Consider the following 55016-nt stretch of genomic DNA (forward strand, 5'->3'; position numbering starts at 1 on the left):
GGCGACGTCCGTGCTCAGCTTCTTTCCCGCCCCGCTGGTACGGCCGATCCAGTCACGACAGTTGATGTAGACGTAGAAGGTCCCGGCCGGCTTGAGGGCCGAAAGTCCCGGCACCTTGTTCAGGCGCTCCACTACGAAATTCCGGCGTGCCTCGAACACTTCGCGATTTGCGGACAGGAAGGACTGGTCACCGTCGAGAGCAGCGATAGCCGCAGCTTGAGCAATGCTGCTCGGGCTGCCGGTTAATTGGCTGAGCAGATCACCGATGGCCTTCATCACCTTCTTGGGACCGGCAGCGAATCCCAAACGCCAGCCCGTCATGACGTAGCCTTTGGAGAAGCCGTTGATCGTGATAATGCGGTCAGAGAATTCCGGGATGATTTGCGCGAACGTTGCCGTTTTCTCTCCATCGTAGGCAAGATGTTCATACAGTTCGTCAGTCACGATCCAGACATCGGGATATTTCTTCAGAACCTCTGCCAGCGCACGAATCTCATCTTCGGTATAAATGGCGCCCGATGGATTGCTAGGCGAATTGAAGATAATTGCACGCGTCTTCGCATTGAGAACGCTGGACAGTGATTGCGGCGTGATCTTGAACCCGGTCGATTCTTCACCCACCACGAACACCGGTTTTCCGCCGGCCAGTTCTACGTGATCCGGGTAAGTGACCCAGTACGGCGCCGGGATAACGACTTCATCTCCGGGATTGACGACGCTAAGCATCGCTGCATAGATGATCACCTTGGCGCCGCTGCCGACCACAATCTGGTCAGCGGTGTAGGCAGAGCCATTTTCGCGCGCGAGTTTGGCGATGATTGCTTTTTTCAGGGGCGCGAACCCGTCCGCCGCAGTGTATTTCGTGAAATCGCTGCGAATCGCCTCAATACCCGCATCCTTGATGTGTTGCGGCGTGTGGAAGTCCGGCTCACCCAGGCTCAGGGGAATGACATCGCGGCCCGCGCGCTTCATTTCAGCGGCAAGTGCGCTCATTGCCATGGTCGGCGACGGTTTGATTTCGGTGGCGCGTTTTGCAAGTATTGGCATGATTTGACCTGTTTCGTGTGCGATAGGGTTATTGCATTGATTTCAGCTGGCGCTTTCAGCCGGTGCGACCTTGTCGTTGACCAGGCCGGCGTCATCAAACAGTTTTCGGACGAGCCCGGACGCCTTGGCGTTTTCAAGGAATTCAGAAACATAAGACAGCGCCAGCGGCCGCTTCTTGGGCACGGCGATCGCAATCCCCGCGCTGTGAAGATGGCCATCCAGAATGCGCGAACCAGGAATCCCTGCCTGGTATAAAGCCAACACATCGCGCGACAAAGAAACCGCATCGACCCGACCGCCGCGCAGCATCTCCATGGCTTCACCGACTGTTTCGGACGAGACGATCGTTGCAGAAGGCAAAGCGCGTGCGGTGCCACGAATGGTGGTGGTGTTCGCGATACCTGCCACCTTGGCACTTGGCTTGTCGAGATCAGCAATAGCGTTGATGCCGGAATCCCCTCGCACCAGGCCTGTCGCCTGAAGGACGAAATAGCTCGGTCCGAAATCGACCCGTCGGCGACGTTCTTCGTCAACCGGCATGAAAGCGACATCAATGACCCCACTTTCAAGTGCGTCGGTCAGTTGTCCGGAATTGGGGGCGACGTAGAAATCGATTGAAACACCCAGTTGCGTTGCAAGCGCTTTCCCCAACTCTGCGGTTACGCCGCGGGGCTGGCCGTCACCGTCCTTGACGACGAAGAAATTCGACATCTCCGGCGCAAACACGACTCCGAATTTGATCACGCCACTGGGCGCAAGCTGACTCCTGGTCGCTTGCCCCTCAACAGAGGTAGATGGTGGTTGGGTAAATTGAGGATAGGTCATGGCAGTGTGCGATATGGGCGATAAATCAAGCGGGGCAAGGAGCCCTCATTTCTAAACATGTTCGAGCTTGGTCAGCTTTACCAATTGGTCGAAATATATTTGGCCTCGGTAAACTCCAGGAGTCCGTGGTGCGCTCCCTCTCGTCCCAGGCCGCTTTGCTTGACGCCGCCAAATGGGGCCGCCGGATCTGAAACGAGACCTCGATTCAAGGCAATCATCCCGCTCTCCACCATTTCTGATACGCGCAACCCGCGAGCAAGATCGCTCGTGTAGATGTAAGCGACCAGACCGTATTCGGTGGCGTTGGCGAGCTCAATAGCTTGTTCTTCGGTGTCGAACACGACGATAGGAGCCACAGGGCCGAAGATTTCTTCGCCCAGAAGATCGGCATCAGGCGACACGTCCGTCAGTACCGTAGGCTGGAAGAAATAACCTACGCGGCCAGGCGCATTTCCGCCTGTCAGTACCTTTGCCCCTTTTGCCACGGCGTCATCCACCAAAGAAGCTACTTTTTCGACAGCGGCTTTATTGACCAACGGACCGCACTGTGTGCCGGGCTTGATACCGTCATCAACCACCAAGGCCGCGATTCGCTCAGCAAGCCGACGGCTGAACTCTGCAGCGACTCCACGCTGGACGTAGAAACGATTTGCCGCCGTGCAGGCCTCGCCACCGTTACGCATCTTGGCGATCATTGCGCCCTCAATGGCCGCATCCATGTCAGCGTCATCGAACACGACAAACGGAGCATTGCCGCCCAGCTCCATCGAGCAGTTAATGACGGAATCCGCTGCCTTGCGCAGCAAGATTCGCCCGACTTCAGTGGAGCCGGTAAACGACAATTTGCGTACACGCGGATCTTCCAGGATAGCGTTGGAGACCTTGCCGGCAGTTGATGTAGTCAGCACATTCACGACTCCTGCCGGAACACCCGCCTCAGCCAGGAGTGCGGCGATCGCATAGGCAGTCAACGGGGTTTCGGTCGCCGGCTTCAGGATGCAGGTGCACCCGGCGGCAAGCGCCGGGCCGATCTTTCGCGTTGCCATGGCTGCCGGGAAATTCCAGGGCGTAATGAGCAGCGAGATTCCAACCGGCTGATACTGCACAAGCGTACGCGCCATACCCGAGGGGGCAATGCTGATCTCGCCATTGATGCGAACCGCCTCTTCCGCATACCAGCGGAAGAACTCTGCGGCGTAGGTGATTTCCCCCTTTGCATCGGTTAACGATTTTCCGTTTTCCAGCGAAATGAGCTTTGCCAGCTTTTCGGCATCGCGAATCATCAAGTCGTAGCAGCGGCGCAAGATATCGCTACGGACACGCGGAGCTGTCTTCGCCCATGCTTTGGCAGCTTGATCTGCCGCGTCTACTGCCTGAATTGCGTCTTCGACACTGGCGTCGGCCACGCTGGCCAAACGGCTCTCGGTCGCAGGATCGATGACGTCAATCCTCTTTCCGGTTGCCGATGCACGCCAGGCGCCGCCGATGAAAAGATCGGTAGGGATTGCTGCAATGTTGAGCTCAGTTGATGCCATGATTTCCTCTGAAATGCCGCTGGTATGAATTAATGAGTGCCGTAGAAGGCGTTCTGAACAATTTCACGCACACCCTCAACATCAAGCTTGCGGGGGTTGTTGTTGATAAGTCGCGCTGAGAGCATTGATTGCTCGGCAACCCAATCCAACTTATCCTCGGGCAGCTTCAAGCCCGCCAAGGTGCGCGGGATTCCGATGCGGGCGCACAGATCACGGGTGCGCTCGATCGTTTCCAGAACGATCTGCTCTGAAGTGCCATGCGTGACGCCGATTGCGTCCCCCATCGCCATCAGTTCATGAAGGCATGCCGGCGCGTTGTACGCCATGACGTAGGGAAGAAGCGTGGCGACACCCAGGCCGTGTGCTGTGTGCGTGAGCGCTCCCACCGGATACTGAATCGCATGTGCCGCCGCCGTTCCCGCCACGCCGAAGGCCATCCCTGCCGATACAGCCCCGTACATCAGCATGCTGCGTGCATTGGCGTCCGAGCCATCCTCGATTGCGCGCGGGAGATACTTGAAGATCGCCCGAATTGCCGCGAGCGCATGCTGGTCGCTGAACAGGTTCTTGCCGACGAACACACGTTGCTGGGACAGCTCTGGCGTGCGCGGGTGACTGATTGCGGTCAAGGCTTCGACAGCGTGTGTCAATGCATCTGCGCCTGACAACGCCGTCAAGCCTGGCGGGCAGGTCAAAGTGAGTTCCGCATCGCAAACGGCGGTATGCGGGATCAGATAGGGACTGGACACCCCAACTTTCAGGTCGCGTGCGTGATCGGCCAAAACCGCCACGGGAGTGACTTCGGAGCCTGTACCCGAGGTGGTGGGGACGGCGACCACGGGAATCACTGGACCGGGGACCTTGAACTCGCCGTAAAAACGATCCATCGGCCCACCATGGGTGAGCAGCAAGCTGACCAACTTGGCCATGTCCAAGCAGCTTCCCCCACCGATACCAGCAATCACGTCGGGATTGAAGCCCTCACAGAACTTGACGCACTCTTCGATACTTGAAAGCGGCAATTCCGCTTGCGTCCCATCAAATACCAGGCAATCCAGGCCCTTCGACTTCAGATCCGCGAGAATTTCATCCATCGCAGTGGATGCCGCGAAACGTTGATCGGTGCAGACAAGAACACGCGTCCCGATACGCCCAATAATCTGCCCAAGCGCGTGGCGCTGGCCGTTCCCGAAGACGATCGCATTGGGCGACCGCATTACTCCGAAGATTTCATCCATCTGTGTCACCCTGTTAATCAATGTAGAAGCGAAGAGCCGAGCTCATTTCCTGCGGGATCAGCCAGATCTCGTATCCGCTGCCAGACCTCCGGAGCAATGAGAACCCCGCCTTTGAGGCTCGCATCCCGCTGGAGCAACGCACGATCTCCTGGCACCACCACCGGCCGTTCTGCAACCGCCGGTACAGATGAGCGAAGCATATTCAGGTAGTCCGTAACCGATTGCGTCATTGCATCCGACTCCGGCTCGATGACGATGAATACGTCGCCCTTGTTGCACAGCTTCGTTGAGTCAAGAGTGCCTGTGACATCGCGCCCCAAAGCAGATGCAGTGAGTGCCCCGACCAATATTTCGAAGGCAAGCCCCAGCGCATAGCCTTTGGCGCCACCGAACGGAGCGATTGCCCCGTCCTTGGCGGCAGCGGCATCAATGGTCGGATCGCCCTTGGCATCAAGGGCCCAGCCAGGCTGAAGAGCCTGCCCTCTGTTGGCATAGTCATGTACCTGGCCCATCGATATGAGGCTAGTTGCCATGTCGAGAACGAAGGGATCAGGAGTAGCAGGAACGCCAACGGCCACTGGATTGGTACCGATCATGGCCTCACGGCCGCCCCAGGGATGCACCAGCGCCTCACTGGTTGTAAGTGCAATCAGCACCTGCCCTTCGCGGGCGACACGTTCCGCGTAGAGCGCCAGCATTCCCAGATGATTGTTGTTGCTGATAGCTGCCGCAGCCAGGCCGGTGGTTTTTGCGCGAACTGAAATCTTTTCCAGCGCGGCCCAGGCGACAACCGGGCCCAGCCCTTGCTGCCCATCGACCTGCAACAACGCATCCCCACGCCAGCGCGATGTTCCTTCTGTCACAGGATTTGCTACGCCATTCCGGATTCGCTCGATCACACGCGGCAGCCTCAACAGGCCGTGTGATGCACGACCGCGAAGCTCAGCTTCCAGCAAGAGATCCATTTGCATCCTTGCGCCGACATCAGGTACTCCTGCCTTCGTCAGGGCCGCAACTCCCACCTGCAAGGCCTGCTCGCTCTCGATTCTGATCTTTTCACTCATACTTCCAGCCTGTTCTTTCTAACCTGTATTGCTCTTCTTTTGCGGGCAAGCTCTCGCCTTGGTGAGCCCGCCCGCATTACTTCGCTCCATGCGTATGCACGAAGCGATATGGTTTGCCTACTTTCCGGTCAGAGCGTATTCGGCAGCAATGGGTGAATCAGTCGGCTTGGCCACAACGGCTTTGAATTCAGCGCTCATCGGAATATTGAGATTCACGCCCTTGGGTGGAATTGGGGCCTGGAACCATTTCGCATAAATGCGATTGATTTCCCCGGAGCGATACACGTCGGAAATCGCTGCGTCGACGACCTTTTTGAATGCGGGATCATTGAGCGGCTCGATAATCCCGAGCGGCTCGACAGAGAGTGCCTCCGAGCTCAGAACATAATCTCCCGGGCTCTTCGATGTCGCGGCGAGAGATGCCAGGATAATGTCGTCGTTGATGATGGCTTGCGCCCGATCTGTCTCAAACATCAAGAATGCTTCAGCGTGGTCGCGCGCAGTGAGAATCGTGATCCCAAGCTTTCGCTCGCCATTGAGCGTCGCCAGTTGCTTGATGTTCGAGGTTCCGGAGGACGCCACCACAACCTTGCCCTTCAAATCGTCGAGCTTGCGATAGCTCGATGATTTCTTTGCCATGATCCGGCTTGACGTGACGAAAATGGTCGGAGCGAAAGTGACGGTCTTTTGTCGCTCCTCGTTGTTGGTCGCGGAATCGCAATTCAGGTCGATGGTGCCGTTGGCGATCAGCGGAATACGGGTAACTGCGGTGACCGGCAGCATCTTGATATCCAGCTTGGACAGTCCAAGTTCTCGCTGCACCGCAGTGGCGGCCTTCAGACACAGGTCGACCGCATAACCGATATAGGTCTGGTTTTCAGTCAGATAGGAGAAAGGAATCGAGGAATCGCGCACTCCTAAAGTGATTACGCCGGTTTCCTTGATCTTCTTCAGCCGTCCCGTCAGATCCTGTCCATGAGCGCTGCCAACAAGTACGCCGAGGAGAAGCGTTGCCAGTGCAAGTTTTCCGCGTTTGAGTTGTTTCATCAGAGTGCCTTATCCATTCCCGAGTTGAAAGGTGGTACCGCTCTTATTTGTCCAGCACAAGGTGTCCCCGCCTTACCCCATTGAGATTTCTCACAGCTTCAGAACGAGCAAAGCAGAAGCGCCAGCCTTGGTTGAGAGAACCCTGGAGTTTTTATGCAGATGGCGCCACAACATCAGGCGCAGGCACATGATAGCCAGCGCACTTGCGTTTGTATGATACAGTTGCACATAACTGTTTAGAACTGTATCAATGGATGACTACTACAGATATTGCAGTCTCTCTCACGAGAAATTCCAGCATTCCGCTTTCCCAGCAGCTCTCTTCCGAGATCGAGCAATTGATCGACCGCGGTGTCCTGCGAGGAGGCACCAAGCTCCCGTCGGTTCGGGTGCTGGCCGAGGCGCACAGCACCAGTACGCATACTGTGGTCGAGGCCTATTCACACCTGGTCGCACGTGGCGTCGTGCTATCGCGGCGCGGATCAGGTTTCTTTGTCGCAGAGAATTCGACTAAATCCTCGGTGTCCGAAGTCGCAAAATTGAGGGAGTCGCTTGATCCAAAGAAGCTGGGACAAGAATTGATGTCTGACGCGCCGACATCGTCGGTCCGCCTCGGAGGTGGACCGGTCGGTTCCGATTGGGTCGACTATATCGAGCTGGAGTCTGCGGTTCGCAAAATCTCGCGTGGGCTCCTTCCGAGGTTCGGCGCCTTGGGCACGACGCAAGGTTATGCCCCTCTCCGGGAAATGCTGGCAAGACAGCTTTCGCAGCGTGGTATCAAGGCTACTACGAGCAATTTGCTGCTGACCAATGGCGCGACGCAAGCGATTGACTTGCTGATCCGGCTCTTGGTCAAGCCTGGTCAAACCGTGCTCATAGATGATCCTGGCTACTTCCAGACTGTATGGGCGCTCAAGGTACGAGGAGCGCATATTGTTGGCGTTCCCAGGAATTTGGATGGACCGGACGTTGCCGCGTTCGAGAAGATTTGCACAGAACTGAAACCGAGCATCTTTTTTACGCAGAGTGCGCTACAGAACCCCACCGGCTCCATGCTCTCCTTGTCGGTTGCGCACGACCTGTTGCGCGCAGCCGAGAAGCATGGCGTAACCATCGTAGAAGATGATGTCTCGGCAGATCTGGCGCCAGAGAACTCGCCGAGATTGGCCATGCTCGACCAGTTGAATCGCGTGATCTATTTGGGAAGTTTTTCAAAAACCCTGACTCCCAGCCTCCGCGTCGGCTATTTGGCCACCAAGCGGACTGACTTCCTTGAGGAGCTGGTGACGCTGAAATTAATCAGTTGCTACGCGAGTTGTGAACCTAATGAGGCCATTGTTCATTCCCTGTTAGCCGATGGCCACTATGCACGACACGTCAGGCGGCTTGATCGCCGCCTGCAGGAAAGAGCCTCCACGGCAATAGCGCGCCTTGAGCAAGATGGCTTCCGAATTGATCAACCGTATATCGGCGGCACATTCGTATGGATGAAACAGGTAGACATTCCGGACGCCATGGCTCTGACGAACCAGGCGTCAAGAATGGGGATGCTGCTAGCACCAGGCTGCGCATTCCGCCCGAATCTTGAGCTCAGTCCCTATCTTAGATTTTCTCTTCCGCTGTGCACCGACTCAGCGCTAGACATGCTCTCGAAGGCGGTATCTGCAACCCAAAAAGAGTTACGCCGAGGTTAGAGCAGCATACAGCTGCTCTCCTATAGCCCCAGCGCTTGCAATAAGCAATATTAGAAACCAAATGGTCGCGTCCGCTATCGGCCAAAAGCGGCTGCCACCAATAAGCCCTGTCAACCAACTGCGGACGACAGGACTTTTCAGCGGAATATCTTTACTTTCTACGAAGCAGCTACTTCCGCCAACGTCAGGTAGTCAGTGTATCCCACAGCGCCGCCGCCAAACATCGTATTGCGGTCAGCCGGGTTCATCGAAGCATTCTTGACGATGCGCTCGATGAAGTCTGGATTTGCCAGAACCATCTGGCCGTACGCCTCCAAGTCGGCAGTTCCAGCCTTGATGTCGGTCCCAATTTGTTCGCGCGGTTTCCCAGGACGATTGAGAATCAAGGTCTGCTTCCAGATTGCCCGGATATCCGCCAGCAGCGCCTCATCGCCCTGGTGCATGATGTGGACATAGGACAGCTTAAGTTTGTTGAGCTCGGTGATCAGATGGCGGTACAGTGCGGGCCCCTCTTCGCCTTCATTGATACCCCACAGGGTGGTTCCAGGGGAAAGTCGGATAGCAGTGCGTTGCGGGCCAATCTCATCGGCAATAGCCGCTGCAACGTCAACAGCGAAGCGCGCGCGATTCTCGATAGTACCGCCGTATTCATCGTTACGCTGATTGGAGCTCTGAGCAAAGAACTGTTGGACCAAATACGCATTGGCACCGTGGATTTCGACACCATCGGCGCCGGCGTCGACCGCACAACGAGCAGCGCGTCGGAAATCGGCAATGGTCTGCACGATATCCTCTCGTGTCATTGCACGCGGAACAGGCGCCTTCTGCATACCGGTGGGGGTAAACATGTCGGCATACGAGCCAATAGCCGACGGAGCGACACTTTGGCGATGATGCGGGGTATTGTCCGGATGAGACAGGCGACCGACGTGCATGAGCTGAATGAAGAGCTTGCTGCCTTGCGCATGGACGGCTTCAGCGACCTTCTTCCAACCCGCGACATGCTGTTCCGTGTAGATGCCGGGCGTAGCCATGTATCCCTGGCCATCATCGGATGGCTGCGTACCTTCAGTCACAACCAAACCGACCCCAGCGCGCTGGCCATAATAGGTAGCGGCAAGTTCGCCGGGGGTGCCGTCATACTGCGCGCGGCTTCGTGTCATCGGCGCCATGACGAAACGGTTCTTCAACGTGTACGGGCCCATCTCGTACTGCTGGAAGATTTTGCTCATTGAGTTCTCCAAAATTGACTCAATAACGTCTGCAAGTGTTGGTTCAGGCCGCCATCTGCAGCAATGCCTCTGACTCTTCAATAAATCTGTTCACGTGGGATGAAGTCATTCCATCGGAGACGTGGATTGGGTTGCCCTTCTTGTCGAAGAAGATGCTGTTGAATTTTTCGAGGTCCGGTGCAAACAGGATGGAAGAAATGCGCTCGGCATACTGCGCTGGCGATTGGGTCAGGAGCCCAATCAAACTCTCCATGATTTTTGACTTCAGCGAACCTCTACCGAAGAAGTTGTCGCGAATGTTTGTCTTGATAAGGCCTGGGTTCAGGCCGAAGAAGCGCGCATTGAGATAGCGCTTAGCCGAATCGAGAACCAGAATTTCATTGCCCGCGACCGTGTTCATGTGCACGGCCATCGCGCTGTAGTTCTGCTCCGCATTCAAGTCGCCCAGCCGGCCAATCTGGCCTGTTCCTGGATAGCCCATGACGAATACCCGGGTCTTGGAGGATGTGGCACCGCGTGCACGCCCAAGAATGGGACCGACCTGACGAAGAATCGCCAAGCGGCTCAGGTAGCTCACAGCCATATCCTTTTCAATGCCTTCAGCGGTGACTTGTCGCTGTGGTGCGGCGAAGATGCCAGTCGTGAACACCAGCATGTCCAGCTCCTCGGAGGGGAGAAGCTTCGCGACACGAGCGGCCTCTTTCATCGATGCCAGGTCTGCCCTCAGGAATGTAATCCCCGGGGTATCGGCATCGCGGAAGGTTTGACCAACCACCATTACGTCTGCACCACGGCTTGCCATGTATCGGCTCAACGCCTGCCCGATGCCGCCAGTGCCGCCGACAATCGCCACTTTCTTCCCTTTCAGCGACAGCGTTGCCGAGGCGACGTGGCTTAGTGAAATACTCGAGTTCTTCTTCATAGTCCTGTCTTTATGACGCTGTCGGACCAATAGCGGCCCCGTTGAATAGCATCTTCCATTATTTCTCTGTGTAGATAAATATAGGAAAATGGAAATAATTGATTCATAAATGGAGCAATAAGATGGAGCTGTTAAACGACATGGCGCTGTTTGTGGAAGTGGTGAAAGCGATGAGCTTCAGAGGCGCTGCGGAGGTGACAGGCGTCCCCAATTCCACGCTGTCGCGCAGAATCAGCCTTCTGGAGAAGGAGATTGGCCTGAGATTGCTCCACAGGACGACTAGGCGTATCGAGTTGACCGAGGCGGGCCAGCTCTATTACGAGCGCTGCCGAAGAATTGTCGATGAGGCCCGGCTGGCGCATGAGCAGCTAGGCGACATGGTGGCGCAACCGACGGGGGTGTTGCGCGCATCGCTACCAGTGGATTTTGCGGTCGTCTATTTGGCGCCGTTGATGTCTGAGTTCGCAGAACTCTATCCAGGTATCGACTTTGAATTCGACCTGACTCCTCGGCAGGTTGACCTGGTTAGCGAACCATACGATGTTGCAATCCGGATGGGCGAACCTACAAATCAAAATCACATAGCGAGGTTGCTGGCTGCATTGCCTGGGCAGCTTTATGCATCTCCGGGATATCTGGAAAAGGCCGGGCATCCACAACATCCCTCGGAACTGGAGCAGCATCAGTGCATTACGTTCGCACGCGGAAAGAGCTGGAGGCTTTTGCGACAGAACGAGACCGTGGACGTGCAGGTGTCGGGCAGGTTCTCTGTTAATAGTGTCGGCATGTTCCGTCGGCTAGCTACGTTAGACCGCGGCATCGTATTTCTGCCGGAGGAAGTTGTTCTGGACGACTTGGCTAGTGGTGCGCTGGTTCACATTCTTCCGGCGTGGAAAGGGCCACCCACTCCGGTATATGCACTGACCGAAACAAGGCTTCTCCCCGCGAAAACACAGAGATTCATCGAGTTTCTTCGAGAGAAGTTAGAGCATCGATAGATACCAGAGTGCTCTTATAAAATTCCTGGGTTCGCGACTTTTCTAGCTTTGATGAGGAGGGACTCTCTTCCCAAAGCTGCTCTGAATCGTATGTCGGTTTTATGTAGACTGTTTTTATTCAACGGCGGCTATCGGCGAAAAGCAGAAAAAATAAAACCCTCTTATGCAGGCCTTTCCTGCCGAAACGAAGCGTAGAGTCAAGGGCAGTTTTTTATGGCATTGCCCGCCCGGGCTCCTCAGCTGTTATCGTCATCTCATCGCAAATTATTACCGTGTCCGCCTGGCGGCCACGTCGCTTCAGCGTAACCTGGACCATTTCTTCCGCTTCAGCTTCCACATGCTGTTTTGTGGTCGAGCGTCTATTTACGAAATAACAGAGCACAACCGGAACACCAACTACACCAACTATCGCGAAAAGCAAATTCAATATTTCCACAGCACCTACTCCAACCTTCTACACTTAAACTCTTTCGTCCCCATAAAAAAAGCCCCCGATAGTGTTATCGGGGGCAAGCTAAATCCCACAGGATTCAGGAGACGTGGAGAGAGTGTAGGCGAGTTATCTTCGTCTGGCCATCAGAGTATTCCTTAGCCGATTGTGCGATTTGAGGAAAGTGTGATGTTTTGGATGGCACGGCCTATTCATAGGGTTTCGCCTGATGGCTCATCTGATCAGCGCCAACTAAAGTTGAGGTTAGCTACAGAGGGAGACTGACATGGACGCCGCGACGCTGCTTGTAGAGCATTACATTCTCTTAATCAAAAACATCGCTTACCTAACGGCATATGGCGCGGAATATCTTGATCGCATGGAGCCGCTTGTTTCGCGCGCGGTGGATCATTTGTATATTGCTCGTGTTGCCGACACGTCGACTTGTAGGGAGCTTTTAAGCTCGGCCTTGCAGGATGAGCTTGGTCATCTTCATAGCCAACATCCGCAATACGCCGAGTCTCTTCGGCATGCTCTTCTTACCCTTGGTCGATAAGCAAACGCCCGCGAAATGCGGGTGTTATTCCGTCAGCCCAACTGATCACGAATCTGCGGTGAAACCCATAAAAATCAACGGGTTAGTCAATATTTTTCTCCGCAATTCAGAAAAATAGCGGCCCGCAAGGCCAATTAGGGCACGGCTCGATTTGGCATTGCGGAGCGGAATTTTCGAAGAAAAAAGCGAGGTGCGATGTCGTTTCGCCTCGTTCACAATCGGTGCAAGGCGGGGCGCGCTAGGGTTTATCCCTATATCTGCACCAGCTAGTTATCCCTAATATGCCTCACGAGTTGATATAAATTAAAGGTAGGGACTACGGTGCACATTTATAAGTTGTCCCTGTTTTTTTTCGCCGCGATGCCATTCGCGCTGCTGCCCTGGGTAGTTCTAAAAATCCACGAAGTACAAAATCACTCCAACGACGTAGTCGCGTTTGAGGCTGAATGCCTGATCGTCCGCGCCCTGACGATATCCAAATTCGATGTTCCTGGAGTAATCGTGCCCCCACGCAAATGGATTGCCACTGCCTTATTGGCCACGACTGCAAGTTTTTGCCTGCACTCCATTAATGCGGCGACTACCGCGAAAATGGCAATCTCCGCAGTTGTGGTGGTGACGTGCAAAATTTTCGTTTCCGCGGTGCGCGGAGAAAAAGGAAAAATTACGAGCGCGTGCGATAGTCCGTCGTACAGAGCGATAGAGCCTGTTGTCACTAAAGACGAGCAGCAAAAGGAAATTACAGTTTCCTATTGAAATGTCCGATGATCAGAAGTCACGAAAAGAAAAAGCCCGCGGAAGCGGGCTTTTTCTTTTTGGGCGTAAGTATCAGCAGGAAAACTGAAGAACGGTTCCTTCGGGGCGATACGATAAAGAGGTGATCTTCAGATACCGGCGGGCACCAGATGATCTTTGTAACCTGACTGCTCGTACATCGAGACTCGCGCTGTCGAGACAATCCGTTGGATCAACGGCAAAGGGCCATTGCTCGGAGGGATTCAAGAACTTTCCCAGCGCGCGCATCACGATGTCGCAGCTCAATGCCCGATCTTCAACTTCGAGTTGAATTTCTCGGGTTGTTGGTTGCTCATCGCGCGTATAGGTAACCCAAAATTTGATCATTGCCGCCTCTAAGAGTTGGTTGTCCTTCGATGTCTATCAAAAGGCCCCATGCCCTCTGTATTGCAGGATAAGATTCATTTTGGGAGATGGATATAGGGGAATTCCCGGGACGCCAAGGGACCGCCCCGTTCTAGAGTTTCGTCTAATAACGTATCTGACCTAAAGGTGGGACTAGAAGTTCGCAATCGGCCACGAGCAGACGTTTGGCACGTTTGTGCTCTTTTCATTGATCTAGTCGTCGCATCTGATTGTGCAATTACATCGACGACGACAGAGCCCTTCCGTTTTGTGCCATAGGAAACAGTAACGGCTCAATTTTCCTCACAATGACATTGGCTCAGCGTGAGTAAGGCGATGCCTTTCAACAAACAAGGAACCACGGCATAAGTGATTAGAAGAACGCTGCTGCTCCCTCTTCCAGATTCATAACCGCAGGTAGCCAGTATCGGCAATATCAAGCTTGCCAACGACATCGCCAGTTTTCCCAGCATGGTGAATAATCCATAGGTGATGCCGATGATCTCCTCTTGACCAGGCATTCTCCCCACCAACAGAGGCGGCAGGGCCAGATCGGCGCCGAGTGCTACTCCGGTGATGATGCATATGACAAAGTACAGCGGCGCACTGTCCGCGTTGAGAAAGAATGCGCCCAAGAAGCCCAGAATCGACAACGCCATGGCGTAACGCCAGCTTTGTACGAGGCTGGTCTTGCGGGCAAGGAGAATCCAGAAGGGAAGCCCGCCCGCCGCTGCCAAAAAATAGCTGGCAAGGAAGGCACCGGCCATCGAAGATGCTTGCAATTGGTCTTCGATGAAAAATAGCGCGAGCGTTGCCGGTATCGCCATCGATAAGGCATTGAGAGCATATGGCCAAACAAGACGTCGCAGATGGGCATTGGAATAGAGTTGCCGAAGGATGGCATACCAAGGCTGAGCAGGCGCCTGGAGCGATATCGGTTGAGGTTGACGAATCAACATTGCAAGACAGACGATCAAGAGTGCGGCGAATGACAGGCAATATGCCGACAGGCCCTGTGTCAGTGCGGAGACTCCGTTTGCCATGAGATAAGGCGGAATCACGCTGGCCAACAGAACTCCTGCCAGGCCGGCTCCCTCACGCCAGCCCACTGCGCGCAGACCACCTCCCGGCAAGCGGGCGCCCCACGACAAATAGGCGATGCTAATCAGACTGTGCGCGCCATATGCCATGATCAGCATCAAGGCCAGCCAGCACAGGACTAGCACTGGTCCAGCGCCATCCTGCGATAGAGAAGGCGGTTTCCACAGACCTGCAAACGCGCACGCGAGAATGATGCCGGCCGCGATCATCCATTTCTTCTGTTCCGCTCGCCGACGGTCCAGCCAGTACCCCAGAAGCGGATCCTGCATCATATCGAGCAGTCTGGCCGAAAACAGTATCCATCCCAACGGAGCAAGCGCCACGCCGACATGGTTCGCATAGTAAGCGGGCATTTGCACGAACAGAGGCAGCGCGGCCATGGCGAGAGGAGCACCGAGCAGACCATAGGAGATATCGCGCAACAAAGAGGACTCGCTGCCTGAGCTCAAGGAGACTCTCCTCTCAATCGCTTGCGCAAGGCTTCATCACGTGTCGCCTTATCAAGCCAAATGCCAAAAAAGGCGTTGGCGAGTTCAATGTCATTGATTTTTGCAAGCAGGCGCCGCTGGTTATGGAGTTCCATTCCTTGCATGGGGAGATAGACGCCAATGAGTTCGTCACCGGCGGCGACGTCGACAAACGCATCATTAAGCTCTGTTCTCCAGCGTTCCAGCACATCGGCTGCGATCAGACCTTTCCCGATACGGGCCATTTCGTCGATACTGGTACTCACCAAGCGCTCTTTGCCTATGCCGACGTGGTAGTGCAGTTGCAAGGCAAAGGTACGCGTGGCATCGAAAGGACGTTGCGCCGACCACAATGTTGCGCGATAGATGCGCAAGCCAAACCATGTCATCTCGCCGCTGCCCAACGCCTGTGCCTCAGGCAGCGCTTCGCGCCATGTCTCGGCGCTTCGGCACACCAGGGGATGCAGCAGCGCGAGCACCATGATGCCGGCTGCGACAGCTGCAGGTCGGCTCGGGGTACGCGATGACTTTGTCAGGGATGCACGCCACATGGTCTGACGCCTTATCTTGTTATCGAATCCTGCAGTATGCGAACTGGAAGCTGACTTCAGCGATGCAACGTGCCGTGGCCGGTCAGCCGATCGGCCATGGCGAGCAAGTCGTCAAAGCCGCTGGGCTTGATCAGAATCTCATCAAAGAGGCCGATGTCATCCACGTGATGCGGAGGCGATCCGGTCAATAGTCCCACCGGAATATCGAGGTAGGCTGCGTTTTTCCGGAGCCTCCTGGCAAGTTCGAGTCCGTTCATCATTGGCATGCGCAAATCCGTGATGATCGCGTCGGGTATGCCTTCCGCCAGGCGGGCCAGGGCCAGATCACCATGAGCAGCTTCCACGATCCGAAAGCCGGCACTCTTCAGGCACAATACATTGACCTCTCTGGCATCTGCGTCGTCGTCGACGAGCAAAATGGTCTTGCCGTTCTCCATGTTCACAACTCAAAAATAATGGTTATTCGGCGGGGTCGCAAAGCGGGAGCGCAACCATGCGACCGCGCGTCCCAGCAGCGGCAGCTTTTGCCACAACTCTTCGGCCGCATCCCAATAGTCGCGATGCTCGATGACGCGTCCATCGGCATCGAGACGAAAATGTGTCGCCCCCAGGACCGTGTATGGCTTTCCTTTGAGCGTGAATTCAAAACGCCATGTGGCAAACGCCTGGGAATCACGCTGCATTCGCTCCAGAATGACGAATCGTGGCGCCTCGGTCGTATCGAACATGTGCTCGAAGACGTTGCGAATTGCACCGATGCCCTGGACGTCATTGAACGGATCCTTGAACCGCGCTTCGGGCGCATAGAACTCGTCAATCCGCGCCAAACTTTGGCGGTCGATGGTGGCATACCATGCCAGCAGTTGATCGATCGCATCCATGCTTACCCTCGCAAAAACTGCTGGAACAGCATGCAACGCCAGCGGAACGGTAAAAGCCGCAGTATCTTCAACCATAGCGTGAAGCGCAGCGGAAAATGTATCTCGAAGCGACCGGCGATGATTCCCCGCCAGATTTTCCTGGCTGCTTGTTGAGGCGTCTGGATTGAGGGCATGTTGAAGTCGTTCTTGTCGGTGAGGGCAGTCCTTACAAATCCCGGATTGACCAAGTACACGTTCAAGCCTTGCGGTCGCAAATCACTGTAAAGAATTTCAGCCAGGTTGATCAGCGCCGCTTTACCGGGGCCATAGACGGTCGCACCGGGGAGGCCCACGTAGCCCGCCACGCTGGCCACCAGAGCGATACCGCCGCTTCCCCGCTCCAGCATAGCGGGAAGCGTTGCGGCCAGTGCTGAATAGACGCTGGCGAAATTGGTGCGGACGGTATGTTCGGCTTCGTCTTCCTGCACTTCCCAGCTTCGCTCGGGCCGATACTTGGCTACGCAAAAGACCAGCAAATCTACGCCGCCCAGCGTCTGGACAATACGGGCGTGCTGGTCATGCCAGGACTCCCGGGAGAGCACGTCCAATGGGGCGATGAAAGCTTGTGGATGATGGGCCGCCACCTCCTCAAGTGCGTCTCGCCGGCGTGCCGAGAGGGCCACATGGGCGCCGGCAGCTAAAGCCTGGCGCGCCAGTTCCGCACCAATGCCGCTTGAGGCGCCGATCAACCACACCCGCAAGCCTCGCAAGTCCTGCAAGGGACGGTTCATGGGGCCAAACAGCAAGGTACGGAGCATCTCCTTTGAGTGCCCCCCGGCCGGTCGCTTGCCCTGCCTGGATTTCCACTGGGCAGGCGCGCTCACTTTTCTTCCTTGCGGAAGAACAGCGTGACCTGGCCCACTTCCACGCCGAACTTGCGCATGCTGGTGCGATTGATCACGGTGCGCTCGTCCAGTTGGTACATCCAGTCATCCATCTGCACCTCGTATTGTTTTTCCTTGACCGGTAACAGCAGCGTGTAATTCCAATGGAAGGCGCTGCCGGCACTCTCGCCTACGGCTTGGCCGATGACATCGCCAGCGCGCCCACGCCAACTTCCGTCCGGCTGTCGTTCCAATGTCCAGATTCGGGCCTGGGTTTCGCCATCGTCGTAACGGAAGCGTTCATCCAGCGTCAGGGTCTCGCCCTCGACCGTGCCAGTGACCACGACATGGAAGCGTCGTGCCACCTCGCCACCACGCTTTTGAAACATGCCCCAAGCTTCAGTACGTCCCTTGAAGAATGCAGCGGGGTCAAATACGGGCTTCAATCCGGCATAGTCGCCGATCTGTTGACCGGCGCAACCACCGAGCATGGCAGCGAGAGCAAGCAGACAGGTCCAGCGAGACAACCGGGCGCGCGAATGCAATATGAGGGCGTTCATCAGAATCACTCCTTTTGCAGCAGGAACTGCACGACGTCCGTCTGACCTTCATCAAAACCGACTTCGCAAAAGACGTAATAGAGATGCCACAGGCGACGGAACCGCTCGTCGAAGCCCAGCGCGGTGACAGCCTCACGCTTGGCCTGGAAGGTCTCGTTCCAGCGACGCAGGGTCTCCGCGTAATCTCGTCCAAAATGGAAGCGATCGTGCGTGGCCAGCCCGGCACGCTGCGCGATACGGCTGAAACGTTCGTGGCTAGGAAGCATGCCGCCGGGAAAGATAAATTCACGGATGAAGTCAGCGCTGTCCCGATAGCGCTCAAATACGGCTTCATCGATGGTGATAGACTGGATCAGCGCCTTGCCTCCTGACTTCAGACGAGCAGCGACGGTGTCAAAGTAGGTCTGCCAGAAATGCTCACCCACGGCTTCGAACATTTCGATGGAAACGATGGCGTCATAGTGGCCAGTGAGATCGCGATAGTCGCGCAGCTCCAGTTGGACCAGATGATCCAGCTGCTGGTTAAGCATGCGCTCACGGGCGAAGCCCAATTGCTCCGTCGAGATCGTGACCCCATGCACATGAATGCCTTGCCTTGCCGCGTGTTCGGCGAAACCTCCCCAGCCGCAGCCAATCTCCAGCACCCGATCTCCAGGTCGCAATCCGAGTTGTTCGATGATGCGTTCGTACTTGGCGGCCTGCGCCGCGACCAGGCTTTGGTCTGCAGCACTAAAAATCGCGCTGGAGTAGGTCATCGTCTCGTCCAGCCACAAACGATAGAAGTCGTTGCCCAGGTCATAATGTGCATGGATATTGCGGCGACTGCCGCTGCGCGTATTAGAGCGCAGCAAGTGACGCAAGCGATACCACCAGGATGCCAGCGTCCCGCCCTCGACTGCGCTGGATAAGGCTTTGCGGTTACGCAATGCGAGCCGTAGAAGGGCTGCCAGGTCGGTCGTCTCCACCCAGCCATTGCCGTAGGCTTCCCCAAAGCCGATGTCGCCGGCACGCAGAATGGCGCCGCAGGCGCGCCAGTCCAAGATGCGTAGCTGCGCGCTGGGCGGCTGACGCAAGTCACCAAAGGTCAAGGTCGTGCCGTGCGGCGTGATCAGCTCCAGATGGCCGTGATCCAAGCGCTCCAGCATGGCCAGGAACAGGCGGGCCGATAGAGGTCCGGTGCGCCGAACTGCATTCGACAATGCGGGATTGTGGTTCACGGTAGGGTTTCCTTTCCAGAAGAAGAATCGGCAACAAGCTGGCGTTCCGGCTTGCTGAACCAGGGCACGCGCTTGCGCCACAGCAGCAGTGCTTGCCAATGAATCCGGGCTACCACTCCCAACGTCAACAACGGCTGCGCGCACAAGGCAGCCAAAGTGGATGCGGCCGTCAAGGGAAGCAGGCGACCGCCAATCGAGGTGCGCAGCAGCGGCTGCAGATCCTGGTCGGATCCGCTGGAATGACCCTGGTCGAAGTAATCGATCCCCACGAAGGCGGTATGGCCGCTGTCGCGGAATCGAAAACGGTAGAAGCCGCGTACCGTGCAGAATGGGGAGACATGCATCAGCTTGTCGCATGCCAGCCGTGTATGTTCGCCGATGGCGCCGTGATCGGCTGCCCGCAGCAGGTAATGCTGGGTCTGCCCGAAGGTGTTATTGACCTCCGCCAGTACTGCGCGCAGGTCGCCGCGGCGGTCATGGCAAAGGAAAAAACTGACCGGATTGAAAACAAAGCCGAACAGCCTGGGAAAAGTCTGCAGCCAGATGGCACCGTCATCGGGCAAACCTGCTTGTCGTAGGCGTGTGCGAACCCAAGCTGCGGGATTGCTGCCATCGCGTGGGCCATAGTCGCGCAGATGGATATTCATTGGACGGCGACTGTCCACGCCGAACCAGGCATTGCCCGCATCGGACGTGCGGTCCAGGTCCAGACGCACGCAAAACACCGGGTAGACGAAGCGATGCCGCGCCGGTCGCAGGCGCAGATGCATTACCTGACCGTGCAACAGCCTTGCTGCCGGTTGCGGCGCCGATAGGAGGTCGACCTTCATAGCGATGCCCATGCCGGCATGACGTCAAAATCGCGCGCCACCCGCAACGCCGACTTCAAACCGTCCTCATGGAAGCCATAGCCGGTCCAGGCGCCGGCGAACCAGGCGCGGTGGCGCCCCTGAATACGGGGCAGGCGGCGCTGGGCATCAATGGCCGGCTGGTCGAAGACCGGATGCTCGTAATCGAATCGACCCATCACCGTGTCGGCAGCAGGGGCCTGCGGTGGATTGAGCGTGAGGATCACTTCGCTGCGGCACGGCAGGTCTTGCAGCCGGTTGAGCCAATAGCTTACGCAGACCGCGCGACTGCCGTCGTCGTGGCGCGAACCCAGATAGTTCCAGGCAGACCACACTTTGCCGCGACGCGGCATCAGGCCGACGTCGCTGTGCAGCCACGCCGCATTGGCCTGATAGCGTACGGCGGCCAGCACTTCATGCTCCTCAATGGTCGCGTCCTGCAACAGCGCCAGTGTTTGCGGCGCATGCGTGGCGAAGACCACGGCGTCAAACACCTCTTCTCGAACATTTCCGCCTTCGCTGCGCACGACTACGCCGCTGTCGGTGCGGCTCACACTCGCCAGCCGGCAGCCCGTGCGCACATCGGTTAACGTTGCCGCGATGCGGCGGACATACTCCCGCGAACCTCCGCGTACCGTCCGCCAACGCGGACGATTGTTGACTTGCAACAAGCCATGGTTGATGCAAAACCGCAGGAAAGTAGCTGCCGGGAAATCGAGGATATCTGCAGGCGAACTGGACCAGATCGCTGCCGCCATGGGGAGCAGGTATGCGTCGCGGAACGTCTGACCATAGCCGCCTTGGGCCAACAGGCCGCGCAAAGTAAGCGGGCGGCTCTCGCAAAGGGCGAAGTTGGCGTGAGCTGCCCGGTTAAAGCGCAGGATGTCCCGCAGCATGCCCACAAATGCAGGCGACAGTAGCCGCTTTCGCTGGGCAAACACGGTATCGAGGTTGGTACCCGCCCACTCGAACGCGCCCTCATCCATCGATACCGCAAAGGACATGTCAGTAGCGTAGGTGTCGACCTTGAGCTCGTTAAACAAGGCGAGCAGGTTGGGATACGTCCTGTCGTTCAGTACCAGAAAGCCGGTGTCGACTGCGAAGGGTATGCCTTCCGGGGCGATATCCACGGTATTGGCATGGCCGCCCAGTGTGGTTGCTGCTTCATAGAGCACAACCTGATGCTGGCGCCCCAAGAGGTAAGCGCTGGCCAGGCCGGCAATGCCAGCACCAATGACGGCGATACGTTGTCCGTTTGAAATCATGAAGACCTGCCCGTCCTTTTATTGTTGGTCAGCGTTGGGTCGTCGGAAAAACCTCGCTCAAATCGCACAAAAGAGGACCTTTTGCCTTGGCGAACCTCTTTACGATCCTTTTTTGAATGCTCAGACGCCGCTGTGGTGCTAAGATTACTACCGATGGAAAATAAAATCTACCAATTAGTAACTTAAGCTACCAATGAGTATTTTCGGCAAACTCAGCTTCAAGGACCAGGCTTTCAAGCTGCGTGAAAACGCGATCCTGGATGCGGCCACAACGGTGTTGGGAAGCAAAGGCTATGACCTGATGACAATGGATGACGTCGCCGGCGCCGTCGGCATCTCCAAGCCCAGCTTGTACAAGCATTTCAAGTCAAAGGAAGAGTTGGTGGGTGAGACGATGGTTCGTCTCATCGACGGAGCCATTGATCAACTGGCGCAGCTGGACGACATCGCCAGCCCGCGGGGGAAACTCGAAGCAATGCTGGAATGGGCGCTACGGGTACGCCTGGAAGGCGGCTTGCCGTTCCTGCCCTCCACCAGCGCGCCGGTAAGAGACATGTTGATGCGCAATGTAAAGTACGTCATGCGCGTACTGAAGCTCAACGGGCAGCTGGAAAAATTGGTCAAAGGGGCGCAAAAAGCAGGAGAGCTCAATGCGGCTTTGCCAAGCGATGTGGTGCTGTACAGCTATTACGCACGTACTTGCGACCCGGCGGTGGACTACCTGCAGAAATTCAGCAAGATGGGCAACGAGGATATCGTGCGGTACATGCTGCAGGTCGCTTTTGATGGTTTTGCGAAGGACGGCTGCTCAAGCTGAATAAAGGCCGGGGAGTCACGTTGCATTGTGCAAAGCCAGCACGGCTCATCAACGCTCTGCTTGCAGCGAAAGTCCAACGTGGGGCCCAGTCGACGGGAAAGTTGGAATGGCGAAATCAAGCTAAGGAATTGCCTGAAGTTCTAACATGGCCTGTCAGGTTTTTCACTAAAGCCATGCCGATACCTCCTCTTTAAGATGAAATCATCTTAAGGAGTTCACCATGTTCAGCACTTTCCTGATGGCCTATGTTCTCTTCACGCTTGTCGCCGTATGCCTGATAACTGTCGGCATCTATCTCTTTGCCGAAGCAAAATGGAATAAACACCCGATGGCGTCGTGCACGTATCGCCGCGCTGCCAGCTTCGTCTCGTCGTACTAAGCCAATCTTCGCTCCGGCGTCGGAGCTGAATATCGCAAAAAAGCCCGCTTCTGCGGGCTTTTTTGATTTCAGTCGATCAAGCTGCGTGAGTACAATCACAAATCCTCGCACATCTGATTCAGCAATAGATTTCCAATGATTGCCCCTCTAGCAGATAACTGATGTTTGATAGACTCAAATAGTTGCAAGCGGCTTTTATCCGATGAAGACGTATTGCTCGTTCTGTGATATCCGCATCGTCGGATAGCGGAATCGTCGCCACCACGAATGGCCATGATTCGGAGGGCTTTAGCCGAGAGCCAAGGGCACAAAGAACATCGTCGCAGCTGATGACTTCACCTGGGATTTCAAAATGCAGTTGCTCGCTGTTGACGTCCCCGTCGATCTGATAGGTCACTCTGAATTTCGCCACGTTCCACTCTCCGAAATAATTGCCGGAGGATTCTCACGTGGAATTGTGATGCATGTTTAACTGAACTGATGCCCCAATGGTTTACTACTGCGCTACCTCAAGCCTGGTGCCCCAGAAGATAGAGGCCCATGTGAAGTACTTCCCTGGATTTTGGGATGTGTTGCTTCCCTTGACGCCAATTGGTATCTCAACGCATCAACTAATAGCGTTTGAGACTCGATCGTGTTGCAACCAAGCCCACGTAGTGATGACAACCCATTCTTGACGGCGAAATTCAAGAGCACGAGTATGTCCTCTTCATCGTCGGTATGCTCGCCAATACTCCTCACGATGTGAGCATGCCTATAAGCCATGTTGTATTTATCAGGAATCATTTTCATCCGTCCTTTTTTCTTGCAGCTTAAAAAGGGGGATGTCATTTCGCCATCAGGAAATTCCTGAGTACTACACTCAGCAGCGCCAAATTGGCAAAAAAAAAGCCCTCAACGCAATGCGGAGGGCAAGAGTCCAATTTCGAGGAAATTGGAGGAGATGTGTTCAATATATTGCAATGCAGCACGTCTTGCAAGGTCTGCTACCGGCCAGGAGCGGCCGTTCCTATTTCGCTGCGCGCCTAGAAAAAGCCATGATCGAATTTGAAATGATGCGTCAACTGTTTTGCAGCGAATATGATGGCTTAAGAGAAGAAGTTGTGGCCGCTGCCGATGACTGGATTGGTGCTAAGGGGGAATTCATCCCGCACCTACCGTCCCATGGCCCGCAGCCATGCCAACAAACTGGCCTGAGGACCATCGGAAGGCAGCTGCCTAGCCGACAGCAGGCAATAGCGCGAACCATCCTCGACAAACCCCAGCGGCGCCACCAGCACGCCGCTTTCCAAGTCATCCCGCACCAGCTGCCACGGCCCTATCGCCACGCCCAATCCCGCCACCGCCGCCTGCAGGCTGAAATAGAAGTGCTCGAGGACTTTCCCCTTCGCATCAAAAGGAGAATACCCCGCTGCCAATGCCCATTGCTGCCACGCACGAGGCCGGGTATGGGTGTGAAGACACGGCGCACCGGCCTTGAGTGGCGCGCCGCCCTTCCTCGCAGAGAACCACGCGGCCTTGTCAGGGCGGCACACCGGCCCCACTCGCTCAGGAAACAGAGGCTCGACATGGTAGCTGTCCGGCCAGGGGAAGTCGTCACGGCGGATCGCCAAGTCGATGCCATCGGCAAAGGAAAATTGCCCGCCACCGGCCACCAGATGCACATCGATATCCTGGTGTTGATGCTGGAAGTTCGGCCAGCGGGGAATCAGCCAGCGCATTAACAGCGTCGGCTCGCACGACAGCACCCAGCGGCGCTCCTGGCGCGCACTGGCACGCAATTCCCCGACCGCATGGCGCATCAACTCCATGCCGCTGGACACGGCCTGGACCAGGGTGCGGCCCTGCTCGGTCAGGAACACGCGCCGGCTGCGCCGCTCGAACAGGGCCACGCCCAACTCATCCTCCAGCAGGCGCACCGCGCGGCTGATGGCCCCATGCGTGAGATGCAACTCAACAGCGGCCCGGCTGAAATTCTCGTATCTTGCCGCCGCCTCGAAGCAGCGCAGGGCCAACAGCGACGGCAGGCGCGCATCGTCTTTCTGTGAGCCAGACTCACTATCTTTGTCAGAAAACATCGTTATTCCCGAAGGCATCTTCCCACTAAGATCATGCCCAATATCGACCTTGAACTGAAATCATGACGACCGAAATGATAGCTGTATTCACCATCACCTTGCTGGCCGTCATCAGTCCCGGGCCAGACTTTGCGATGGTCACGCGCAACAGCCTGATGCTGTCGCGCCGCGCGGGTGTATTGACGGCCATGGGCATAGCCCTGGGCGTGCTGATCCACGTCAGCTACACGCTGGTCGGCGTGGGCCTGCTGATCCAGCGCTCCCTGTGGCTGCTCAACGCCATCAAGCTCGCCGGAGCGGTCTACCTGGTTTATCTCGGGGTGAAGATGCTCAGGGTCAAACCCCATGCGGGGACAGCCGCTGTTGCTGCAATGCCGCTGTCGCAGATGGCGGCATTGCGCACGGGTTTCCTGACCAATGTGTTGAATCCCAAGACCACCGTCTTCATCGTCAGCCTGTTCTTGCAGGTGGTTCAGCCATCCACGCCTTTGGCCACCCAGATCGGCTACGGGATCTTCATTTCTGCAGCGCACCTGGCCTGGTTCGGCCTGGTGGCGCTTTTCTTCTCGGCAGATAGTGTGCGCCACCGTTTGCTGGCAGTTCGCCATTGGATCGACCGGGCCTTCGGTGGCTTGCTGGTAGGATTCGGGCTCTTGCTGGCGACGTCGCGGTAAGCTCAGGAAATCACGCAAATCCTTGTATTGGACATCCCATGTATTGCTCGACCTTCACCTTCGCCAAAGGCGAATACGATGATCAATTCTTTTCCCTGGACAATGCCATTTCGCAGGTTGCAAAGTCTATCGATGGCTATGCCGGCGAAGAAGCCTGGAGCAATACTGAAGATGGCCTGCTGTCCAACACCTACTACTGGCACACGATGGAGGCGCTACAGCAGCTGATCTCGCACCCTCTGCACATACAAGCCAAGCAGCAGCAAGCAAAGTGGCTGCGCGGCTACCAGGTCGTCATCAGCAAGGTACTGGGCACCTATGGCAGTACAGGAATGCAACACCCCCTGGCTGGTCACGCGATGCCCCTGGATGCCGCAATCGGGCGCTGATGGAAGCTTCCGGCAGCGCACACAAGCCACCGCCAGGAAGATAAATCGATGCTTGCAGCATGCGCGGCATGCTAAATTAGCGGCCACTTAATGCGTCGCCCCGAAGCGCCACCTCGACCAAGCGCGTTCTCCCCATCCTCAAGCCATCGCTCGACCACCGAACGGCCGCCTATGCGGCCCGACTGTGTTGCGACGACGCGCCACCCTATGTGCTGCAGCTGAGCGCGCTGCTGGAGAGCCCGCAACTGGATGAAGCCATGCGCACCGATAGCAGCTGTCCAATAGTGTTACGCCGCTTTCTTTGCTTGAGTGCTCTCAAACAGTGATCTGAGCATTTAGTCCTCTCGGATCCAAGAATAAAGAGTCGTTTCGAAGCTATCCGTATTAAGGGGCCGTAACATGTTGCGAATGGCTGCAACCGGCCAGAAGCAGTCATCGACTCCGCCAGGAAATTGCCCACAACGCGCGGGCAATTTCCTCAAGTGCACCTATGCAATTCCGGTGCTCATTAGGATTTCAGCATATCGCGTACGGCATCGCGATAGTTGCGCAGCGGGCGTCCCAGCATCGTCTCCAGAACTTCCACCGCACCCGCTTGCGCATGCATGCCGATTGCCTGGATACGTTCCATCATGAGACGCATGTCATAAGCCATCCAATCAGGACCGTACGTTGCCAGCTGACGTTCGAAGCCGTCCAGGTCATCGCCGCCGTAGCCGATCTCGCGCTGGAGCGCCTCGCTCCAAATTGCGGCGACTGCCGGCCCGGTCAGACTTTCCGGGCCCACCAGATCCAGTGTGCGACGTGGCAGCGCGTGCCCAGCACGATGACGCGCCAACAGCTCGGCGGTCGCAATGTCGGCGATGTCACGTACATCGATCATGCCCACGCCGGCTTCGCCGATTGGCATCGGGTAAATGCCATAGCCTTCGACCACGGACTTGATGTCCGCGTCGTTCTGCATGAAATAGGCCGGGCGCAGGATGGTCGCAGGCACATCCATGCTCTCGATCATTCGTTCCACCGTGTGCTTACCGGTGAAGTGGGGGACGTTGGTATAGCGGTCGGCGTGGATGACCGACAGATAAACGATACGTTCGATTCTCGCTTCCTTGGCCAGGTTCAGTGTCATCAGTGCTTGCGTCACCTCGTCAGGCGTCACCGCGTTGAGCAAGAACAGCGTACGCACCGACGACAACGCCGAGCGCATGGTTTGCGGACTGCTCATATCGCCCACGACTTCAGTTACCCCGGCGGGCAAGACGGCCTTTCCGGGAGTGCGGACCAGGGCCTTGAGTTCGACGTCGGCCGACGCCAGACGCTGCAGGATCAGGGAGCCAATGGTGCCCGAGGCACCGGTAATCAGGATGCTCATGTTGTAGTTCCTTTGTGAAAGTATGTGAAAGAGAGATCAGGCGCTGATGGCGACAACGGTTTTGCCAAGCTGCGGACTGGTGCGGTTGTGCTCGATCGCGGCAGGCAGGTCGTCGAACGGGACGATGGCATCAACCCGCGACTGCAGGCCGCCTTGCGCCACGTCATCGGCGATCTGCTGCAGTCGTTCGGCGTCCGGCTTGTTCATGAACCAGAGGCCACGGCGGCCGGCAGGCGTGCTCTGCAGGATCGCCGGTGAGGCGGTGCTGACGATGGCGCCGTCGGCGGCGAGCACCTGCCATGAACGCGCCAGGGTATCGCCACCGACGTAATCGAGCACCAGGTCGATGTCCTGCATGGCGGCTTCGAAGCGGCCGGTCTGGTAATCAATCGCATGGTCTGCGCCCAGACCCAGCACGTAGTCGAAATCTCGCGTCAACGCGGTGGTCAGCACTTTGGCGCCAGCGCGACGCGCAAACTGCACCGCGAAACCGCCCAGTCCGCCGGCGGCACCGTGGATCAGGACGCGCTGTCCGGCCCGCACCGGACCGGCGAAGTGCAGGCTTTGCCATGCGGAGACCGCGGCCACCGGCAGCGCGGCGGCGTCAGCGAAGCTCATCGACGCCGGCACCTTGGCCAGGTTAGCGGCGTCCACGGCCACCAGCTCGGCGTAGGCACCCAGGCCGCCGAGCGAGCCCATGACGCGGTCGCCCTTGGCGAAACGGGTAACCCCGGCTCCCACTTGCTCGACGACACCGGCAAGCTCGATGCCCAGCACCGTAGGCAGGGCCAGCGGGAAAGCATCCTTGACGTAGCCTTCACGCACCTTCCAATCCAGCCCGTTGACGCCGGCGGCGTGCACACGCACTACGACCTGGCCTGGGCCCGCGACGGGCGCATCGATGAGGGAAATGCGGGCGGACTCGGGACCGCCATACTGGGTCAGCTGCAAAGCACGAATCGTCTTCATGAGAACTCCTTGTGGTTGGGTACGGACCTAACAATAAGGAGTTTCACATTCAAAACAAAGACCATAAAATATAGACACACCGTATCGATATTGAGACATCATGGACCTCAACGCACTGACCGATTTTCAACTGGTGGCCACGCATGGCGGATTCGGCCGCGCCAGCCGCGCGAGCGGACGCTCGAAGGCCACCCTGTCGCGCCGAATCGCCGAATTCGAGGAAGCGCTGGGCGTACGCCTCATCGAACGAGGCGCGCGCAGTCTGGAGCTGACGGATGCGGGGCGGCTCCTGCTGGAACGTGCGGACGGACCAATGCGCGAGCTCGCCGAGGCGCTGGCCGAGGCCGTGGAGGGAATGGAGAAGCCACGCGGACAGCTGCGCATTGCAGCCCCGCTGGTTTTTTCGCAGATGGCGCTGGGAGGAATTCTTGCGCGGTTCCAGGCCCGCTATCCGGAGGTCCAGGTCGAGGCTGTGGCCGAAGACCGGTTTGTCGACCTGGTCGAGGAACACTTCGACCTCACCATCCGCATCAATCCGCGCAAGGATAGTGCCCTTGTAGGACGGTGCTTTGCTAGGGACCGTTTGCTCCTTGTCGCCGCGCCTTCGCTACGCCCTCCGCCAAAGAACGCTGCCCAGCCGTTCCCCACGCCGGCCGTGGTCATGCCAAGCTACCGCGACGGCGATCTGTGGAGTGCCGGGGATCGGAAGATGGTGGTGGAGCCGCAACCGGTGTTGCGCCTGTCGTCGCTACTGATGGTGCGCGACGCTGCGGCGGCAGGCGCCGGTGTCGCGCTGTTGCCGCAGTCGCTGGCGCAAGGCTTGATCGATGACGGCAAGCTGGGCGTTTGGGGGATAGTCGGCGAGGAGGTCGAACTTTGGGCGCTTCACACCTCGCGCCGACTGCAAAGCCCAAAGGTACGTGTGTTCGTCGATTTTATCGCCGCACAGTATCCGGGCGGCTGGTTCGTCGTTTGATCTCTAACAGTTGGGCATGGCCAGGCCGCGCATGCCTGAATGTTGTGCCTGCCAAAACACAACGATAAAAACTATTTATCCGAAACAAAAATGAAAAAAATACTAGAAAAAGTGGGCACTGCTCTTTTGACATTGTTCATAGTGACTCTTATTGCCGCTGGTCTCGGCTTTCTAATTGGATACTTGTGCCAAGTGCTGTCACCAGGCCTCTCTACTGCCATCCTAAAGTCCATCCATTTAACCGCTACTAACAAGGCAGACATTGCATTTTCTATTGTCTACGCAGTGTACTTTGGCCTGACCGTCACACTTTGCTTTTCGATTGTGGCGTTCGGATGTTTGCTTCTTCCCACTACCATGGAGATGAGGCAGCAGATGTTTACCGCTATAAAGGTAATTCTGCTATCACTAGCCTTCTCAACGGCGACCACCGTAGCCTATGCATCCATCTTCAAAGGCAGGATTGCGGCACTTGAAATAATGACGGAGATTCTTACGTCCGGTACATCGCAAGAAGATTTTCGCCTCGGCATTTATCTGGCACATTCTGCCTTTGGCGGATTGTTTCTCGGAATTGTGATGGCTATATGGAATCTGGTACGGTTCCTGCGCACGAAGATCAGACTGGCCGAGTACTTACTCAACGGAGACTCCACACTTGCAAAGGCAGTCTCACTAATCTATCCGTTCAACGGCCTCAAGGCGCTACTCGTCTCCGTGACAGTCATCTCGCTTGGATGGCAACTTTTCCTTAACACGGATCACTCCTATCTTCGGCTGTTCATCTTCACTTACGGCAGCGCTACATGGGCAATTGCTGCCGGCTATCTTTATGAATTCGTACTTACCAAAGCGGGAAAAAATTCGGAGCTCATGAGTGAGTTCTATGGAGAAATGTCCGATGACATTTACGTCCTCGTGGTCTTTTCCTTAAGCGTCTTTGTATTTTATTGGCGCCTACCCAACCCATACGCCTGGACAAACCTAGATCTTGGCCTTCTGGCGCCGCCCTATTTCTTATACGTTCTTTTAACGCTCTATCGGTGCGGAAAAACCAAGGTTGCTGGCCACCGGTTCTCGCAGTCATTTGTAAATTCGATGATCGGCAGTATCGCCGTCCTTTACGTTGGCGCGTTCTATGTCTTCTATCGCATCCAAACCGAGAACATCACTGCAATGGAGTCTTTGTGGTGGCAGATAACGATGTTTTCTACCTCCATCACTACCTTCATTGGGGCGAGACTCCTGCTCTTTTATCTGAGAAGGGGAAAGCTTGAAGGATCCCCTATATGGCTGGAAGCTTTCAGGACCTTGAAATTCTCCTCAGGACTATACGAGAAGCTAGTCGAGGTTACGCCCGCATGGAATGATCGCGTAGTCAAAGAGAATGCACGTCTACGAAAAGAAAAGCGCCAACAACAGAAGCGGAGAAAATAATGCAAACACTCACAAAAGTAGCTAGCGTCCGATTCTCGTTTCGAAGAGTAATGTCGGTGATATCCGGAGCAACTGGGATATTCTCAGCCATTCTTTGGCATCAATCATCTGGCTGCCAGCTCAAGGCCGCCGCCATAAGTCACGCTCTTTCGGTTAGCCCCGATACGGCACTCGCGAGGATTTCATCATATCCAGACTTGATCAATATCTCCCCAGCGTCTGCAACCAAGCTTATGGATGGCCTGAACAATTTAGCGCTAATTCAAAATAACCTCGCTGCGGCCTTTGCTATTGCAGCTTCAATGTGCATTGCCGCAGCGCTCTTCTCCGAAAGATAGGATCTAACTTGATCGGCTCGCAGAATTTCTGCACCGCATGTTCCTGGCCACCTTCCGTATTCGTTTGAAGGTGGCCCGAGGCTGCGCCCCCTCTTAAATTGGCTCAATCGCCCAGTGTTGGTGCCGTCTTCTTTCGTGCCTTAAATGCGCGCTGCCTCTGATCCGAATCTCTGGGGAGAGTCAAGGGATTAAAGGTGCTTGGCGCCAGAGTATCAAGCCATTCGTTGCGACCAAGTGCACGCAGCACCATGACAAACGTCCTCATAGAGGATCCTCGACCGGCCTCCAAGTTCTGCAGGGTTCGCGTATTAATTCCGGCAAGGTAGGCGACCCTTTCTTGAGATAGATTCAAACTAAGTCGGTAGCGCTGTAGATTTTCGCCAAGCGTCACCTCCAATTCTTCTGGCGTCATATTCCGAGGCATTCTCTGCGCTCCTAGCTGAAACTTTGTTCCATGGCCGTCACTTCCCAAATGGGGCATATCTGCAACATCGCCCCGCAAGACATGCTAACGATAACACGCATAATATTGCGCTTAATAGCGATATCTACCCATAAAACGAATAATAGTGCGCCTTATCGAGACGAGAGGAATTGCAGAATGAGCACAAATCTCACGACTTCGAGGGTCATAACTATCTACTTAATATGACCCCCCGCCGGTATCGCTCATAAATAGAAAATGCCCGCAAAGCGGGCATTTTTCATCTGAACTACGTGCGTGCCGGATTGCTCTGAGCTCAGACGGGAATTTCTGAGATCATAGACCTCCCAACATTAGCAAGGCATGCCCGTATTCAAGAAAGCACCGTTTTGCATGTGCCAGAGGCTGAGAACTTACAGCGTTTTATGCGGGACGTGATACGTGTCATCTGTACGAGCACCGATGTTTCCGGCAGTGTAGAAAAAGCGGTTTTCTGGTTCAGAAATAGCCATTTATCTTGCTTTGAGGGCAAGACGCCTCAAGTTTTAGTGGCCGAAGGTCGCGTAGACAACGTTGTCAGCTATCTGCAGTCACTCGATGCAGGATGGTTAGGTTGAGTCCCACCCGGCCAAACCTGGTTATTACGAACTTTATTGGCAATTGACAGCGCTCGGCGACCAAAACGCCTACCATTACGAACTTTAAGTAGACATAACCGCCGTGAATGATGCCTGTCCGGCGCGGGTTTCAGAAGGGATATTTTTACGAACTTTATTGTTCAATTACAGTGTGTCTGCCAGAAATGAAAGGCTTCCCTTTTAAGAAGGGAAGCCTTTGAACCTCCCTTCCCCTACGCCGCCTTATATCCCAGCTCTCTCAAATCCAAGGGCATCTGCTCCAGAGCCCTTCCTTGCTTCCGAGATTTTTGGACACCCGCGAAGCCCCGAGCCGTCGGCGTTTTCACTTCCTCGCGCCAATCTGAGCGAATCGGCACAGCATTTGAGCTTGCCGGCATGACGCCTTCATCCCGGCAACGGTAGACTCCCATCTATCGTCAATTCTCCACGCTCAGCAATGAACGCCGGCTCTCCCTCCCAAGCTCGCGAAGTGTGCGGCAAGCCTCATATCGGGCTCACGGCGCACGTCGTCCAGGGCAACGAACTGCGCATCGCACGGATCGCCCTGGACCGGAGCGCGCTGATCTTCGTGGACCGCGGCGTCAAGACCGTGGTCGCCGGCAACGGGGAGAAGTTCGTCGCTGCGCCCGGGCAGGCGCTGGTCTTGCGCGGCGACCAGAGCGTCGACTTCATCAACGCGATCGCGCCCGGCGGCACGTATGAGGCGCGCTGGCTGCTGTTCGACAATGCGCTGCTGCTTGACGAGGGATACCGGCGCGACTGCGCGGCGCTGCGGCGTACGACCAGGCGCCGCGCTCCTGCGCGCGTCATCAGGAAAAGCGGCGCGGCGTTTCAGGCCGCGTTCGAGGCCGCGCGGGAGGTGCTCTCCCCGGACGGCGGCGTGCCCGATGCCATCGCCCGGTTGCGCGTGCTCGAAGTCCTGTACTGGCTCTTCGAACACGGCATCGCCCTGGAACCGCAGGCGGCGCAATCCGGCATCGCGGCGCAGATCCGGAATCTGGTGTCGGGCGAAGTCGAGGCCGAATGGCCGTCGGCTTTCGTCTCGGAGCGGCTGGCCATGTCGCAGGCCACGCTGAGGCGCCGCTTGTCGGCGGAAGGCACGTCGCTGACCGAAGTGATTGCGGATGTCCGCATGGCCGCCGCGCTGACCATGCTCCAGGCCACCACGCGCCCGGTCGCCGACATTGCGCTGGCGGTGGGCTACGAATCGCCCTCCCGCTTCTCCGTGCGCTTTCGCAAGCGATTCGGATTTTCTCCCTCTGTCGTGCGCAGCGGCAGCCGCGCGCACCAGAGCCTCTGACCCAACCTGGAATCCAAGACCATGCTGACCATCCATCACCTCGGCGTATCGCAATCGGAGCGCATCGTGTGGCTATGCGAGGAGCTCGCCCTCCCTTATGAACTGGTGCGCTACACGCGCGATGCCGTCACCCGGCTGTCGCCGCCGGCACTCAGGCAACTGCACCCGCTGGGCGCCGCGCCCGTGATCCAGGATGGCGAGCTGATGCTGGGCGAATCGGCCGCCATCGTGGATTACATCCTGGCCAAATTCGGAAACGGCCGACTGAAACCCGGCCCCGGCCAGGCCTGCTTCGCCGATTACCTGTACTGGTTCCACTTCGCCAACGGCAACCTGCAACCCATCATGCTGCGCTACATGACCCTGCTGCGCACCGACCTGCCCGCCGACCATCCGGTGATCGCCGGCACCATGGGGCGCCTGCAGGCGGCCCTGGCCCTGATGGATGAACGGCTGGCGAAAGCCAGCTACCTGGCCGGCGAGGAGTTCACGGCGGCGGACATCATGACCGTCTTCTCGCTGACCACGATGCGGGTGTTCCAGCCTGTCGACCTGGCGCCGTATCCGCACATCCAGGCCTACCTGGCCCGGATCGGCGAACGCCCCGGCTATCGGCGCGCGATGGAAATCTGCGATCCCGGCATGGCGCGCCTGCTGAGCTGATCCGTCGGCAGCCGGGGAAATCCTGGAAAGGGAATGCCGGCACCGGAGCGAAAAAGCGCAAACCGTGCCAAACTCGGCGCAAGGCGGCTGCGGGTCTTGCGCGAGCCGATCCGGGCGACGTCGCGTTGACGCGCCGCGTTGAACCATCGATGGGGCTTGAGTTTGGGCAAAGATGCAAAGAATCCCTGCGTGTCGCTCTGTCACCTGAAGCATGAGATATGCACAGGATGCGGCCGCTCCAGGAGCGAAATCAAGGAGTGGAAAGGAATGAAGCACAAGGAGCAGAAGGCGACCGTGGAACGCGCGGCCGTCCGGCTGAAAGAATTGCGCAGGAAAGAACGCAAGCACTAGGTTCTCTCCACCGCGCGCGCCCGATACGGTAAACCCGTGACGACAGCGCCGATATCTCCGGCGAAAAAAATGCCCGCTTGCGCGGGCATTTTTCATTCTTGCAGAACTACGGCGACATCAGAAGTCGACCTGGGCCGACAGCACGAAGGTGCGGCCGGAAGCCGTGCCGACGTAGCCGTTCTGCATCACCCAGTAGTGCTTGTCGAACAGGTTCTCGATGTTGGCGCGATAGGTCACGACCTGGCCGGCGGTCTTGGTGATGTAGCGCGCGCCGACGTCCATGCGGGTCCAGCCCGGCACCTTCAGGGCGTTGGTGTTGTTGTACCACATGGCGCCGGTGTTGGTGACGCGGGTGTTGAGCGCCAGGCCGGTCAGCCACGGGGTGTCCCAATCCAGGCCGAGGTTGAAGTTGTGCTTGGGCACCGCACCGACTTCCTTGCCGTCGGTAGCGCCGCCTGCGGTGCTGGACTGCTTGGTGTCGAAGAAGGTGCCGCTGGCGTTGAAGCGCAGGCCGCGCTGCAGTTCGCCATAGGCGCTCAGCTCCAGGCCGCGGATGCGCGCGCGGCCGTTTTGCGTGGCGTAGGTCAGGCCGTTGACCACCTCGGTCGAACTGTTGCGTTGCTCGATCTGGAACAGCGCGGCGGTGGTGGTGATGCGGCCCCAGTCGACCTTGGCGCCGGTCTCATACTGCTTGGACTTGTACGGGGCGAAGGCCTGGCCGGCGTTCGCATACTGCGCGCCGGCGAAGCCGCCCGAGGTCAGCGCGGCGGTGTAGTTGGCGTACAGCGAGAGGTTCTCGATCGGCTTGACCACCACGCCCAGCACCGGCGAGATCGCGGTCTGGTTGGAGGTCTGCGAGGCGCTCACCAGGCTGTGGTTGTAGACCTGCTGGCGACGCAGGCCGCCGATCAGGCGCAGGCGGTCGTCCAGCATCGACAGCGTGTCGGTCAACGCCAGGCTGGTCAGGCGCGTCTGGCTTTGCGGGCTGGGCTGGCCGCGCGCGGCGGTCACGGCCGGCAGGGCCACCGGGTTATAGATGCTGGAGGCCACGCCGGTGGTGTTGCCGTTGAGGAAATAGAAGTAGTCGGTCTGCTGGTCGAGCATGTTGCCGCCGACGATCATCGTGTGCTTGATGCCGCCGGTGTTGAAGCGCATGCGCATGCCCACATCGGCGGAAGTCGAGGTGACCCGCTGGTCGTAGTAGCCGTTGCGCACGCCGTACTGGAACAGCGCGGAGTTGACCAGCACGTCGCCGTTGGAGTTGCTGACGGTAGCGCTGGGGAAGCTCTGCGCCGATTCCGCCACGTGATAGCCGACCGCGCCGTAGGCGGTGATGTTGTCGTTGACGTCGTATTCCAGGCGCGTGGTCACGGCCTTGTCGTCGGACTGCAGGGTGTTGCCCGGATACAGGTTGGTGCTGCCCGAGGGCGCGCTGGGCATCGAGGTGACGTTGGTGCCGATGCTGTATTGCGGGCGGAAGTTGCGCGCATCTTCGTGCTGGGTGTAGGCGTCCAGGCTCCAGCGCACGCGGCTGCCGTTGTAGTCCAGGCCGATCGAGCCCATGCTCTGCTGCTGCTTGCTGTCGGACAGGCCGGTGTTGCCGTCCGCGTACAGCGCGTTGACGCGGATGCCCCACTCCTGGTTCTCGCCGAAGCGGCGGCCGATGTCGCCCTTCAGGCCAAACTGCGAATTGGACAGGTAGGTCGCCGTCACGCTGGACACCGGATCCTCGTGGGCGCGCTTGGCCACCAGGTTGACCGCGCCGCCGATGCCGCCGGCCGGGCCCATGCCATACATCAGCGTGCCCGGTCCCTTCAGGACTTCAATGCGCTCGACCATGGCGATGGGCATGCGGGTCAGCGGCACCATGCCGTACAGGCCGTTGAACGCCACGTCGTTGGCCGACATGGTGAAGCCGCGGATCTGGTAGCTGTCGCCGAAGCCGCCGTTGCCGTTGGTGTTGCGCACCGACGAATCGTTGGCGATGACGTCGCCGATGGCGCGCGCCTGCACGTCTTCGATGCCCTGCGAGGTGTAGTTGGTGGTGCTGAACGGCGTATCCATCACGCTGGCCGTGCCCAGCACGCCCAGGCTGCCGCCGCGCGCGACCAGTCCGCCGGCATAGGGCGCGGTGGGATCGGCGTTCTCGACCACGGTCACGGTGGGCAGCACGGCGTTGCTGTTGCTGCCGGTGGCAGTGGTGGTGGTGGTGCCGGTCGCGGCGGCCGGGGCCGTGGCGGCAGTATCGGCGGACGTCGACGCGGTCTGCGCATACGCCATCGGCGCCGCCAGCATCGGCGCCATCAGCACCAGGTGGCGCGCGGCGGATGCCACGGCTTTCATCTTAAAAACGGAATTGCGTTGGCGCATCGACGCCTGGACCTGCCCCATGATCTGACCTTTCGTGTTGTAAACAAGGAAACCAGGACGCTTCCAATCGAGAAAAAGAAGCGTTCTTATTTCGATGACACACGAAAATCAAAAAGGGATCAGCCCGCCGCGAAAAATCTGCGACCGATGCAGCAAGGCAACTCCGGCCGCCGGCGTCGCCCTGATCCGGCAGTCCCCTTCAGGGCTCCACCAGCCCCAGCCTGATCAGGCTCTCGGCTGTCGCCAGCACGGCCTCTTCGCGCGGACGCGGCGACCAGCCCAGCAGCCGGGCGGCCTTCTCGCCGCTGGCGTTCATGTTGATGCCCAGCAAGGGCATCGCCGCGCGCATGGTCGGGTCCTTGCGCGCGGCCAGGCGGGCGACCCAGTTGGGCAATACCTTGGTGGGCACCTTGTGCGCGGCCGCGCCGAGACGGCTGCGCAGGATCTGCGCCAGCTCGATCATCCACATACTCTCGCCGGCGATGGCCAGGAAGCGCTCGCCGGCCGCGGCCGGATTGGTCATCGCGCGCAGGTGCAGGTCGGCGACGTCGCGCACGTCGACGAAGCCGGAATTGATCTTCAGGCATCCCGGCTGGCCGTCCAGCATGTATTTGACCAAGCGGATGGAGTGCGAGAAATCCGGCCCCAGCACCGGGCCCAACACGGCCACCGGATTGATCGCGCTGAGTTCCATGCCGCGCCCTTCGCGGGCGATGAACTCCCACGCGGCGCGCTCGGAGAGCGTCTTCGACTTCTGGTAGGGCGCGACGTTGCCGTTGAGGTCGCTCCAGTCGGTTTCATTGAAAGGGCGCGGCATCGCCGTATGGCCGGCGCAGATGGCGCCGAAGGCCGAGGTCAGCACCACCCGTTTGACGCCGGCGTCGCGCGCGGCCCGCAGCACGCGCAGGTTGCCGTCGACGGCCGGGCCTATCCAGTCCTCTTCGCGCACCTGGGCGCCCGACGGTGTGGGCGAAGCGCCGTGCATCACGTAGCGGCAGCCGGCCGCGGCCTCGCGCCATCCGGCATCGGCGCTCAGATCGGCGGCGACGAAGGCCAGGCGATCTCCCGCCTCCACCCCGCCGGTCCTGAGGTGGTTGCGCACCTCTTCCTCCCGCGCCAGGTCGCGCACCGTCGTGCGCACCCGATAACCCGCCTGCAGCAGCGCGATCATGCAATGCTGCGCGATAAAGCCGGTGCCGCCGGTCACCAGTACCAGTTGTTCGTTCATGTCCATTCCTGTCTACCCGCCCGGCCGACATGGCCGGGTTTCCGTAAGCAGGAAGATAGGCGCGCAAGCCCGGATTAGGAATGCTTGTAAATCCCTTTTACTTGCGCAATAGTACGGAAATGCAGACCGACCCGTTTTCCGACATCCTGAAATTCACGCGCGCGCAAACCCTGGCGACCGGCGGCTTCACGGCCGGCGGCGACTGGGCCATCCGTTTCCCGGCGCCGGAGAAGATCAAGTTCTTCGCCGTCGTCAAAGGAAGCTGCTGGGTCCACATCGACGGCGAAGCCCAGCCGGTGCGTTTCGATACAGGCGACGTCGGCCTGCTGGCGGCGCCGCGCGCCTTCGTGCTCTCCAGTGCGCCCGGCCTGACGCCGGTGGATGCGATGGCCTTGTTCTCCGGCGCGGTCAACGCGACGGCGACGCTGGGCGACGGCCAGGACTTCGCCCACATCGGCGGCCACGTGCTGCTCGACCCCACCAGCGGCAAACTGCTGCGCGACGTGCTGCCGGCATGGATACACGTGCCCGCGGCGACGCCGCAGGCGGCCAGCTTCAGGTGGCTGCTCGACCGCCTGATGGAGGAAAGGACCCACGGCCTTCCCGGCAGCCAGCTGGCGTCGGCCCAGCTGGCGCAGCTGCTGTTCATCCAGATCCTGCGCGCCCACCTCAACAACGCCGGGCCGGCGCCGACCGGCTGGCTGCGCGCGCTGGGCGAGCCGCGACTGGCGCCCGCATTGCGGCTGATGCACGGCGACCCGGCCCGCGCCTGGCGCCTGGAAGAGCTCGCCGCCGCCTGCGCCATGTCGCGCACCACGTTCGCCGCGCGCTTCAGGGAGGCGGCGGGAGTGGCGCCGCTGAGTTATCTCGCCCAGTGGCGCATGCGCCTGGCGCAACGCGCCCTGCGTGAGGACGACACGCCGGTGGCAAGCCTGGCGCAGTCGCTCGGCTATACCTCGGAAAGCGCGTTCAGCAACGCCTTCAAACGCATCACCGGCAGCGCCCCGCGAACCTATCGACTGGCGGCGCAGGCGCCTTCCGAATAGGCGCAAGCGCTTGCGCCGCCGCTTCAGTCCGGCAACGAGCGCGCATAGTCGTCCAGGTCGCGGTGCTCGCGCAGCACCTGCCGGTACAGACCCTGGAATCCCAGCCAGGCCACATAGTCGGACGCCAGGTGGCGCCGCGTGGCGCGCGCCTCCTCCGGCGTCAGCGGCTGCAGCGGACCGCTGGCCTCGGCCAGCAGCTGGACCTGCGCGCAGCGCTCCATGGCGATGAAACGATAGATCGCCGAATCCACGCTCGAGCCCACCGTGAGCAGACCATGGTTCAACAGGATGGCCGCCTTGCGCTCGCCCATGGTCTGCGCGATGCGCTCGCCCTCGTTCATCGCCAGCACCACGATGTCGCCGCGGAAGACGACATGGTTCTCATAGAACAGGCAGGATTCCTGGTTGATCGGCTCCAGCAGTCGCTCGCGCGCGGCGAAGGCGCGCCCGTAGGTGGTGTGCGTATGCACCGCGGCGGCCGCGGCGTGGTTGACGCGATGCAGGCCGCAATGAATGGCGACCGCCGCCGCGTTCACCGGGCCGGTCCCGTGATGCACCTGGCCGTCGACGTCGATGCACATGAGGTCGTCCGGATGGATCGTCGAAAAGTGCTGGGCGTACTGGTTGACCCAGTAGCGGTCGTGATGCTCGGGGTCGCGCAGCGTGACGTGGCCGGCGATGCCCTCGGTCAGGCCGAAGCGCGCCAGCAGGCGGAACGACGCCGCCAGCCTGAGCTTGCGATGGCGGCGCTCGGTAGCGATGTCCTCATATTCGCGCGGCACCGGAAGCTTGCCGCCGATGGGGGTGGGAATGCTGTAGTCGTTGAGTTCGTTGGAACACATGGGTCGTCCCTGGCATGGAAAGCAAAAATTCTGCGTCAGCGGCATGGCTTCGTCCATGGAGGTTTGCGCACCGGCCTGTGAATTTTCCGCGCATGCGCCTCCGGCTGGAAAATAGTCGCCGCAATGGTGCGCGCACGCCCTGCCGGCGGGCATTTGCGCACCGCCCGGGGGCAGGTGCACCGGCTCTTCCAAAGCGTCACAGGGCGGCTACTTTTTGTAGGTTGTCATGCGAATTCCACGGATGCTTAAATGGGTTTCGCAACGCGCCCCTGATAAACGATATAAACCATTGATCATGCCAACCGCCCACGCCGATACCCAAAGCACCTTGCCGCCGGAGCTGACCAGACGCATCCTCTGGCGCCTTGGCCCCCTGCTGGTCCTGATGTACGTCGCCGCCCAGCTCGACCGCGCCAATGTCGGCTACGCGGCGCTGACGATGAATGCCGAACTGGGCATGACGGCGGCGCAGTTCGGCCTGTCCACCAGCCTGTTCTTCCTCGGCTACATCCTGTTCGAGGTGCCGAGCAACCTGTTCATGCATCGCTACGGCGCGCGCCGCTGGATGGCGCGCATCCTCGTCAGCTGGGGCCTGCTGTCGTCGCTGACCAGCTTCGTGCCCAACACCCAGTGGTTCTATTTCGCGCGCTTCATGCTGGGCGTGTTCGAGGCCGGCTTCTATCCCGGCGTGGTGTTCTACCTGACGCTGTGGATGCCGGCGCGCAACCGGGTCTGGATGATGTCGCTGTTTACCATGTCGATTCCGCTGACCGGCATGCTGGGCGCGCCGGTGTCGACCTGGATCATGGAGCACGCGAGCATCTTCGGCATGACCGGCTGGCGCGCGATGATCCTGGTCGAGGGCGTGCCGGCCATGGTGCTGGGCCTGGTCGCCTGGTTCTTCCTGCCCGACGGCCCGCATGCGCTGCGCAGCCTCAGCGACAAGGACCGCCAGGACATCCGCAAGGCGCTGGCCGGCGAAGAGCAGGCGGCAGCCGGCGCCGTGCAGCCGGGCAATGCGCGGCGCGCGCTGACCAGCATCCGGGTGTGGGGATTGGGGCTGGTCTACTTCGGCATCAACTCCGGCATCATCGGCCTGCTGTATTTCCTGCCGCAGGTGGTGAAGACCTTCAAGGGCAGCGCCGACTATTCGCTCACCCAGATCGGCCTGATCACCTCGGCGCCCTTCGCGGTGGCGGTGGTCAGCGTGATCGCCTGGGGCCGTTTCGTGAGCAACAAGCGCATCAACGCCTACTATGTCATCGGCCCCATGATGTTGTCTGCGGTGTCGCTGGCCGGTGCGCTGTACCTGTCCTCGCCGCTGGCCACGGTGGCGGTGCTGGCGGTCGGCACCTCGGCCTGCTTCTGCAGCATCAGCCCGTTCTGGCAGATGCCCAGCCGCATCCTGACCGACCGCGCCGCGGCGGCCGGCATCGCGCTGGTCACCAGCATCGGCGTGTCCTCCGGGTTCCTGATGCCGTGGTTCATCGGCTGGGTGCGCGACACCACCGGCAACTTCCAGCTGGCCTTCATCGCCATCGCCGTGGCGATGACCGTGGGATCGGTGCTGGCGCTGCTGCTGGACACCGACCGGGGCCGCGTGGCGATGCCGGAGCCGGTGCTAGAATGAGCGGATTGTCCATGGAGATCCGCCTGTGTCGCTGCGTCGAGGAATACCCAGTCTGACAGCCTTGCAGGCGTTTGAAGCGGCCGCCCGTCACCAGAGTTTTTCCAAGGCGGCCGATGAATTGCACCAGACCCACGGCGCCATCAGCAAGAAGGTCAACGAGCTCGAGGCGAGCCTGGGCGTGGAACTGTTCCGCCGCGTCAACCAGCGCCTGGTGCTCACCGAGGCCGGCGCCGAATACGCGCACCGCATCCGCATCAACCTGGAGCAGATCCGCCAGGATACGCGCCAGCTGGTCTCCAATCATGAACGCACCACGCTGCGCGTGGCCGTCGGCGTGACCTTCGGCTCGCAGTGGCTGGTGCCGCGCCTGTCGCGCTTCCACGAACACCATCCCGGCCTGCAGGTGCGCCTGATGGGGCGCGACCAGGCGACCTACTTCAACGACCTCAATTTCGACATCGCCATCCACTTCGACCGCGCGCCCCTGCCGGGCCTGGCCAGCAAGGTACTGCTGGCCGACGACGAGGTCTGCCTGGTCGCTTCACCCGCGCTGGCAGCCCGGTGCGCCGGCGGCGATATCGCCGCGATGCCGTGGATCCATACGCGCGACCTGCCCGCGGCCTGGAGCGCATGGAGCGAATCCGCCGCGCAAGGCCGCGACGAACACGGCCGGCACGACATCGGCGACCATTACTTCGATTTCTTCGTGATGGCGATCCGCGCCGCGGTCTCCGGCCTGGGCGTCGCCCTCCTGCCGCGCGTGCTGGTCGAACAGGAGCTGGCCACCGGACAGCTGGTGCGCATCGGCGACTACGCGGTGGTGAACGCGCAAAAGGCGTATCTGATGTTCCCCGAGCAAAAGCGGGAATGGGCGCCGCTGGCGGCGTTCGCCGCGTGGATGGAAGAGGAAATGGCCCGCTACCGCAGCGCCGCCCTGCCGTCGGCTTGAACTCAGCACCCGCCCCCGGTTGGGCGCCGGCGTCTGCGCCGATTCCGGTGCGGCGTCAGCAGGAGAACTGCAGGACGGTTCCCTCCGGCCGATACGACAGATACGTCAGCTTCAGGTGCCTGCGCGCCGCCTGCACGCGGTTGAGCCGCACGGCGCGCTCGCCGATGTCGGCGTCGGTCGGGCAGTCGGCGCAGTCCACCGCGAACGGCCACTCCTCCGACGGATTCAGGTGGCGGCCCAGGGCGCGCAGGACGATGTCGCAGCTCAAGGCCGGTTCATCGACCTCGAGTTGAAGATCCTGCACTTCGGATTGATTCTCGCTTTTGAAGGCGACCCAGAATTTAGTCATCTCTACCTCCGCCGAGTCGGGCAAATTCCCTACGGCTGAGTCCTATCGTATTGATGTATTGTCAATTCCGGCATCAGGATTTTCCTGCATGACCGGCGGCAATGACCGGCGCGTGCGCAGGATGGCATGCCGCTTGGCGCCTCCCGGTTTGTCTACTAAAATAGCACGATGACCAATGAACTTGACCAGCGCATCGGCGCACGCATCCGCCTCGAACGGGAGACCCGCGGTTGGTCGCTGACCGAGCTGGCGGAGCGCTCCTCGGTGTCGCGCGCGATGATCTTCAAGATCGAGCGCGGCGAGAGCAGCCCGACCGCCAACCTGCTGGCCAAGCTCTCCGGCGCCTTCGGCCTGAGCATGTCGGCGCTGATGGCGCGCGCCGAGCTCGGCCAGGGCCGGCTGCTGCGCAAGGCGGAGCAGCCGCTGTGGACCGATCCCGACAGCGGCTACCTGCGGCGCCACGTCTCTCCGCGCTCCGACCTGCCGCTGGACCTGGTGCAGGTGGTGCTGCCGGCCCACACCGAAGTGCCGATGCCGGCGGCGGCCTACGCCTTCATGCGGCAGCTGATCTGGGTCCTGGAGGGCGAGCTGGTGTTCGTCGAAGGCGAGCTGCGGCACGAGATGCGCGAAGGCGACTGCCTCGAGCTCGGCCCGCCGATGAACTGCATCTTCAAGAACGAGAGCGGCGCCGACTGCAAGTACGCGGTGGTGGTGCTGAGCCTGTCCTGAAGCTGTTCCGGCCCGGCTTCTTGAAGCGATCCACGAAGTACACTATAGTAGACTTTCATTCACCTTACTCAACAAGATGTCCACCATGCTGATACGCGACGCCAACCCGTCCGACGTCCCCGGAATCGCCGAAATCTACAACGACGCCGTGGCCAACACCACCGCGATCTGGAACGAAACCCTGGTCAGCGAGCAGAACCGCCTCGAATGGATGAACCTGCGCCTGCAAAGCGGCTACCCGGTGCTGGTGGCCGCAGCGGCCGACGGCGCCGTGCTGGGCTATGCCACCTTCGGCGACTGGCGCGCCTTCGACGGCTACCGGCATACGGTCGAACACTCGGTCTACGTGCACAAGGACCAGCGCGGCCAGGGCATCGGCAAGCGCCTGATGCAGGAGCTCATCGTCCGGGCGCGCGGCCTGGGCAAGCACGTGATGGTGGCCGGCATCGACGCCAGCAACGAGACCTCCATCCTGCTGCACAAGAAGCTGGGCTTCGACGATGTCGGCCACCTGAGGCAGGTCGGCACCAAGTTCGGCAAGTGGCTGGACCTGGCCTTCCTGCAGCTGACGCTGGATGAGCGCGAGGTGCCTGACCTGCCCGCCGGCAACTGAGGCCGCGGCGCTGACATGAAAAAGGCCGGACCGCATCTGCGGCCGGCCTTTTTTCATGGGCGCAAGGCGGTTCAGGCGCCGGCTTCGACGTAGCGCTTGAAGCTGTCGAGGATGGCCTGCCAGCCCTGGCGCTGCTGTTCGACCGGATACTGGTTCTCTGGGTCGAAGCTGACCGTCAGCCTGACGCCCTGCGGCGTCTGGGCAAACACCGAGCGCGCGCGGCGCTCGCCGAACACGTACTCGATCAGTTCATTCTCCGTCACCGCCGTATAGGTCCCGGCGAAATCGAAGCCCATGCTGCCGTCCTTGGCTTCCATGCGGGAAGAGAACGCGCCGCCCACGCGCAGGTCGACCGCGGCGGCAGTGGTGTGCCAGTCGGGCGAGGCGGCGTTCCAGCGCTTGATGTCCTCGGGCGAGGTATAGGCGCGCCAGACTTGGGCGATGGGGGCTGCGACGGTGGTTTCCACGGTGATGTCCATACTGGTCTTGTCTCCTCTTGTTGATTGGTCAGGACAGCGAAACGGCGAATTCTTCCAGCTGCGTGATGACGGTGTTCCAGCCGTCGAAGAAGCCCATCTTCTCGTGCCGGTCGCGGGTGGCTTCGTCCGGGTGCATCACACGCGCGGTATAGCGGCTGCCCGCGCCTTCGTCGGCCATGGTGATGATGGCGGTGAAGCCCAGCCAGGGCGTGTTCGGACGCCATCCGGCGGTGAGCATCGAGGTAAATACCAGGCGCGACTGCGGCACCACTTCCAGGAAGCTGCCCGGGTTGTCGCTGACGCCGCCGTCCGGGCCGCGCATGAGCGTATGGAAGGCGCCGCCCGGCTGCAGGTCGAAGGCCTTCACCTCGGTGGTCCACGGCTTGGGGCACCACCACTGGCGCAGCAGTTCGGGATCGGTCCAGGCGCGCCACAGGGCGCTGCGCGGCGCCTTGAGCACGCGGTGGATGATCAGGTCGCGGGCCTCGGCGTCGCCGGTCGGCTCTGGTGCAGCTTGGGTCATTTGCCTTGCTCCTCTCGATGAAGACGTTCGACGAAATCCACCATGCGGTCGGCCCGCGCTTCCCACATGGCGCGCTGTTGCGCGATCCATTGCTCGGCTTCGCACAGGCGCTCGGGCACCAGTTCGCAGGTGCGCGTGCGGCCATCCTTGCGGCTGCGGATCAGGCCGCAGCGTTCCAGCACGCCCAGGTGCTTCAGGAAGGACGGCAACGCCATGTCGAACGGCGCGGCCAGCGCCGACACCGGGCGCGCGCCGCCCGCCAGCGCGCCGACGATGGCGCAGCGGGTGGGATCGGCCAGTGCGTGGAACAGCTCGCTGACCTGAATCGAATACTTAGCCATATAGCTAAGTATATGCCGCAGTTCCTGCGCAATGCAAGCTCTGCGGCGGCGATAGCGGAGGAAGGAATCAGCCGGGCTGCGCGCCCGACTCGACGGTGACGCTGCGCTCCTGCGGCAGCGGCGCCAGCGGCGGCAGGCCGATCCTGGCGCGGGCGCGCCGGCATTCCGGATCGGGAGCGCCGTCAGCTTGCCAGGGGGAGAACTCGCGGCAGGTCGAGGGGCGGTCGGGATAGATGCGGCAGCCGATGCCGGCACGGCCCAGCTCGCCCTCCAGCGCGATGCAGCGACCGCCGCCGTACTCCGTACCCTTCATGCAGGCCAGCACGTCGTTGACCTTGGCAGTGAAATCGGCGGGCACGAAGCCGCCCGATCCGCCGGTCACCTCGCCGCAGTAGAAGGAGACGCGGTAGGTCGCGCAGCAGGCGCCGCAGGCGGTGCAGGGATTGTCGGCGCCGTCCGGCATGTCGACGAAGACGCGCTGGTCATCGACGATCCTGCGGATCTGGATGGTGGTGGTCATGGATGGGCTTGTGCCTTCGGTTGCGCGGATTGTACCGGAGGAAGATGGACCGCAGCCGGCGCATTTGATTTCATCCGCCGCCCCGGCGGCCTGCGGCGCGATTGATATACTCGCGGCACAAGAACCCGGCGCGCCACGCCGGACATCAACATCGCCACCGATACCGCATGAAGACAAGAAACCCCGCACTGGCCCGCGTCACGCCCGCCACCCTGGTCGGCGCCACGTGTGTGCTGGCCATGCTCTACTTTGGCCGCGAGATCCTGGAGCCGCTGGCGGTCGCCGCCATCCTCAGCCTGATCATCACGCCGCTGGTGCGCAAGCTGGCCGGCCTGGGCCTGAACCGCACCGCCGCGGCCTTCGTCTCGGTGCTGCTGGTGGGCGCCTGCGTGGTCTCGCTGGCGGTGGTGCTGGCCTTCCAGCTGGCCAGCGTCACCAGCGACCTGCCGCAATACCGCGAGGCGATCCAGGAGAAGATAGAGAGCGTGCGCACGCTCACCGAACGTCCCTTCGCCCGGCTGGAAGAGGAACTGAGCGCCGTCATCCCGCAGGCGCAGACGCCGGCGCCCGACGCGGCGAAGTCGCGCGGCGCCAAGAGTGCCGTCGCCCACCAGCCACCCGCGCCGGCGCCGGCGGCGACGCCGCAGATGTCGGTGCGCGGCGCGCTGGCGCGCCTGTTCTCGCTGGCCTGGGGGCCGATCGGCCAGGCCGGCATCGTGCTGGTGCTGCTGGTGTTCATCCTGCTGGAACAGGAGTCGCTGCGCGACCGCGTGGTGCGTCTGGCCGGACGCGCCGAGATGAGCCGCACCATGAAAGCGCTGGGCGACGCCGCCGAAGGCGTGTCGCGGTTCTTCTTCTCGCAGTTCGTGGTCAATGCCGTGTTCGGCACCACCATGGGCCTGGGACTGTGGCTGGCCGGCGTGCCGCATGCGGTGCTGTGGGGCACGCTGTGCGGCGTGCTGCGCTTCGTCCCGTACCTGGGCGCGCTGGCTTCGGGGGTGGTGATCGCGGTGTTCATCGCCGCCATCGACCCGGGCTGGTGGCTGGCGTTGTCCTTCCTCGCGCTGTTCGTCTCGCTGGAGGCGCTGGTGGCCAATTTCATCGAGCCGCGCGTCTACGGCCACAGCTCCGGCCTGTCGCCGCTGGCCATCATCGTCTCGGCATTGTTCTGGGGCAGCCTGTGGGGACCGGTCGGCCTGCTGCTGTCCACGCCGCTGACGCTGTGCCTGGTGGTGGCCGGGCGCCACGTCGCCGCGCTCGAACCCATCACCATCCTGCTGGGCGAAGCGCCCAACATGAGCCACGCCGAGCGCTTCTACCAGCACGCGCTGGCCGGCGAGTCCGACGCCGTCATCCGCGAAGGCCGCGCCTATCTCGCCAAGAACAGCTTCGCCAAGTATTGCGACCAGGTGCTGCTGCCGGGCCTGGCGCTGGCCTCGCTGGACCTGCGCAACGAACAGATCGAGGAAGTCCAGCAGACCCGCCTGCGCGCCACCGGCCTGCGCCTGATCGAGACGCTCACGCAGACCCCGGGCACGGCGAACGCGCGCCGCTTCGGCCGTCGCCAGGCGGTGCCGCTGCTCAACAGCAGCATCGGCGCCCACCTGCGCCAGTTGCGCCTGGCCCGGCTGGGGCGCTGGCAGGGTTCGCTCGATGTGCCCAGCCGCTCGGTGGTGCTGTGCGCCGGGCTGACCAACGAGCGCGACGAACTGCTGAGCGAACTGCTGGTGCATGCCCTGCGCGTGGCCGGCATCGATGCGCGCGGCGTGACGCTGGACGAGCAGAACGAGCGCCCCGACGCCAGCAAGTCGGAGCTGGTGTCGACGGTCTTCATCGTGTTCCCGCAGAAGGAAGGCTTCGACCGCTGGCTGGCCGCCGTCAACGATTTGCGCGGCGGCCTGCCGCAGGCGCTGCTGGTCACCATCCGCCCGCCCTTCGATGCCGAGATCATGGAACAGGCCGCCGTCAGCGGGCATGTCGACATGGTGCTGTCGTCCTTCGAGGAAGGGCTGGCCTTCGTTGCCGCGGGCAATCGCGCCGCCGTCAGCTGATCGACAGCCACGACGCGCCGCCCGGGCGTAGAATCGCCGGAACAGCCGGTCTTCGGTGTGCGAAGGCCGGTCTTTCCGACAGGAAAAACCATGACCCACCGCCCCGCCCTTCCGGCCGCGCTCAGCCTGGCCGCCCTGCTGCTGATCCCGGCGGCGCTGCCGCTGGCGGCGCAAAACCTCCCTGCGCCCGACGCCGCGCCTGCGGCCGCGCCGGCGCCCATCCAGCTCAACCCGCGCGCCACGCTGCCGATCACCCCGGAAGAGAAAAAGAACATCGACGACCTGCTGCGCGCCAGCGGCGCCATCAATGTCGGCAAGGTCATGGCGCGGCTCTTTGCCAGCCAGGTCACCACCACGCTGAAGTCGTCGCGACCCAACCTGCCGCCGCATGTGGCCGGCGTGGTCAACGAGGAGATCGCCCGCGCGGTGAGCGAATCGATCGACGCCCCCGACGGCCTGGCCGACATGCTGGCCCAGCTGTATCACAAGTACTTCACCGATGAAGAGATCCGCCAGATGACGGCCTTCTACAACAGCCCGGCCGGGCAGAAGTCGGTGCAGGTGATGCCGGTGCTGCTGCCGGAGTCGCAGAACCTGGGCCGCGCCTGGGGCGCAAAGCTTGCGCCGGTGGTGCTGCAGCGGGTGGAGGCGCGGCTGAAGGCCGAAGCGGCCGCAGGCAATGCGCCGGGCGCGGCGGGCAATGGAACGCCGCAGGCGTCGGCCGAGCAGTCCGCGCCGTCGCGCCGGCTGGAGATCGCCGTCGCCCCGCGCCCGGTCTATCCGGCGGACTCCCGCGCCAGCCGGGAAGAAGGCACGGTGCGCATGAAGGTGCAGGTGAACCGCAGCGGCCAGGTGCAGGACGTGGCCGTGCTGATCTCCTCCGGTTATCCGCGCCTGGATGCGGCCGCGATCCAGGCCGTACGCGGCATGTCTTACAAACCCTTCGCCGGCGACCAGGACACGATGAGCGCCGAGGTCAACGTCGCCTTCAAACTGGGCAACCAGCAGCCGCAACAGCCGCGTCCGGCCGGCAAGGACCAGAGCCGGGAAATCTGAACCCGCCGCGCCTCAGGCCTTGCCGCGCGTAGCCCACCAGCAGGCGAACGATCCCGCCGTCACCATCGCCACGCCCTGGAAGAATCCGGCGCCGGGGCGCACGCCCAGCCAGGCGCTGGCCAGCAGCGCCGAGAAGACCGGCGCGAAATAGGAGGCGGTCGCCAGCAGCGTGATGCTGCCGCGCTGCACCCCGTGGTTCCAGCATGAATAGGCGGTGGCGGTTAGCGCGCTCAACACCAGCACCTGCAACGCGCCGGACAGGCTGACATGCAATGCCGGCTCCGCGCTCAGCGCATACTTGATCCACAACAGCAGCGCGGTCACCACCAGGAACGCCGGAACCGCATTCTTGCCGCCGCCCACGCGTCGCGTCAGCACCGAATACGCGGCCCACAGGATGGCCGCGCCGAAGGCCAGCGCATACGCCGGCGGATTGCCGCGCATGTTGGCCCACAGCAGCGCCGGCGACCAGTCGCCGTCGCCCTTCATCACCCAGACGATGCCGGCAAAGCACAGCGCAATGGCCGGCGGCAGCAGCCACGAGCCGCGCTGCTGGCGCATCAGCGTGGCGAGAAGCACGGTGAGGCTGGGCCAGAGATAGTTGATCATGCCCAGCTCCAGCGCCTGGGCGCGGCCGTGCGCCATGCCGACCGACAAGGACAGCGCGATCTCGTAGGCGACGAACAGCGATCCGCTGCCCAGCAAGTAGGCGCGCGGCAGCTCACGCACCTTCGGCCAGCCGACCGCCAGCGTGGCCAGCATCGCGCTGGCGGAAAAGATCAGCGCGGCGCCGCCGGTGGCGCCGAAGATTTCGGAAATGCTGCGGATCAGGCCGAGCGAGGCGCTCCACATCAGCACCGCGGACATGCCGATCAATGTGGAGGCGTTATGACTGAGCTTGCGCGTGCCGCTTGACTGACGTTCCAATCCATTCACCTTGCAGGAGGCCGGCCCGGCATCGACGCGCCGGGCCAAAGCCGCCCATTGTAAATGGAGCGCGCGCCTCAGGCCGCCAGCGACTCCCGCCGGTCCTTGGCCGCAGCCACCGGCGAGCCGCATTCGGCCACGCCGTTCTTGGCGGCCAGGATCTCGGCCATCACGCTGACGGCGATCTCGGGCGGCGTCTTGCTGCCGATGTAGATGCCCACCGGGCCATGCAACCGCGCCAGCGATTCGCGGCTCTCGCCGAAATGCGCCGCCAGGCGGTCGCGCCGGTTGGCGCTGTTGCGGCGCGAACCGATCGCGCCGATGTAGAAGGCCGGGCTGTGCAGCGCCTCCAGCAGCGCCAGGTCGTCCAGCTTGGGGTCATGGGTGAGCGCGACGATGCAGCTGCGGCGATCGGGACGGAAGGCCACCACCGCGTCGTCGGGCATCTCGGTGGTGCTCTTCACGCCGGGCACGGCCCAGGCGTCGAGGTATTCGCGGCGCGGGTCGCACAGCGTGACGTCGAAGCCGCTGAACAGCGCCATCGTCGCCAGGTATTGCGACAGCGCGCCGGCGCCGATCAGCAGCATGCGATAAGCGGGACCCAGCGTGACGGTCAGCCGCGCGCCATCGAACGCCACCTCGGCCGGCGCCTCGGCCTTCTCCAGCGCCACCGCGCCGTCGGCGACGCACAGGCTGCGCCGCACCAGCGCGCCGCCGTCCAGCATGTGCATCAGCCGCTCCAGCTGCGCGGCGTCCGGGTCGAACTCCAGCAGCAGTTCCAGCGTGCCGCCGCAGGGCAGGCCGAAGCGATGCGCCTCGTCGGCCGATACGCCGTAGCGCACCAGCCCGGGCGCGCCACCGTTCATGCCGGGACCGCCGTCGATGCGACTGTAGCGGGCGGCCAGGTCGTCCTCGATGCAGCCGCCCGAGACCGAGCCGGCGATGCGACCGTCCTCGCGCAGCGCCATCATCGAACCCGGCGGGCGCGGCGACGATCCCCAGGTGCGTACCACGGTGGCCAGCAGCGCATGCCGCCCGGCGGCGCGCCAGTCGCGCAATTCGCGCAGCACGCTGATGTCGATGCTTTCCATGTCATCCCCCTCGTCAGATCATGTCCGGCATGCGCGGCAGCAGCTTGTCCAGCGTCACCGGATAGTCGCGCACGCGCACGCCGGTGGCGTTGTAGACCGCGTTGGAAATCGCCGCGGCGACGCCGCAGATGCCCAGCTCGCCCACGCCCTTGGCCTTCATCGGCGAGGACACCGGATCGGTTTCCTCGAGAAAGATCACCTCCTGGTGCGGGATGTCGGCATGCACCGGCACCTCATAACCGGCCAGGTCGTGGTTGACGAAGAAGCCGCGCCGCTTGTCCACCACCAGCTCCTCCATCAACGCCGCGCCCGCGCCCATGGTCATGGCGCCGATCACCTGGCTGCGCGCCGACTTGGGATTGAGGATGCGGCCCGCCGCGCATACCGCCAGCATGCGGCGGATGCGGATCTCGGCCGTGGCGGCGTCCACCGCCACCTCGACGAAGTGGGCGCCGAAGGTCGACTGCTGATAGCGCTTGGCGAGGTCGCCGTATTCCATCGTGTCCTCGGCCACCAGCTCGCCCTGCATCGCGGCCTGCCCCAGCGGCGCCGACTTGCCGCCGGCGCGCACCATGCCGTCGGCGAACTCCGCGACGCCGGCATCCATGCCCAGGCGCTGCGCCACCGCCTCGCGCAGCTTGACCGCCGCCGCGTACACGCCGGCGGTGGAGCTGTTGGCGCCGAACTGGCCGCCCGAGCCGGAAGACACCGGGAAGTTGGAGTCGCCCAGCTTCACCACGACCCGATCCAGCGGCAGCCCCATCATCTCGGCCGCGGTCTGGGCGATGATGGTGTAGCTGCCGGTACCGATGTCGGTCATGTCGGTCTCCACCGTCACCACGCCGGCCGGCGACAGGCGCAGCCGCGCGCCGGAGCGGATCACCAGGTTGTTGCGGAAGGCCGCCGCCATGCCCAGCCCGACCAGCCAGCGGCCGTCGCGCACCGACGCCGGCTGCGCGTTGCGCCGGCTCCAGCCGAAGCGCTCGGCGCCGGTGCGCATGCATTCGATCAGGCGGCGCTGCGAGAACGGCCGGTCCGGGTTCTCGGGATCGACCCTGGTGTCGTTCGTGATGCGGAACATGACGGGATCGATCTTCAGCTTCTCGGCCATCTCGTCCATCGCCATCTCCAGCGCCATCAGTCCCGACGCCTCGCCGGGCGCGCGCATGGCGTTGCCCTCGGGCAGGTCGAGCACGGCCAGCCGGGTGCCGGTCAGGCGGTTGGCGCCGGCGTACAGCAGGCGGCTTTGCTGGATCGCGTTCTCCGGCTTGCCGCCGGCCATGTCGCCCGACCAGCTCTCATGCGCCATCGCGGTGATCTTGCCGTCGCGCGTGGCGCCGATGCGGATGCGCTGGATGGTGGCCGGCCGGTGGGTGGTGTTGTTGAAGATCATCGGCCGCGCCAGCGCCACCTTCACCGGCCGCTGCACCGCGCGCGCGGCCAGCGCGGCCAGCACCGCCTCCGAGCGCAGGAACAGCTTGCCGCCGAAGCCGCCGCCGATGTAGGGCGAGACCAGCCTGACGTTTTCCTTGGGCAGGCCCAGGGTCTTGGCCAGGTCGCCGCGGCCCCAGTCGATCATCTGGTTGGAGGTCCACACGGTCAGCCGGTCGCCGTCCCAGGAGGCGATGGAGGCATGCGGCTCCATCATCGCGTGGGCCTGGTCGGGCGTGCTGTAGGTGGCGTCCAGCCTGACCGGCGCGGCCTCGAAGGCGCCCTCGAAATCGCCCACGCGCTTGTCGTTCTGCACGCCGCCCATGCCGCCGCCCTTGACCTTGCCTTCGTCTTTCGCCTGCTTCAGGTCGAACGCGCCGGCGCCGGCCTCGTACTTCACCTGCACCAGCGCGGCGGCGGCGCGCGCCTGCTCAAAGCTCTCGGCCACCACCACCGCGATGGCCTGGTGATAGTGCTCGACCTCGGGGCCGCCCAGCAGCATGGCGACGTTGCGGTTGCCTTTGCCCAGCTTGCCGGCGTCGGCGGCGGTGACTACCGCCAGCACGCCGGGCGCGCGCCTGGCCGGCGCCGTATCCATGGCGGCGATGCGCCCCTTGGCGATGGCCGACATCACCGGGTAGCCGTAGACGGCGTTGGGTGCGGCCTCGTTCTGCTCGTAGGCATAGGGCGCGGAACCGGTGGTCTTCAGGTGGCCCTCGACGCGGTCGACCGCGCGGCCGACGATCTTCATCTGGTCGATCGGGTTGTTGCCGGCAGGAGTATCGAATCGCATGGCATCAGCCTTTCTTCGCTTCGGCCAGCACCGCGGCGAGCGTGCGCTTGGCGAGGGTGATCTTGAACGCGTTCTCGTCGGTCGGCGCGGCGCCGGCCAGCAGGCGCTCGGCCACGGCGGCGGCGCCCTGCGGCATCGCCGCCTCGGCCGCCTCCACCCGCCAGGGCTTGTGCGCCACGCCGCCCAGGGCGACGCGCCCGCGGCCGTCCGGCTGCACCACCGCCGCCACCGACACCAGCGCGAACGCATAGGAAGACCGGTCGCGCACCTTGCGATAGATGTGAACGCCGCCCAGCGGCCTGGGCAGCGTCACCGCCGTGATCAGCTCGCCCGGCGCCAGCGCGTTCTCGATGTGGGGCGTGTTGCCCGGCAGGTGATGGAAGTCCGCGATGGGAATGACGCGCGTCGCGCCGTCCGGGCGCACCGTCTCCACGCTGGCGTCGAGCAGGCGCATGGCCACGGCCATGTCGCTCGGATGGGTGGCGATGCAGGACTTGCTGGTCCCGATCACCGCATGCTGACGCGAGAAGCCGCCGGCGGCCGCGCAGCCGCTGCCGGGCTTGCGCTTGTTGCAGGGCTGGTTGGTGTCGTAGAAGTAGGGACAGCGGGTGCGCTGCAGGAGATTGCCGGCGGTGGTGGCCCGGTTGCGCAGCTGCGTCGAGGCGCCGGCCAGCAGCGCGCGCGAGAGCACGCCATAGCCGCGCCGCACGCGCATATCGGCCGCCAGGTCGGTGTTGCGCACTAAGGCGCCGATGCGCAGGCCGCCGTCGGCGGTGTCTTCCACCTTGTCCAGCGCCAGGCCGTTGACGTCGATCAGGTGCGCCGGGGTCTCGATCTCCAGCTTCATCAGGTCCAGCAGGTTGGTGCCGCCGGCGATGAACTTGGCGCCGGGCGTGCGCGCCGCCACGGCCGCAGCTTCAGCGGGAGAGGCGGCTTTCTGGTAGCTGAAGGCCCTCATGCCGGCCTCCCCGCGACGTCGTTGATCGCATCGAGAATGTTGGAGTAGGCGCCGCAGCGGCAGATGTTGCCGCTCATGCGTTCGCGGATCTCGGCGTCGCTCAGTTGCGGCGCGGCGGCGAGATCGGGGCTGACCAGGCTGGGAATGCCGTCCCGGATCTCCTTGAGCACCGACACCGCCGAGCAGATCTGGCCCGGCGTGCAATAGCCGCACTGGTAACCGTCATGCCTGATGAAGGCGGCCTGCATCGGATGCAACCGGTCCTTGTTGCCCAGGCCTTCGATGGTGGTGATCTCGCTGCCTTCCTGCATCACCGCCAGCGTCAGGCAGGAATTGATGCGCCGGCCGTCGGCGATCACCGTACAGGCGCCGCACTGGCCGTGGTCGCAGCCCTTCTTGGTGCCGGTCAGGTGCAGGTGTTCGCGCAGCGCGTCGAGCAGGGTGGTGCGGGTGTCGAGGTCCAGCCGGTGCCGGCTGCCGTTGATGTGCAAGGTCACCGGGACGGTGATCGGCGCCGGCGTCTGCGGCGTGGGCGACGGCGCGTTGCCGTCGGCTGCCTGCTGCGCGCCGGCCACGGCGGGCACCGCTGCCGCGGTGGCGGACCAGGCGCCGGCGATGAGCAGGTCGCGCCGGGTGATCCTCACTTCATTGAGCTCTTCCATGTGTTCGCATCCTCTGGCTGGTGATTGACTGGCTGAGCGGCTGCTGATGTCATGCGATGCTGCTGGAACGGGGTGATGCCGGATGGCCGCCTGCTGCGCAGGAGGCCTTGCTGCCGCCACGGGTGCTGCCGGAGCTTCT

Annotated in this window: 57 protein-coding genes (1 of these 57 cut by a window edge); 20 read left to right on the forward strand and 37 right to left on the reverse strand. The window is 61.1% G+C overall.

All coding sequences use genetic code 11. The annotated features are described in order from the left end of the window. From CEJ42_RS16310 to CEJ42_RS16335, 6 genes are all read right to left on the reverse strand, one after another. A protein-coding gene (locus tag CEJ42_RS16310; protein ID WP_088751809.1) for a pyridoxal phosphate-dependent aminotransferase crosses the window boundary here: on the reverse strand, nt 1–1047 show its 5' portion. The gene continues 156 nt to the left of window position 1, outside the view; the window shows 1047 of its 1203 coding nt (coding positions 1–1047); it begins with the start codon at nt 1045–1047; the stop codon falls past the left edge of the window. A gap of 42 nt (nt 1048–1089) precedes the next feature. Continuing rightward, nucleotides 1090–1872, reverse strand: coding sequence for a transporter substrate-binding domain-containing protein (locus tag CEJ42_RS16315; protein WP_088751810.1), 783 nt, complete (start codon nt 1870–1872; stop codon nt 1090–1092). 77 nt (nt 1873–1949) lie between these two features. Further along, nucleotides 1950–3407, reverse strand: coding sequence for an NAD-dependent succinate-semialdehyde dehydrogenase (locus CEJ42_RS16320; RefSeq protein WP_088751811.1), 1458 nt, complete (start codon nt 3405–3407; stop codon nt 1950–1952). Between the two features lie 29 nt (nt 3408–3436). Further along, nucleotides 3437–4645 (reverse strand): iron-containing alcohol dehydrogenase, encoded by a 1209-nt coding sequence (locus CEJ42_RS16325; protein ID WP_088751878.1) that lies wholly within the window; start codon nt 4643–4645, stop codon nt 3437–3439. A gap of 17 nt (nt 4646–4662) precedes the next feature. Further along, nucleotides 4663–5709, reverse strand: a complete 1047-nt coding sequence (locus tag CEJ42_RS16330) for an Ldh family oxidoreductase (RefSeq protein ID WP_088751812.1) — start codon at nt 5707–5709, stop codon at nt 4663–4665. Nucleotides 5710–5826: 117 nt separating this feature from the next. Then, nucleotides 5827–6756: an amino acid ABC transporter substrate-binding protein gene (locus CEJ42_RS16335; RefSeq protein WP_088751813.1), complete on the reverse strand. Its 930-nt coding sequence runs from the start codon at nt 6754–6756 to the stop codon at nt 5827–5829. Nucleotides 6757–7010: 254 nt separating this feature from the next. Here CEJ42_RS16335 and CEJ42_RS16340 point away from each other — a divergent pair, with 254 nt between their 5' ends. Further along, nucleotides 7011–8450, forward strand: coding sequence for an aminotransferase-like domain-containing protein (locus CEJ42_RS16340; protein ID WP_088751814.1), 1440 nt, complete (start codon nt 7011–7013; stop codon nt 8448–8450). Between the two features lie 158 nt (nt 8451–8608). Here the strand turns inward: CEJ42_RS16340 and CEJ42_RS16345 are convergent, their stop codons facing one another. Together CEJ42_RS16345 and CEJ42_RS16350 are read right to left on the reverse strand one after the other, a co-directional pair. Continuing rightward, the gene (locus CEJ42_RS16345) at nt 8609–9682 is read right to left on the reverse strand and encodes an alkene reductase (RefSeq protein ID WP_088751815.1); all 1074 of its coding nucleotides are present in this window, start codon (nt 9680–9682) and stop codon (nt 8609–8611) included. Nucleotides 9683–9725: 43 nt separating this feature from the next. Then, entirely contained in the window at nt 9726–10604 is an 879-nt protein-coding gene (locus CEJ42_RS16350; protein WP_088751816.1) for an SDR family NAD(P)-dependent oxidoreductase, read from the reverse strand. Nucleotides 10605–10726: 122 nt separating this feature from the next. Here CEJ42_RS16350 and CEJ42_RS16355 point away from each other — a divergent pair, with 122 nt between their 5' ends. The 3 genes from CEJ42_RS16355 (at nt 10727) to CEJ42_RS24675 (ending at nt 13344) form a co-directional block, all read left to right on the forward strand. After that, complete coding sequence (locus CEJ42_RS16355; RefSeq protein WP_088751817.1) at nt 10727–11602, forward strand: LysR family transcriptional regulator; 876 nt, start codon at nt 10727–10729, stop codon at nt 11600–11602. Nucleotides 11603–12318: 716 nt separating this feature from the next. After that, a complete protein-coding gene (locus CEJ42_RS16360; RefSeq protein WP_088751818.1) occupies nt 12319–12588 on the forward strand; it encodes a hypothetical protein in 270 nt (89 codons plus the stop codon). A gap of 321 nt (nt 12589–12909) precedes the next feature. Beyond that, a complete protein-coding gene (locus CEJ42_RS24675) occupies nt 12910–13344 on the forward strand; it encodes a hypothetical protein (protein WP_129587759.1) in 435 nt (144 codons plus the stop codon). Between the two features lie 72 nt (nt 13345–13416). Here the strand turns inward: CEJ42_RS24675 and CEJ42_RS24680 are convergent, their stop codons facing one another. The 10 genes from CEJ42_RS24680 to CEJ42_RS16405 all read right to left on the reverse strand — a co-directional run bounded on the left by CEJ42_RS24680 (nt 13417) and on the right by CEJ42_RS16405 (nt 21481). Beyond that, nucleotides 13417–13710 carry a hypothetical protein gene (locus CEJ42_RS24680; protein ID WP_129587760.1) on the reverse strand — a complete coding sequence of 98 codons (294 nt, stop codon included), beginning with the start codon at nt 13708–13710 and terminating at the stop codon, nt 13417–13419. A gap of 311 nt (nt 13711–14021) precedes the next feature. Next, entirely contained in the window at nt 14022–15278 is a 1257-nt protein-coding gene (locus tag CEJ42_RS16365; RefSeq protein WP_243397878.1) for an MFS transporter, read from the reverse strand. Beyond that, nucleotides 15275–15778: a chalcone isomerase family protein gene (locus tag CEJ42_RS16370; protein WP_243397879.1), complete on the reverse strand. Its 504-nt coding sequence runs from the start codon at nt 15776–15778 to the stop codon at nt 15275–15277. The genes CEJ42_RS16365 and CEJ42_RS16370 overlap by 4 nt, the downstream gene beginning before the upstream one ends. Nucleotides 15779–15903: 125 nt before the next feature. Then, nucleotides 15904–16284, reverse strand: a complete 381-nt coding sequence (locus tag CEJ42_RS16375; protein WP_088751820.1) for a response regulator — start codon at nt 16282–16284, stop codon at nt 15904–15906. A gap of 9 nt (nt 16285–16293) precedes the next feature. Further along, nucleotides 16294–16728 carry a nuclear transport factor 2 family protein gene (locus CEJ42_RS16380; protein ID WP_088751821.1) on the reverse strand — a complete coding sequence of 145 codons (435 nt, stop codon included), beginning with the start codon at nt 16726–16728 and terminating at the stop codon, nt 16294–16296. A 2-nt stretch (nt 16729–16730) separates the two neighbouring features. Beyond that, nucleotides 16731–17498: an SDR family NAD(P)-dependent oxidoreductase gene (locus CEJ42_RS16385; protein WP_207760450.1), complete on the reverse strand. Its 768-nt coding sequence runs from the start codon at nt 17496–17498 to the stop codon at nt 16731–16733. Between the two features lie 89 nt (nt 17499–17587). Further along, nucleotides 17588–18151, reverse strand: a complete 564-nt coding sequence (locus tag CEJ42_RS16390; protein ID WP_088751881.1) for a DUF3833 domain-containing protein — start codon at nt 18149–18151, stop codon at nt 17588–17590. A gap of 5 nt (nt 18152–18156) precedes the next feature. Then, nucleotides 18157–19368 carry an SAM-dependent methyltransferase gene (locus tag CEJ42_RS16395; RefSeq protein WP_088751822.1) on the reverse strand — a complete coding sequence of 404 codons (1212 nt, stop codon included), beginning with the start codon at nt 19366–19368 and terminating at the stop codon, nt 18157–18159. Next, nucleotides 19365–20198, reverse strand: coding sequence for a DUF1365 domain-containing protein (locus CEJ42_RS16400; RefSeq protein ID WP_088751823.1), 834 nt, complete (start codon nt 20196–20198; stop codon nt 19365–19367). The genes CEJ42_RS16395 and CEJ42_RS16400 overlap by 4 nt, the downstream gene beginning before the upstream one ends. After that, complete coding sequence (locus CEJ42_RS16405; RefSeq protein WP_088751824.1) at nt 20195–21481, reverse strand: NAD(P)/FAD-dependent oxidoreductase; 1287 nt, start codon at nt 21479–21481, stop codon at nt 20195–20197. Before CEJ42_RS16405 ends, CEJ42_RS16400 begins: the two co-directional genes overlap by 4 nt. Nucleotides 21482–21674: 193 nt before the next feature. Here CEJ42_RS16405 and CEJ42_RS16410 point away from each other — a divergent pair, with 193 nt between their 5' ends. Next, nucleotides 21675–22298: a TetR/AcrR family transcriptional regulator gene (locus tag CEJ42_RS16410; protein ID WP_088751825.1), complete on the forward strand. Its 624-nt coding sequence runs from the start codon at nt 21675–21677 to the stop codon at nt 22296–22298. Nucleotides 22299–22488: 190 nt separating this feature from the next. Here the strand turns inward: CEJ42_RS16410 and CEJ42_RS25065 are convergent, their stop codons facing one another. From CEJ42_RS25065 to CEJ42_RS16415, 3 genes are all read right to left on the reverse strand, one after another. Beyond that, on the reverse strand, nt 22489–22776 hold the full coding sequence (locus tag CEJ42_RS25065) for a hypothetical protein (RefSeq protein ID WP_158522624.1): 288 nt from the start codon (nt 22774–22776) through the stop codon (nt 22489–22491). Nucleotides 22777–22795: 19 nt separating this feature from the next. Beyond that, a complete protein-coding gene (locus CEJ42_RS24685) occupies nt 22796–23089 on the reverse strand; it encodes a hypothetical protein (protein WP_129587761.1) in 294 nt (97 codons plus the stop codon). 742 nt (nt 23090–23831) lie between these two features. Continuing rightward, nucleotides 23832–24755: a LysR family transcriptional regulator gene (locus CEJ42_RS16415; RefSeq protein WP_088751826.1), complete on the reverse strand. Its 924-nt coding sequence runs from the start codon at nt 24753–24755 to the stop codon at nt 23832–23834. Between the two features lie 62 nt (nt 24756–24817). Here CEJ42_RS16415 and CEJ42_RS16420 point away from each other — a divergent pair, with 62 nt between their 5' ends. After that, nucleotides 24818–25429: a LysE family transporter gene (locus tag CEJ42_RS16420; RefSeq protein WP_088751827.1), complete on the forward strand. Its 612-nt coding sequence runs from the start codon at nt 24818–24820 to the stop codon at nt 25427–25429. Nucleotides 25430–25467: 38 nt separating this feature from the next. Beyond that, nucleotides 25468–25818 carry an antibiotic biosynthesis monooxygenase family protein gene (locus CEJ42_RS16425; RefSeq protein ID WP_088751828.1) on the forward strand — a complete coding sequence of 117 codons (351 nt, stop codon included), beginning with the start codon at nt 25468–25470 and terminating at the stop codon, nt 25816–25818. Between the two features lie 508 nt (nt 25819–26326). On the opposite strand, the gene CEJ42_RS16430 is transcribed toward CEJ42_RS16425, so the two are convergent. Together CEJ42_RS16430 and CEJ42_RS16435 are read right to left on the reverse strand one after the other, a co-directional pair. Further along, a complete protein-coding gene (locus tag CEJ42_RS16430) occupies nt 26327–27193 on the reverse strand; it encodes an SDR family oxidoreductase (protein WP_088751829.1) in 867 nt (288 codons plus the stop codon). Nucleotides 27194–27229: 36 nt separating this feature from the next. Further along, the gene (locus tag CEJ42_RS16435; protein WP_088751830.1) at nt 27230–28162 is read right to left on the reverse strand and encodes an NADP-dependent oxidoreductase; all 933 of its coding nucleotides are present in this window, start codon (nt 28160–28162) and stop codon (nt 27230–27232) included. 100 nt (nt 28163–28262) lie between these two features. Between CEJ42_RS16435 and CEJ42_RS16440 the strand changes: the two genes are divergently transcribed. From CEJ42_RS16440 to CEJ42_RS24690, 3 genes are all read left to right on the forward strand, one after another. Continuing rightward, the gene (locus CEJ42_RS16440) at nt 28263–29138 is read left to right on the forward strand and encodes a LysR family transcriptional regulator (RefSeq protein ID WP_088751831.1); all 876 of its coding nucleotides are present in this window, start codon (nt 28263–28265) and stop codon (nt 29136–29138) included. Between the two features lie 90 nt (nt 29139–29228). Beyond that, nucleotides 29229–30575, forward strand: coding sequence for a hypothetical protein (locus CEJ42_RS16445; RefSeq protein WP_088751832.1), 1347 nt, complete (start codon nt 29229–29231; stop codon nt 30573–30575). Next, entirely contained in the window at nt 30575–30913 is a 339-nt protein-coding gene (locus CEJ42_RS24690) for a hypothetical protein (protein ID WP_129587762.1), read from the forward strand. Before CEJ42_RS16445 ends, CEJ42_RS24690 begins: the two co-directional genes overlap by 1 nt. Nucleotides 30914–31016: 103 nt before the next feature. Here CEJ42_RS24690 and CEJ42_RS25440 read toward each other — a convergent pair whose 3' ends face one another. Further along, nucleotides 31017–31394, reverse strand: a complete 378-nt coding sequence (locus CEJ42_RS25440) for a helix-turn-helix domain-containing protein (RefSeq protein WP_420840775.1) — start codon at nt 31392–31394, stop codon at nt 31017–31019. 1017 nt (nt 31395–32411) lie between these two features. Here CEJ42_RS25440 and CEJ42_RS16455 point away from each other — a divergent pair. The 3 genes from CEJ42_RS16455 (at nt 32412) to CEJ42_RS16465 (ending at nt 34289) form a co-directional block, all read left to right on the forward strand. Next, a complete protein-coding gene (locus CEJ42_RS16455) occupies nt 32412–33275 on the forward strand; it encodes a helix-turn-helix transcriptional regulator (protein WP_088751834.1) in 864 nt (287 codons plus the stop codon). A gap of 21 nt (nt 33276–33296) precedes the next feature. Further along, nucleotides 33297–33938, forward strand: a complete 642-nt coding sequence (locus CEJ42_RS16460; RefSeq protein ID WP_088751835.1) for a glutathione S-transferase family protein — start codon at nt 33297–33299, stop codon at nt 33936–33938. Between the two features lie 189 nt (nt 33939–34127). Continuing rightward, the gene (locus tag CEJ42_RS16465; protein ID WP_243397886.1) at nt 34128–34289 is read left to right on the forward strand and encodes a DUF1289 domain-containing protein; all 162 of its coding nucleotides are present in this window, start codon (nt 34128–34130) and stop codon (nt 34287–34289) included. Between the two features lie 117 nt (nt 34290–34406). Here CEJ42_RS16465 and CEJ42_RS16470 read toward each other — a convergent pair whose 3' ends face one another. Further along, complete coding sequence (locus CEJ42_RS16470) at nt 34407–36632, reverse strand: TonB-dependent receptor (protein WP_420840776.1); 2226 nt, start codon at nt 36630–36632, stop codon at nt 34407–34409. Nucleotides 36633–36858: 226 nt separating this feature from the next. Then, nucleotides 36859–37887 carry an SDR family oxidoreductase gene (locus CEJ42_RS16475; protein WP_088751883.1) on the reverse strand — a complete coding sequence of 343 codons (1029 nt, stop codon included), beginning with the start codon at nt 37885–37887 and terminating at the stop codon, nt 36859–36861. A gap of 80 nt (nt 37888–37967) precedes the next feature. Here CEJ42_RS16475 and CEJ42_RS16480 point away from each other — a divergent pair, with 80 nt between their 5' ends. Beyond that, nucleotides 37968–38933 carry an AraC family transcriptional regulator gene (locus tag CEJ42_RS16480; RefSeq protein ID WP_088751837.1) on the forward strand — a complete coding sequence of 322 codons (966 nt, stop codon included), beginning with the start codon at nt 37968–37970 and terminating at the stop codon, nt 38931–38933. Nucleotides 38934–38956: 23 nt separating this feature from the next. On the opposite strand, the gene CEJ42_RS16485 is transcribed toward CEJ42_RS16480, so the two are convergent. Then, nucleotides 38957–39775, reverse strand: coding sequence for a class II aldolase/adducin family protein (locus CEJ42_RS16485; RefSeq protein WP_088751838.1), 819 nt, complete (start codon nt 39773–39775; stop codon nt 38957–38959). Between the two features lie 295 nt (nt 39776–40070). On the opposite strand from CEJ42_RS16485, the gene CEJ42_RS16490 reads away from it, so the two are divergent. Continuing rightward, on the forward strand, nt 40071–41405 hold the full coding sequence (locus CEJ42_RS16490; protein WP_079219289.1) for an MFS transporter: 1335 nt from the start codon (nt 40071–40073) through the stop codon (nt 41403–41405). 61 nt (nt 41406–41466) lie between these two features. Next, the gene (locus CEJ42_RS16495; protein WP_243397881.1) at nt 41467–42354 is read left to right on the forward strand and encodes a LysR substrate-binding domain-containing protein; all 888 of its coding nucleotides are present in this window, start codon (nt 41467–41469) and stop codon (nt 42352–42354) included. Nucleotides 42355–42409: 55 nt separating this feature from the next. On the opposite strand, the gene CEJ42_RS16500 is transcribed toward CEJ42_RS16495, so the two are convergent. Next, a complete protein-coding gene (locus tag CEJ42_RS16500; RefSeq protein ID WP_088751840.1) occupies nt 42410–42703 on the reverse strand; it encodes a hypothetical protein in 294 nt (97 codons plus the stop codon). Nucleotides 42704–42871: 168 nt separating this feature from the next. On the opposite strand from CEJ42_RS16500, the gene CEJ42_RS16505 reads away from it, so the two are divergent. After that, nucleotides 42872–43432 carry a helix-turn-helix domain-containing protein gene (locus CEJ42_RS16505; protein WP_079217835.1) on the forward strand — a complete coding sequence of 187 codons (561 nt, stop codon included), beginning with the start codon at nt 42872–42874 and terminating at the stop codon, nt 43430–43432. Nucleotides 43433–43517: 85 nt separating this feature from the next. Next, complete coding sequence (locus CEJ42_RS16510) at nt 43518–44045, forward strand: GNAT family N-acetyltransferase (protein ID WP_088751884.1); 528 nt, start codon at nt 43518–43520, stop codon at nt 44043–44045. 71 nt (nt 44046–44116) lie between these two features. Here the strand turns inward: CEJ42_RS16510 and CEJ42_RS16515 are convergent, their stop codons facing one another. The 4 genes from CEJ42_RS16515 to CEJ42_RS16530 all read right to left on the reverse strand — a co-directional run bounded on the left by CEJ42_RS16515 (nt 44117) and on the right by CEJ42_RS16530 (nt 45908). After that, nucleotides 44117–44524 (reverse strand): SRPBCC family protein, encoded by a 408-nt coding sequence (locus tag CEJ42_RS16515; protein ID WP_088751841.1) that lies wholly within the window; start codon nt 44522–44524, stop codon nt 44117–44119. A gap of 28 nt (nt 44525–44552) precedes the next feature. Continuing rightward, the gene (locus CEJ42_RS16520; RefSeq protein WP_088751842.1) at nt 44553–45047 is read right to left on the reverse strand and encodes an SRPBCC family protein; all 495 of its coding nucleotides are present in this window, start codon (nt 45045–45047) and stop codon (nt 44553–44555) included. Next, nucleotides 45044–45388 (reverse strand): ArsR/SmtB family transcription factor, encoded by a 345-nt coding sequence (locus CEJ42_RS16525; protein ID WP_079217832.1) that lies wholly within the window; start codon nt 45386–45388, stop codon nt 45044–45046. Before CEJ42_RS16525 ends, CEJ42_RS16520 begins: the two co-directional genes overlap by 4 nt. A gap of 67 nt (nt 45389–45455) precedes the next feature. Then, on the reverse strand, nt 45456–45908 hold the full coding sequence (locus CEJ42_RS16530) for a YkgJ family cysteine cluster protein (RefSeq protein WP_088751843.1): 453 nt from the start codon (nt 45906–45908) through the stop codon (nt 45456–45458). A 167-nt stretch (nt 45909–46075) separates the two neighbouring features. Between CEJ42_RS16530 and CEJ42_RS16535 the strand changes: the two genes are divergently transcribed. Both CEJ42_RS16535 and CEJ42_RS25405 read left to right on the forward strand, forming a co-directional pair. Next, nucleotides 46076–47959 (forward strand): AI-2E family transporter, encoded by a 1884-nt coding sequence (locus CEJ42_RS16535; RefSeq protein ID WP_088751844.1) that lies wholly within the window; start codon nt 46076–46078, stop codon nt 47957–47959. Nucleotides 47960–48049: 90 nt separating this feature from the next. Beyond that, nucleotides 48050–49015 carry a TonB family protein gene (locus tag CEJ42_RS25405; protein WP_088751845.1) on the forward strand — a complete coding sequence of 322 codons (966 nt, stop codon included), beginning with the start codon at nt 48050–48052 and terminating at the stop codon, nt 49013–49015. 12 nt (nt 49016–49027) lie between these two features. Here the strand turns inward: CEJ42_RS25405 and yddG are convergent, their stop codons facing one another. From yddG to paoA, 5 genes are all read right to left on the reverse strand, one after another. Beyond that, the gene (yddG, locus tag CEJ42_RS16545; RefSeq protein WP_237772414.1) at nt 49028–49942 is read right to left on the reverse strand and encodes an aromatic amino acid DMT transporter YddG; all 915 of its coding nucleotides are present in this window, start codon (nt 49940–49942) and stop codon (nt 49028–49030) included. Between the two features lie 77 nt (nt 49943–50019). Next, nucleotides 50020–51033, reverse strand: a complete 1014-nt coding sequence (locus tag CEJ42_RS16550) for an XdhC family protein (protein WP_088751847.1) — start codon at nt 51031–51033, stop codon at nt 50020–50022. A 13-nt stretch (nt 51034–51046) separates the two neighbouring features. Continuing rightward, nucleotides 51047–53257: an aldehyde oxidoreductase molybdenum-binding subunit PaoC gene (paoC, locus tag CEJ42_RS16555; protein ID WP_088751848.1), complete on the reverse strand. Its 2211-nt coding sequence runs from the start codon at nt 53255–53257 to the stop codon at nt 51047–51049. A 4-nt stretch (nt 53258–53261) separates the two neighbouring features. Further along, entirely contained in the window at nt 53262–54215 is a 954-nt protein-coding gene (locus CEJ42_RS16560) for an FAD binding domain-containing protein (RefSeq protein ID WP_079217825.1), read from the reverse strand. Further along, nucleotides 54212–54877, reverse strand: coding sequence for an aldehyde dehydrogenase iron-sulfur subunit PaoA (gene paoA / locus CEJ42_RS16565; protein WP_088751849.1), 666 nt, complete (start codon nt 54875–54877; stop codon nt 54212–54214). Before paoA ends, CEJ42_RS16560 begins: the two co-directional genes overlap by 4 nt. Between the last annotated feature and the right edge of the window lie 139 nt (nt 54878–55016).

This window comes from Herbaspirillum robiniae (assembly GCF_002213415.1).
Classification (GTDB): domain Bacteria; phylum Pseudomonadota; class Gammaproteobacteria; order Burkholderiales; family Burkholderiaceae_D; genus Herbaspirillum; species Herbaspirillum robiniae.

Excerpts from the sequence above, each read along its gene's own strand:
- CEJ42_RS16315 (WP_088751810.1), bottom strand. The coding sequence starts at position 1,872 with ATGACCTATCCTCAATTTACCCAACCACCATCTACCTCTGTTGAGGGG.
- CEJ42_RS16320 (WP_088751811.1), bottom strand. The coding sequence starts at position 3,407 with ATGGCATCAACTGAGCTCAACATTGCAGCAATCCCTACCGATCTTTTC.
- CEJ42_RS16325 (WP_088751878.1), bottom strand. The coding sequence starts at position 4,645 with ATGGATGAAATCTTCGGAGTAATGCGGTCGCCCAATGCGATCGTCTTC.
- CEJ42_RS16330 (WP_088751812.1), bottom strand. The coding sequence starts at position 5,709 with ATGAGTGAAAAGATCAGAATCGAGAGCGAGCAGGCCTTGCAGGTGGGA.
- CEJ42_RS16335 (WP_088751813.1), bottom strand. The coding sequence starts at position 6,756 with ATGAAACAACTCAAACGCGGAAAACTTGCACTGGCAACGCTTCTCCTC.
- CEJ42_RS16340 (WP_088751814.1), top strand. The coding sequence starts at position 7,011 with ATGACTACTACAGATATTGCAGTCTCTCTCACGAGAAATTCCAGCATT.
- CEJ42_RS16345 (WP_088751815.1), bottom strand. The coding sequence starts at position 9,682 with ATGAGCAAAATCTTCCAGCAGTACGAGATGGGCCCGTACACGTTGAAG.
- CEJ42_RS16350 (WP_088751816.1), bottom strand. The coding sequence starts at position 10,604 with ATGAAGAAGAACTCGAGTATTTCACTAAGCCACGTCGCCTCGGCAACG.
- CEJ42_RS16355 (WP_088751817.1), top strand. The coding sequence starts at position 10,727 with ATGGAGCTGTTAAACGACATGGCGCTGTTTGTGGAAGTGGTGAAAGCG.
- CEJ42_RS16360 (WP_088751818.1), top strand. The coding sequence starts at position 12,319 with ATGGACGCCGCGACGCTGCTTGTAGAGCATTACATTCTCTTAATCAAA.
- CEJ42_RS24680 (WP_129587760.1), bottom strand. The coding sequence starts at position 13,710 with ATGATCAAATTTTGGGTTACCTATACGCGCGATGAGCAACCAACAACC.
- CEJ42_RS16370 (WP_243397879.1), bottom strand. The coding sequence starts at position 15,778 with ATGGTGCTCGCGCTGCTGCATCCCCTGGTGTGCCGAAGCGCCGAGACA.
- CEJ42_RS16375 (WP_088751820.1), bottom strand. The coding sequence starts at position 16,284 with ATGGAGAACGGCAAGACCATTTTGCTCGTCGACGACGACGCAGATGCC.
- CEJ42_RS16380 (WP_088751821.1), bottom strand. The coding sequence starts at position 16,728 with ATGGATGCGATCGATCAACTGCTGGCATGGTATGCCACCATCGACCGC.
- CEJ42_RS16385 (WP_207760450.1), bottom strand. The coding sequence starts at position 17,498 with ATGAACCGTCCCTTGCAGGACTTGCGAGGCTTGCGGGTGTGGTTGATC.
- CEJ42_RS16390 (WP_088751881.1), bottom strand. The coding sequence starts at position 18,151 with ATGAACGCCCTCATATTGCATTCGCGCGCCCGGTTGTCTCGCTGGACC.
- CEJ42_RS16400 (WP_088751823.1), bottom strand. The coding sequence starts at position 20,198 with ATGAAGGTCGACCTCCTATCGGCGCCGCAACCGGCAGCAAGGCTGTTG.
- CEJ42_RS16405 (WP_088751824.1), bottom strand. The coding sequence starts at position 21,481 with ATGATTTCAAACGGACAACGTATCGCCGTCATTGGTGCTGGCATTGCC.
- CEJ42_RS16410 (WP_088751825.1), top strand. The coding sequence starts at position 21,675 with ATGAGTATTTTCGGCAAACTCAGCTTCAAGGACCAGGCTTTCAAGCTG.
- CEJ42_RS16415 (WP_088751826.1), bottom strand. The coding sequence starts at position 24,755 with ATGTTTTCTGACAAAGATAGTGAGTCTGGCTCACAGAAAGACGATGCG.
- CEJ42_RS16420 (WP_088751827.1), top strand. The coding sequence starts at position 24,818 with ATGACGACCGAAATGATAGCTGTATTCACCATCACCTTGCTGGCCGTC.
- CEJ42_RS16425 (WP_088751828.1), top strand. The coding sequence starts at position 25,468 with ATGTATTGCTCGACCTTCACCTTCGCCAAAGGCGAATACGATGATCAA.
- CEJ42_RS16430 (WP_088751829.1), bottom strand. The coding sequence starts at position 27,193 with ATGAGCATCCTGATTACCGGTGCCTCGGGCACCATTGGCTCCCTGATC.
- CEJ42_RS16435 (WP_088751830.1), bottom strand. The coding sequence starts at position 28,162 with ATGAAGACGATTCGTGCTTTGCAGCTGACCCAGTATGGCGGTCCCGAG.
- CEJ42_RS16440 (WP_088751831.1), top strand. The coding sequence starts at position 28,263 with ATGGACCTCAACGCACTGACCGATTTTCAACTGGTGGCCACGCATGGC.
- CEJ42_RS16445 (WP_088751832.1), top strand. The coding sequence starts at position 29,229 with ATGAAAAAAATACTAGAAAAAGTGGGCACTGCTCTTTTGACATTGTTC.
- CEJ42_RS24690 (WP_129587762.1), top strand. The coding sequence starts at position 30,575 with ATGCAAACACTCACAAAAGTAGCTAGCGTCCGATTCTCGTTTCGAAGA.
- CEJ42_RS25440 (WP_420840775.1), bottom strand. The coding sequence starts at position 31,394 with ATGCCCCATTTGGGAAGTGACGGCCATGGAACAAAGTTTCAGCTAGGA.
- CEJ42_RS16455 (WP_088751834.1), top strand. The coding sequence starts at position 32,412 with ATGAACGCCGGCTCTCCCTCCCAAGCTCGCGAAGTGTGCGGCAAGCCT.
- CEJ42_RS16460 (WP_088751835.1), top strand. The coding sequence starts at position 33,297 with ATGCTGACCATCCATCACCTCGGCGTATCGCAATCGGAGCGCATCGTG.
- CEJ42_RS16470 (WP_420840776.1), bottom strand. The coding sequence starts at position 36,632 with ATGAAAGCCGTGGCATCCGCCGCGCGCCACCTGGTGCTGATGGCGCCG.
- CEJ42_RS16475 (WP_088751883.1), bottom strand. The coding sequence starts at position 37,887 with ATGAACGAACAACTGGTACTGGTGACCGGCGGCACCGGCTTTATCGCG.
- CEJ42_RS16480 (WP_088751837.1), top strand. The coding sequence starts at position 37,968 with ATGCTTGTAAATCCCTTTTACTTGCGCAATAGTACGGAAATGCAGACC.
- CEJ42_RS16485 (WP_088751838.1), bottom strand. The coding sequence starts at position 39,775 with ATGTGTTCCAACGAACTCAACGACTACAGCATTCCCACCCCCATCGGC.
- CEJ42_RS16490 (WP_079219289.1), top strand. The coding sequence starts at position 40,071 with ATGCCAACCGCCCACGCCGATACCCAAAGCACCTTGCCGCCGGAGCTG.
- CEJ42_RS16500 (WP_088751840.1), bottom strand. The coding sequence starts at position 42,703 with ATGACTAAATTCTGGGTCGCCTTCAAAAGCGAGAATCAATCCGAAGTG.
- CEJ42_RS16505 (WP_079217835.1), top strand. The coding sequence starts at position 42,872 with ATGACCAATGAACTTGACCAGCGCATCGGCGCACGCATCCGCCTCGAA.
- CEJ42_RS16510 (WP_088751884.1), top strand. The coding sequence starts at position 43,518 with ATGCTGATACGCGACGCCAACCCGTCCGACGTCCCCGGAATCGCCGAA.
- CEJ42_RS16515 (WP_088751841.1), bottom strand. The coding sequence starts at position 44,524 with ATGGACATCACCGTGGAAACCACCGTCGCAGCCCCCATCGCCCAAGTC.
- CEJ42_RS16520 (WP_088751842.1), bottom strand. The coding sequence starts at position 45,047 with ATGACCCAAGCTGCACCAGAGCCGACCGGCGACGCCGAGGCCCGCGAC.
- CEJ42_RS16525 (WP_079217832.1), bottom strand. The coding sequence starts at position 45,388 with ATGGCTAAGTATTCGATTCAGGTCAGCGAGCTGTTCCACGCACTGGCC.
- CEJ42_RS16530 (WP_088751843.1), bottom strand. The coding sequence starts at position 45,908 with ATGACCACCACCATCCAGATCCGCAGGATCGTCGATGACCAGCGCGTC.
- CEJ42_RS16535 (WP_088751844.1), top strand. The coding sequence starts at position 46,076 with ATGAAGACAAGAAACCCCGCACTGGCCCGCGTCACGCCCGCCACCCTG.
- CEJ42_RS25405 (WP_088751845.1), top strand. The coding sequence starts at position 48,050 with ATGACCCACCGCCCCGCCCTTCCGGCCGCGCTCAGCCTGGCCGCCCTG.
- CEJ42_RS16550 (WP_088751847.1), bottom strand. The coding sequence starts at position 51,033 with ATGGAAAGCATCGACATCAGCGTGCTGCGCGAATTGCGCGACTGGCGC.
- paoC (WP_088751848.1), bottom strand. The coding sequence starts at position 53,257 with ATGCGATTCGATACTCCTGCCGGCAACAACCCGATCGACCAGATGAAG.
- CEJ42_RS16560 (WP_079217825.1), bottom strand. The coding sequence starts at position 54,215 with ATGAGGGCCTTCAGCTACCAGAAAGCCGCCTCTCCCGCTGAAGCTGCG.
- paoA (WP_088751849.1), bottom strand. The coding sequence starts at position 54,877 with ATGGAAGAGCTCAATGAAGTGAGGATCACCCGGCGCGACCTGCTCATC.